The organism is Spirillospora sp. CA-108201 (assembly GCF_050936235.1).
Lineage (GTDB): Bacteria > Actinomycetota > Actinomycetes > Streptosporangiales > Streptosporangiaceae > Spirillospora.
In genome coordinates, this window is sequence record NZ_JBNJNE010000001.1 from 5,553,945 (window position 1) to 5,609,156 (window position 55,212).

General features: G+C 73.1%; 54 protein-coding genes (1 of these 54 cut by a window edge). 25 read left to right on the top strand and 29 right to left on the bottom strand.

Annotated features, from left to right (window positions below; translation table 11 throughout):
- Positions 1–26: 26 nt before the first annotated feature.
- Positions 27–512 carry a hypothetical protein gene (locus tag ACQEU6_RS26705; protein WP_499335775.1) on the bottom strand — a complete coding sequence of 162 codons (486 nt, stop codon included), beginning with the start codon at positions 510–512 and terminating at the stop codon, positions 27–29.
- A 155-nt stretch (positions 513–667) separates the two neighbouring features.
- On the opposite strand from ACQEU6_RS26705, the gene ACQEU6_RS26710 reads away from it, so the two are divergent.
- Genes ACQEU6_RS26710 through ACQEU6_RS26720 form a run of 3 tightly spaced genes read left to right on the top strand, consistent with a single transcriptional unit; the run spans position 668 to position 2,899 of the window.
- Positions 668–1,234, top strand: coding sequence for a DUF998 domain-containing protein (locus ACQEU6_RS26710; protein WP_499335776.1), 567 nt, complete (start codon positions 668–670; stop codon positions 1,232–1,234).
- A 55-nt stretch (positions 1,235–1,289) separates the two neighbouring features.
- Complete coding sequence (locus ACQEU6_RS26715) at positions 1,290–1,661, top strand: YciI family protein (protein ID WP_499335777.1); 372 nt, start codon at positions 1,290–1,292, stop codon at positions 1,659–1,661.
- The gene (locus ACQEU6_RS26720; RefSeq protein ID WP_499335778.1) at positions 1,658–2,899 is read left to right on the top strand and encodes an RNA polymerase sigma factor; all 1,242 of its coding nucleotides are present in this window, start codon (positions 1,658–1,660) and stop codon (positions 2,897–2,899) included. Before ACQEU6_RS26715 ends, ACQEU6_RS26720 begins: the two co-directional genes overlap by 4 nt.
- An 86-nt stretch (positions 2,900–2,985) precedes the next feature.
- Here ACQEU6_RS26720 and ACQEU6_RS26725 read toward each other — a convergent pair whose 3' ends face one another.
- Positions 2,986–3,768, bottom strand: a complete 783-nt coding sequence (locus ACQEU6_RS26725; RefSeq protein ID WP_499335779.1) for an alpha/beta fold hydrolase — start codon at positions 3,766–3,768, stop codon at positions 2,986–2,988.
- A gap of 158 nt (positions 3,769–3,926) precedes the next feature.
- Between ACQEU6_RS26725 and ACQEU6_RS26730 the strand changes: the two genes are divergently transcribed.
- Together ACQEU6_RS26730 and ACQEU6_RS26735 are read left to right on the top strand one after the other, a co-directional pair.
- Positions 3,927–4,553 carry a TetR/AcrR family transcriptional regulator gene (locus tag ACQEU6_RS26730; RefSeq protein ID WP_499335780.1) on the top strand — a complete coding sequence of 209 codons (627 nt, stop codon included), beginning with the start codon at positions 3,927–3,929 and terminating at the stop codon, positions 4,551–4,553.
- Positions 4,554–4,663: 110 nt separating this feature from the next.
- A complete protein-coding gene (locus ACQEU6_RS26735) occupies positions 4,664–6,091 on the top strand; it encodes a sigma-70 family RNA polymerase sigma factor (protein WP_499335781.1) in 1,428 nt (475 codons plus the stop codon).
- Between the two features lie 54 nt (positions 6,092–6,145).
- Here the strand turns inward: ACQEU6_RS26735 and ACQEU6_RS26740 are convergent, their stop codons facing one another.
- Positions 6,146–6,919: a CAP domain-containing protein gene (locus ACQEU6_RS26740; RefSeq protein ID WP_499335782.1), complete on the bottom strand. Its 774-nt coding sequence runs from the start codon at positions 6,917–6,919 to the stop codon at positions 6,146–6,148.
- Positions 6,920–7,078: 159 nt separating this feature from the next.
- Between ACQEU6_RS26740 and ACQEU6_RS26745 the strand changes: the two genes are divergently transcribed.
- Positions 7,079–7,726, top strand: a complete 648-nt coding sequence (locus tag ACQEU6_RS26745) for a hypothetical protein (RefSeq protein ID WP_499335783.1) — start codon at positions 7,079–7,081, stop codon at positions 7,724–7,726.
- 221 nt (positions 7,727–7,947) lie between these two features.
- Positions 7,948–9,642: a hypothetical protein gene (locus ACQEU6_RS26750; RefSeq protein WP_499335784.1), complete on the top strand. Its 1,695-nt coding sequence runs from the start codon at positions 7,948–7,950 to the stop codon at positions 9,640–9,642.
- A 21-nt stretch (positions 9,643–9,663) separates the two neighbouring features.
- On the opposite strand, the gene ACQEU6_RS26755 is transcribed toward ACQEU6_RS26750, so the two are convergent.
- Together ACQEU6_RS26755 and ACQEU6_RS26760 are read right to left on the bottom strand one after the other, a co-directional pair.
- The gene (locus ACQEU6_RS26755; protein WP_499335785.1) at positions 9,664–10,503 is read right to left on the bottom strand and encodes a metal-dependent hydrolase; all 840 of its coding nucleotides are present in this window, start codon (positions 10,501–10,503) and stop codon (positions 9,664–9,666) included.
- Positions 10,500–12,083, bottom strand: a complete 1,584-nt coding sequence (locus tag ACQEU6_RS26760; RefSeq protein WP_499335786.1) for a flavin-containing monooxygenase — start codon at positions 12,081–12,083, stop codon at positions 10,500–10,502. The genes ACQEU6_RS26755 and ACQEU6_RS26760 overlap by 4 nt, the downstream gene beginning before the upstream one ends.
- Positions 12,084–12,248: 165 nt before the next feature.
- Between ACQEU6_RS26760 and ACQEU6_RS26765 the strand changes: the two genes are divergently transcribed.
- The gene (locus ACQEU6_RS26765) at positions 12,249–13,379 is read left to right on the top strand and encodes a serine hydrolase domain-containing protein (protein ID WP_499335787.1); all 1,131 of its coding nucleotides are present in this window, start codon (positions 12,249–12,251) and stop codon (positions 13,377–13,379) included.
- A gap of 115 nt (positions 13,380–13,494) precedes the next feature.
- Positions 13,495–14,685 (top strand): DUF4232 domain-containing protein, encoded by a 1,191-nt coding sequence (locus ACQEU6_RS26770; RefSeq protein ID WP_499335788.1) that lies wholly within the window; start codon positions 13,495–13,497, stop codon positions 14,683–14,685.
- A 1-nt stretch (position 14,686) separates the two neighbouring features.
- On the opposite strand, the gene ACQEU6_RS26775 is transcribed toward ACQEU6_RS26770, so the two are convergent.
- Both ACQEU6_RS26775 and ACQEU6_RS26780 read right to left on the bottom strand, forming a co-directional pair.
- Entirely contained in the window at positions 14,687–15,568 is an 882-nt protein-coding gene (locus ACQEU6_RS26775) for an SCO6745 family protein (protein WP_499335789.1), read from the bottom strand.
- A gap of 22 nt (positions 15,569–15,590) precedes the next feature.
- Positions 15,591–16,718 carry a hypothetical protein gene (locus tag ACQEU6_RS26780; protein WP_499335790.1) on the bottom strand — a complete coding sequence of 376 codons (1,128 nt, stop codon included), beginning with the start codon at positions 16,716–16,718 and terminating at the stop codon, positions 15,591–15,593.
- A 290-nt stretch (positions 16,719–17,008) separates the two neighbouring features.
- Between ACQEU6_RS26780 and ACQEU6_RS26785 the strand changes: the two genes are divergently transcribed.
- On the top strand, positions 17,009–17,416 hold the full coding sequence (locus ACQEU6_RS26785; RefSeq protein WP_499335791.1) for an ATP-binding protein: 408 nt from the start codon (positions 17,009–17,011) through the stop codon (positions 17,414–17,416).
- A 40-nt stretch (positions 17,417–17,456) separates the two neighbouring features.
- Here ACQEU6_RS26785 and ACQEU6_RS26790 read toward each other — a convergent pair whose 3' ends face one another.
- Together ACQEU6_RS26790 and ACQEU6_RS26795 are read right to left on the bottom strand one after the other, a co-directional pair.
- Positions 17,457–19,067, bottom strand: a complete 1,611-nt coding sequence (locus tag ACQEU6_RS26790; protein ID WP_499335792.1) for an AMP-binding protein — start codon at positions 19,065–19,067, stop codon at positions 17,457–17,459.
- A 96-nt stretch (positions 19,068–19,163) separates the two neighbouring features.
- On the bottom strand, positions 19,164–20,762 hold the full coding sequence (locus ACQEU6_RS26795; protein ID WP_499335793.1) for an MDR family MFS transporter: 1,599 nt from the start codon (positions 20,760–20,762) through the stop codon (positions 19,164–19,166).
- 151 nt (positions 20,763–20,913) lie between these two features.
- Between ACQEU6_RS26795 and ACQEU6_RS26800 the strand changes: the two genes are divergently transcribed.
- Positions 20,914–21,498, top strand: a complete 585-nt coding sequence (locus tag ACQEU6_RS26800) for a TetR/AcrR family transcriptional regulator (RefSeq protein WP_499335794.1) — start codon at positions 20,914–20,916, stop codon at positions 21,496–21,498.
- Positions 21,499–21,516: 18 nt separating this feature from the next.
- Here the strand turns inward: ACQEU6_RS26800 and ACQEU6_RS26805 are convergent, their stop codons facing one another.
- Positions 21,517–23,250 carry a pyruvate dehydrogenase gene (locus tag ACQEU6_RS26805; protein ID WP_499335795.1) on the bottom strand — a complete coding sequence of 578 codons (1,734 nt, stop codon included), beginning with the start codon at positions 23,248–23,250 and terminating at the stop codon, positions 21,517–21,519.
- Between the two features lie 171 nt (positions 23,251–23,421).
- On the opposite strand from ACQEU6_RS26805, the gene ACQEU6_RS26810 reads away from it, so the two are divergent.
- From ACQEU6_RS26810 to fahA, 4 genes are all read left to right on the top strand, one after another.
- Entirely contained in the window at positions 23,422–23,955 is a 534-nt protein-coding gene (locus ACQEU6_RS26810) for a MarR family winged helix-turn-helix transcriptional regulator (protein ID WP_499335796.1), read from the top strand.
- Between the two features lie 126 nt (positions 23,956–24,081).
- Positions 24,082–25,290, top strand: a complete 1,209-nt coding sequence (locus tag ACQEU6_RS26815) for a homogentisate 1,2-dioxygenase (RefSeq protein WP_499335797.1) — start codon at positions 24,082–24,084, stop codon at positions 25,288–25,290.
- On the top strand, positions 25,287–26,153 hold the full coding sequence (locus ACQEU6_RS26820; protein WP_499335798.1) for a hypothetical protein: 867 nt from the start codon (positions 25,287–25,289) through the stop codon (positions 26,151–26,153). Before ACQEU6_RS26815 ends, ACQEU6_RS26820 begins: the two co-directional genes overlap by 4 nt.
- The gene (gene fahA, locus ACQEU6_RS26825; protein WP_499335799.1) at positions 26,150–27,316 is read left to right on the top strand and encodes a fumarylacetoacetase; all 1,167 of its coding nucleotides are present in this window, start codon (positions 26,150–26,152) and stop codon (positions 27,314–27,316) included. The genes ACQEU6_RS26820 and fahA overlap by 4 nt, the downstream gene beginning before the upstream one ends.
- A 42-nt stretch (positions 27,317–27,358) precedes the next feature.
- Here the strand turns inward: fahA and ACQEU6_RS26830 are convergent, their stop codons facing one another.
- Positions 27,359–28,324: an alpha/beta fold hydrolase gene (locus ACQEU6_RS26830; protein ID WP_499335800.1), complete on the bottom strand. Its 966-nt coding sequence runs from the start codon at positions 28,322–28,324 to the stop codon at positions 27,359–27,361.
- Positions 28,325–28,446: 122 nt separating this feature from the next.
- Here ACQEU6_RS26830 and ACQEU6_RS26835 point away from each other — a divergent pair, with 122 nt between their 5' ends.
- Both ACQEU6_RS26835 and ACQEU6_RS26840 read left to right on the top strand, forming a co-directional pair.
- Complete coding sequence (locus ACQEU6_RS26835; RefSeq protein WP_499335801.1) at positions 28,447–28,974, top strand: nuclear transport factor 2 family protein; 528 nt, start codon at positions 28,447–28,449, stop codon at positions 28,972–28,974.
- Between the two features lie 38 nt (positions 28,975–29,012).
- On the top strand, positions 29,013–29,537 hold the full coding sequence (locus tag ACQEU6_RS26840) for a GNAT family N-acetyltransferase (RefSeq protein WP_499335802.1): 525 nt from the start codon (positions 29,013–29,015) through the stop codon (positions 29,535–29,537).
- Positions 29,538–29,541: 4 nt separating this feature from the next.
- Here the strand turns inward: ACQEU6_RS26840 and ACQEU6_RS26845 are convergent, their stop codons facing one another.
- Together ACQEU6_RS26845 and ACQEU6_RS26850 are read right to left on the bottom strand one after the other, a co-directional pair.
- Positions 29,542–30,717 carry a glycosyltransferase gene (locus ACQEU6_RS26845; protein ID WP_499335803.1) on the bottom strand — a complete coding sequence of 392 codons (1,176 nt, stop codon included), beginning with the start codon at positions 30,715–30,717 and terminating at the stop codon, positions 29,542–29,544.
- 2 nt (positions 30,718–30,719) lie between these two features.
- Entirely contained in the window at positions 30,720–31,301 is a 582-nt protein-coding gene (locus ACQEU6_RS26850) for a TetR/AcrR family transcriptional regulator (RefSeq protein ID WP_499335804.1), read from the bottom strand.
- A gap of 153 nt (positions 31,302–31,454) precedes the next feature.
- On the opposite strand from ACQEU6_RS26850, the gene ACQEU6_RS26855 reads away from it, so the two are divergent.
- Positions 31,455–31,649 (top strand): hypothetical protein, encoded by a 195-nt coding sequence (locus ACQEU6_RS26855; protein WP_499335805.1) that lies wholly within the window; start codon positions 31,455–31,457, stop codon positions 31,647–31,649.
- Between the two features lie 71 nt (positions 31,650–31,720).
- Here the strand turns inward: ACQEU6_RS26855 and ACQEU6_RS26860 are convergent, their stop codons facing one another.
- On the bottom strand, positions 31,721–32,302 hold the full coding sequence (locus ACQEU6_RS26860; RefSeq protein WP_499335806.1) for an NlpC/P60 family protein: 582 nt from the start codon (positions 32,300–32,302) through the stop codon (positions 31,721–31,723).
- Positions 32,303–32,628: 326 nt separating this feature from the next.
- Here ACQEU6_RS26860 and ACQEU6_RS26865 point away from each other — a divergent pair, with 326 nt between their 5' ends.
- Positions 32,629–33,642: a helix-turn-helix domain-containing protein gene (locus ACQEU6_RS26865; RefSeq protein WP_499335807.1), complete on the top strand. Its 1,014-nt coding sequence runs from the start codon at positions 32,629–32,631 to the stop codon at positions 33,640–33,642.
- Between the two features lie 24 nt (positions 33,643–33,666).
- Here ACQEU6_RS26865 and ACQEU6_RS26870 read toward each other — a convergent pair whose 3' ends face one another.
- Together ACQEU6_RS26870 and ACQEU6_RS26875 are read right to left on the bottom strand one after the other, a co-directional pair.
- The gene (locus tag ACQEU6_RS26870; protein WP_499335809.1) at positions 33,667–34,353 is read right to left on the bottom strand and encodes a class I SAM-dependent methyltransferase; all 687 of its coding nucleotides are present in this window, start codon (positions 34,351–34,353) and stop codon (positions 33,667–33,669) included.
- A 57-nt stretch (positions 34,354–34,410) separates the two neighbouring features.
- Positions 34,411–35,733 carry an ABC transporter ATP-binding protein gene (locus tag ACQEU6_RS26875; RefSeq protein ID WP_499335810.1) on the bottom strand — a complete coding sequence of 441 codons (1,323 nt, stop codon included), beginning with the start codon at positions 35,731–35,733 and terminating at the stop codon, positions 34,411–34,413.
- A 241-nt stretch (positions 35,734–35,974) separates the two neighbouring features.
- Here ACQEU6_RS26875 and ACQEU6_RS26880 point away from each other — a divergent pair, with 241 nt between their 5' ends.
- On the top strand, positions 35,975–37,174 hold the full coding sequence (locus ACQEU6_RS26880) for an IS110 family RNA-guided transposase (RefSeq protein ID WP_499328410.1): 1,200 nt from the start codon (positions 35,975–35,977) through the stop codon (positions 37,172–37,174).
- 52 nt (positions 37,175–37,226) lie between these two features.
- Here the strand turns inward: ACQEU6_RS26880 and ACQEU6_RS26885 are convergent, their stop codons facing one another.
- From ACQEU6_RS26885 to ACQEU6_RS26900, 4 genes are all read right to left on the bottom strand, one after another.
- Entirely contained in the window at positions 37,227–38,057 is an 831-nt protein-coding gene (locus tag ACQEU6_RS26885) for a carbohydrate ABC transporter permease (protein ID WP_499335811.1), read from the bottom strand.
- Positions 38,057–39,016 carry a carbohydrate ABC transporter permease gene (locus ACQEU6_RS26890; RefSeq protein ID WP_499335812.1) on the bottom strand — a complete coding sequence of 320 codons (960 nt, stop codon included), beginning with the start codon at positions 39,014–39,016 and terminating at the stop codon, positions 38,057–38,059. Before ACQEU6_RS26890 ends, ACQEU6_RS26885 begins: the two co-directional genes overlap by 1 nt.
- Before the next feature lie 28 nt (positions 39,017–39,044).
- The gene (locus ACQEU6_RS26895; RefSeq protein WP_499335813.1) at positions 39,045–40,424 is read right to left on the bottom strand and encodes an extracellular solute-binding protein; all 1,380 of its coding nucleotides are present in this window, start codon (positions 40,422–40,424) and stop codon (positions 39,045–39,047) included.
- A 273-nt stretch (positions 40,425–40,697) separates the two neighbouring features.
- The gene (locus ACQEU6_RS26900; RefSeq protein WP_499335814.1) at positions 40,698–41,672 is read right to left on the bottom strand and encodes a hypothetical protein; all 975 of its coding nucleotides are present in this window, start codon (positions 41,670–41,672) and stop codon (positions 40,698–40,700) included.
- A gap of 315 nt (positions 41,673–41,987) precedes the next feature.
- On the opposite strand from ACQEU6_RS26900, the gene ACQEU6_RS26905 reads away from it, so the two are divergent.
- The gene (locus ACQEU6_RS26905) at positions 41,988–43,064 is read left to right on the top strand and encodes a hypothetical protein (protein ID WP_499335815.1); all 1,077 of its coding nucleotides are present in this window, start codon (positions 41,988–41,990) and stop codon (positions 43,062–43,064) included.
- Positions 43,065–43,102: 38 nt separating this feature from the next.
- Here ACQEU6_RS26905 and ACQEU6_RS26910 read toward each other — a convergent pair whose 3' ends face one another.
- Positions 43,103–43,297, bottom strand: coding sequence for a DUF6243 family protein (locus ACQEU6_RS26910; protein WP_499335816.1), 195 nt, complete (start codon positions 43,295–43,297; stop codon positions 43,103–43,105).
- A 244-nt stretch (positions 43,298–43,541) separates the two neighbouring features.
- Here ACQEU6_RS26910 and ACQEU6_RS26915 point away from each other — a divergent pair, with 244 nt between their 5' ends.
- Positions 43,542–44,612 (top strand): quinone-dependent dihydroorotate dehydrogenase, encoded by a 1,071-nt coding sequence (locus ACQEU6_RS26915; protein ID WP_499335817.1) that lies wholly within the window; start codon positions 43,542–43,544, stop codon positions 44,610–44,612.
- A gap of 24 nt (positions 44,613–44,636) precedes the next feature.
- On the opposite strand, the gene ACQEU6_RS26920 is transcribed toward ACQEU6_RS26915, so the two are convergent.
- From ACQEU6_RS26920 to ACQEU6_RS26935, 4 genes are all read right to left on the bottom strand, one after another.
- Positions 44,637–46,076, bottom strand: coding sequence for a DUF7059 domain-containing protein (locus ACQEU6_RS26920; protein WP_499335819.1), 1,440 nt, complete (start codon positions 46,074–46,076; stop codon positions 44,637–44,639).
- Between the two features lie 55 nt (positions 46,077–46,131).
- Positions 46,132–46,968 carry an N-acetylmuramoyl-L-alanine amidase gene (locus ACQEU6_RS26925; protein WP_499335820.1) on the bottom strand — a complete coding sequence of 279 codons (837 nt, stop codon included), beginning with the start codon at positions 46,966–46,968 and terminating at the stop codon, positions 46,132–46,134.
- Between the two features lie 84 nt (positions 46,969–47,052).
- Positions 47,053–47,292: a hypothetical protein gene (locus tag ACQEU6_RS26930; protein ID WP_089315141.1), complete on the bottom strand. Its 240-nt coding sequence runs from the start codon at positions 47,290–47,292 to the stop codon at positions 47,053–47,055.
- A 509-nt stretch (positions 47,293–47,801) separates the two neighbouring features.
- A complete protein-coding gene (locus tag ACQEU6_RS26935) occupies positions 47,802–48,803 on the bottom strand; it encodes a LacI family DNA-binding transcriptional regulator (protein ID WP_499335821.1) in 1,002 nt (333 codons plus the stop codon).
- Between the two features lie 381 nt (positions 48,804–49,184).
- On the opposite strand from ACQEU6_RS26935, the gene ACQEU6_RS26940 reads away from it, so the two are divergent.
- Positions 49,185–49,874: a TetR/AcrR family transcriptional regulator gene (locus tag ACQEU6_RS26940; RefSeq protein WP_499335822.1), complete on the top strand. Its 690-nt coding sequence runs from the start codon at positions 49,185–49,187 to the stop codon at positions 49,872–49,874.
- 430 nt (positions 49,875–50,304) lie between these two features.
- Here ACQEU6_RS26940 and bldC read toward each other — a convergent pair whose 3' ends face one another.
- The gene (bldC, locus tag ACQEU6_RS26945; protein WP_012850682.1) at positions 50,305–50,508 is read right to left on the bottom strand and encodes a developmental transcriptional regulator BldC; all 204 of its coding nucleotides are present in this window, start codon (positions 50,506–50,508) and stop codon (positions 50,305–50,307) included.
- Positions 50,509–50,781: 273 nt separating this feature from the next.
- On the bottom strand, positions 50,782–51,759 hold the full coding sequence (locus ACQEU6_RS26950) for a DUF8083 family protein (RefSeq protein ID WP_499335825.1): 978 nt from the start codon (positions 51,757–51,759) through the stop codon (positions 50,782–50,784).
- Positions 51,760–51,804: 45 nt separating this feature from the next.
- On the opposite strand from ACQEU6_RS26950, the gene ACQEU6_RS26955 reads away from it, so the two are divergent.
- Positions 51,805–52,887: a Leu/Phe/Val dehydrogenase gene (locus ACQEU6_RS26955; RefSeq protein ID WP_499335826.1), complete on the top strand. Its 1,083-nt coding sequence runs from the start codon at positions 51,805–51,807 to the stop codon at positions 52,885–52,887.
- 333 nt (positions 52,888–53,220) lie between these two features.
- The gene (locus tag ACQEU6_RS26960; protein WP_149260363.1) at positions 53,221–53,427 is read left to right on the top strand and encodes a DUF3073 domain-containing protein; all 207 of its coding nucleotides are present in this window, start codon (positions 53,221–53,223) and stop codon (positions 53,425–53,427) included.
- Positions 53,428–53,632: 205 nt separating this feature from the next.
- Here ACQEU6_RS26960 and purM read toward each other — a convergent pair whose 3' ends face one another.
- Positions 53,633–54,673, bottom strand: coding sequence for a phosphoribosylformylglycinamidine cyclo-ligase (gene purM, locus ACQEU6_RS26965; protein WP_499335828.1), 1,041 nt, complete (start codon positions 54,671–54,673; stop codon positions 53,633–53,635).
- A protein-coding gene (gene purF / locus ACQEU6_RS26970) for an amidophosphoribosyltransferase (protein WP_499335829.1) crosses the window boundary here: on the bottom strand, positions 54,670–55,212 show its end. Its footprint extends 912 nt past the window's final position; the window shows 543 of its 1,455 coding nt (coding positions 913–1,455); the start codon falls outside the window, past its right edge; the stop codon is at positions 54,670–54,672. Before purF ends, purM begins: the two co-directional genes overlap by 4 nt.

Consider the following 55,212-nt stretch of genomic DNA (forward strand, 5'->3'; position numbering starts at 1 on the left):
CGCTCCCGGGTGTCGTGTGCGGGGTGTCAGATGCGGGTCATCGTGGACGTGTATCCACCGCCGCCCGGGTAGACCCATTCGCCGGTGAGGGAGTCGCCGTCAGGGCTGAAGGCGCCCTCGAAGTAGGCGGGACTGCCCTTCGCGCCGCCCCAGATGGTCAGTTTGTCGCCGGTGAGCTCGTAGACGTAGTCGAAGGTGTTGCCGAACGAGTCGTAGTACCGCGACATCACGTCCTCGCCGGCGGGCTCGCCGAACGGGCGGAGGTTGCCGATCACTTCGATGCCGGTGGCGGGCTCGCCGAACTGGGTGAGGTCGACGTGCTGGAGCAGGAAGAAGCCGCCGGGCATCCACTCGTAGCGCACGGTCCCTTCGGCGCCGCCGGTGACCTTCCAGGTGCCGACCAGGCGGTCGAGGGCCCGCACCTCGGCGCTCGGCTGCTCGTTCCCGTTCGGGGCGGTCTCGTTCGGGGCGGTCTCGTTCGGGGCGGTCTCGTTCGGGGCGGTCTCGGACATCGCGTCCTCCTCTGTGTGGATGTTCGCCGGTACCTCGGAGCGGCCGGACGCTTTCGGTCATGGCACAGGTGTGGCGTAGGTCACTTCCCCGCGGTGTCGAGATCCGGGGCCCGGCCCCGAGGTAGCGGCGAGAACCCGTCGTCGAGGAGGAATCCATGGTCTCCGCCACCACCGCCACCGCCCCTTCGGCCCGCGCCGCCCGCCGGACGTCCCGCGCGCTGGCCGCCGGCGCGCTCGCCGGGCCGCTGTTCTTCGCGTCGGCCGTCACCCAGATGGTCCTGCGGGACGGTTTCGACATCACCCGGCACCCGATCAGCCGGCTCGCCACCGGCGGGCCCGGCTGGATCCAGATCGTCACGTTCGTGCTCGCGGGCCTCGGCGGCGTCGCGCTGGCCCACGGGCTCAGGCGCACGATCATCGAGGGGGTCGGGCGGCGGGCGCTGCCCGTCCTCGTCGCGGTCTTCGGGCTCGGCCTGGTCGCCGCCGGGCTGCTCCCGATGGATCCGGAGAAGGGCTTCCCGGTCGGCACCCCGGAGGGGCCCGTCGCCCAGATGTCCTGGCACGGCGTCGCGCACTCGGTCGCGGCGGCCGTCGCCTTCACCGCCCTGGCGGTCGCGGCCGTCGTGATGACCGTCCAGATCGCGCTGAACGGCGCGGTCGCCTTCACCTGGACGACCGTGGTCGCGCTGCGCCTGCGCCGCCGGGACATACACCCGGATTGACCTGGCTATATAGCCGGAACCGCCCGCGCGTCGCCGAACCGAGGGGAGAATCTTCATGAAGTACCTGCTGCTCAGCTACACCCCGGCCGCCGCCTGGGACGCGGGCGCCGCCGACTCCGCGTCGGAGGAGGCGCTCGCCGCGTTCGCCTGGTACCAGAAGTTCGAGCAGGAGCTGACCGAGACGGGCGAGTTCGTCACCAGCGAGGGGCTCGGCCATCCGCTGGTCAGCACCACGGTCCGCCGGGCGCCGGACGGCGTGGTCGCGACGGACGGGCCGTTCGCCGAGCTCAAGGAGGTCCTGGCCAGCTTCGCCGTGATCGACGTGGCCGGCCGGGAACGCGCCGTGGAGATCGCTTCGCGGATCGTCGAGGCGCTCGGCGAGCCGATCGAGATCCGGCCGATCATGGGGGAGGAGTTCACGGCATGAGCGGCGACGTCGAGCACCTGCTGCGCACGGAGGCGCCGCAGGTGCTCGGCGCCCTGGTGCGGCGCTTCGGCCGGTTCGACGTCGCCGAGGACGCCGTGCAGGAGGCCCTGCTGGCCGCCGGCAGGGACTGGCCCGTCCGGGGCGTGCCGGCGGACCCGCGGAGCTGGCTGATCAGGATCGGCTACCGGCGGATGGTCGACCTGCTCCGCTCCGACCAGGCCCGGCGCCGGCGCGAGTACGAGGCCGGTATGGCCGAGCAGGCCATGGGGGACCCGGCCCGCCACGCCGGTCCCCCGCAGGAGGCCGATGACAGCCTCACCCTGCTGATGCTGTGCTGCCACCCCGCGCTGAGCACCACGTCCCAGGTCGCGCTCACGCTGCGCGCGGTCGGCGGCCTGACGACCGCCGAGATCGCGCACGCCCACGGCACGAGCGAGGCCACCATGGGGACGAGGATCAGCCGCGCCAAGCAGCGGCTGGCGCGCGCCGGCGCCCGCTTCACTCCCCCGGCCGCCGCCGACCGGGACGCCCGGACGGCCGCCGTGATGCAGGTGCTCTACCTGATCTTCAACGAGGGCTACACGGCCACGGCGGGCCGCGAACTCGCCCGCGTCGACCTGACGGGAGAGGCGATCCGGCTGACCCGCATGCTGCACGCGTCGCTCCCGGACGACGCCGAGGCGACGGGCCTGCTGGCGCTGATGCTGCTCACCGACTCCCGGCGGCGAGCGCGCACCGGCGCCGACCGCGAACTGGTGCCGCTGGACGAGCAGGACCGCGCGCGCTGGGACCCCGCCCTGATCCGCGAGGGCACCGAGCTGATCGACGGCGTCTGGAACCGCGGCGCGGCGGGCCCGTACCGGCTCCAGGCGGCCGTCGCCTCCGTGCACGCGGCGGCCGCGTCGCCGGAGGAGACCGACTGGCCGCAGATCGCGATGCTGTACCTCTGGCTCGAACGCCTCACCCCCACCGCGCCGGTCCGGCTCAGCCGGGTGGTGGCGGTCGCCCGAGCGTACGGACCGGTCCGGGGCCTGGCCCTCCTGGACGACCTCAACGGCCGGCACCACCTCGACCGCGACCCCCTCACGCGGCAGCGCGAACGCGCGGTGCGCGCCCACCTCCTCCAGATGACGGGCGACACCGCGTCCGCCGCCGCCCTGTACCGCCAGGCCGCCGAGCTGACCGGCAACGAGGTCGAGCAGCGCTACCTGCTCGGCAAAGCCGACCGCCTCACCTGACGCCCGGCGAGGAACGGGCGGCGGCGCTGGAGACGGTCAGGGAATCCGTCGCGCTCATCGCGGCGGACCCCACGTCACGCGACGCCTCACTGGTGTGAGTCGGCCTCTTCGGTGAATTGCAGGACGCGCTCGTTCACCCGGTCGGCGCATTGGCCCGAGACGGCGTGCGTGGCCTCGGGCCACAACTCTGCCCGGACGTGAGGAATCAGTTGCCGCGCTCGCTCGTGGGCGCTGGTGGGGTCGTGGATGACACTGCGGCCGGCGACGATGGCGAGGATCGGCATGCGCAGTGAGCGAAGCTGAGCGTCCTTGAACAGGGCTGGTTGCGGTGTCGCCTTGCGGTATCCGCGCATCGCGGCGTCGATGACGCGGCCGACGGGGTCCGCGAGCGGGTCTGCGCCCTGGCCGTCGATGTAGCGCAGGAAGTGGGGAGTCGCCCGCCGTGACAAGCCCGGGATCAGTGTGGGGATCGTGCGCAGGATCAGGGCGAGCGGCATGCGGGCCAGCGTGTTGACGGGGTCGAGCAGGGTCGCCGATGCCACCCTCCGAGGACGGCGGACGGCCAGGTTGCAAGCCGTCCAACCGCCCATCGAGACACCGGCCAGGTGAGCGCGGGCCAGGCCGAGGCCCTCCAAGGTCTGGTCCAGCCATGCGGCCTGGTCGTCCGCGTCGCGGATGGGGGCCGTCTGGGTGCCGGCGCCTGGTTCGCCCAGCAGATCGACGGAGAAGACGGTGCGCCGCTGCGCGAGCGGCGCGATGTTGGGCTCCCAGGAGACCGTCGTCCCGTTGGCGCCGTGCAGGAGCACGAGCGGCAGGCCGGGGGCGGAACCGAATCGGTACGCGCGGACCTCACCGAACGCCGTGCGCACGTCGTGGGTCCCGACCGGGGACGGCAGGAGCCGCATGCCCTCCGTGTAGGCGGCTCGAAAGCGTCGCTCCGCGGCCGGAGACCTGAACCGGCCGATCCGGTCGGGCATGGCGCACCCCCTCGTCAGCAATATGATCTTATTGCAAAAGGGAGGCGCGCATGCCGAGGCGGGTTGACCACGACCGGCGGAGGGCGGAGTTCGCCGAGGCCGTGTGGCGGGTCGCGGCGGAAGCAGGGCCGGCCGCCGTCACGATGAGCGCGGTCGCCGCCGAGGCCGGGACGTCCGTCGGCCGGATCCAGCACTACTTCCCGGGCAAGGACGATCTCCTCGCCGCGGCCTCCGCGGCTCTTCGTGATCGGATCGACCGGCGCGTCCGGGACGCGGTCGGGCGCGTTCCCGATCCCGCGGACGCGACGGCCACGCTCCACGCACTGCTCATGGCCCTCCTTCCGGTGGACGAGGAGCGCCGCGCGACCGCACTGGTCGGCGCCGCCTTCTTCCACCACACCCTGCGCCATCCGGAGTCGTCCGCCCGCCACCGCCAAGGGCACGAGCTGATCGTGTCCGCCGTGGCGGACCGGCTCCGGCGCATGGGGACGCCGCCGTCCGGCGACGATGTCGAGCGGGAAGCCCGGCTCCTCGTCGCGCTCGTCCAGGGGCTCGCGACCCAACTCCTGCTGGGCCACATCGGCGCCGGGGAGGCCGACGCGATCGTCCGGCGCCAGCTCGTCCGCCTCCAGGCGACCGGCACGCCGCCGAGCCGTGGCGACCGCTCGCCCGCTTGAGCATGTCCTACTTTTTCCTGTAATTGCGTTTTTCTGTAATCGGCGGGAGGGCCGCGGGGTCTCCTCTCACGTGGCCGAGCGGTTCGGTCCGGTGTCGCGGAGGGACGGGGATGGACGGCGGCGAGGAGCGGCTGGTCGCGGCGGCGCAGGCGGGGGACGCGGCGGCGAGGGAACGGCTGGTGTCGGCCTGCCTGCCCCTGGTGTACAACGTCGTCGGCCGGGCGCTGGACGGCCACGCCGACGTGGACGACGTCGTCCAGGACACCATGCTGCGGATGCTGAACGGCCTCGGCGGCCTGCGCGACCCGTCGCGGTTCCGGTCCTGGCTCGTGGCGATCGCGATGAACCAGGTGCGGCGGCGCTGGTCGGCGAACCGGAGGCGTCCCGCCGTCGGCCTGGACGCGGCGCACGAGATCCCCGATCCGGGCGGCGACTTCGTCGAGACCACCATCGTCCGGCTCGGGCTGTCCGGGCAGCGCAGGGAGATCGCCGAGGCCACCCGGTGGCTGGACCAGGCCGATCGCGACGTGCTCTCGCTCTGGTGGTCAGAGGTCTCCGGCCGGCTGACCCGCACCGAGCTCGCCGCGGCCCTGGACGTGAAGCGGCGGCACGCGGCGGTGCGCGTGAACCGGATGAAGGAGCAGCTGGAGACGGGACGCCTGGTGGTCCGCGCGCTCGCGGCGACGCCGCCGTGCCCGGGCCTCGCCGAGCTGACCGCCGCGTGGAACGGGCGGCCGACGCCGGTGTGGCGCAAGCGGATCGCGCGTCACGCGCGCGGATGCGACGCCTGCCGAGCGCACGGGCAGAGACTCGCCCCGGCCGAGGCGCTCCTCGCGGGCATGGTCCTCGTCCCGCCCCCGGCCCACCTCTCCGCGGCCGAGATGGCGAGGTTCAAGCCGTCGGGCGCGGACGCCGCCCTGCACGCGTCGCGCGGCGCCCGGACCGCGGTGATCGCCGGGACGGCCGCTGTCGTGGCGGGCGCCGCGGCCGTCTGGTTCCTCGCCATGCCCGGCGACGAGCGGCGTCCGTCCGCCGCGCCCCCGAGCACGCCCGCCGCCACCCCGAGCCCGACGGCGGCCTCCCCTGAACGGCCGTCGCCCGCCCCGTCCAAGACCCGCCGCTCGCCCAGGCCGCGCAAGACGGCCAAGGCGCCCCTCAGCCCGGGGCGCCAGGTCATCCGGCTCGCCAACGTCCAGCGGGCCCGGCACGGCTGCCGCCCCCTGCGCGAGAATCCGATGCTGACGAGGGCGGCGCAGAAGCACACCGCCGACATGGCCGCCCGCCGCGTGCTCTCCCACGACGGCGGGGGCGGGCAGGACCCGGGGGCCCGCATCACCGCCGCCGGATACCGGTGGCGGGCCTGGGCGGAGAACATCCAGCGGGGCGCCGCCACGCCGTCCTCGGCGGTGTCGAGCTGGATGACCAGCTCCTACCACCGCGCCAACATCCTGAACTGCGGTTACACCGAGATCGGCGTGGGCGTCGTCTCCGGCTCCGGCGGCCCGTGGTGGACGCAGGACTTCGCCTCGCCGCGGTGAGACGTGCGCGCCGGACGGATCCGCGAGGGCCCGCGGCGCGCACGTCTGCGCACGTCAGCGGGTACCGAAGTTCTGCGTCCAGTACGGCGTCCCGGACTTGAGCGCCACGCCCACGCCGATGTTCCTGAACCGGCAGTTCAGGATGTTGGCCCGGTGCCCGGAGCTGTTCATCCACGCGGACATGACGGCGGCGGGCGTCCGCTGGCCGTAGGCGATGTTCTCGCCGTAGGTGGACCAGCGGTAGCCGGCGGCGGTGATCCGGTCGCCGGGGTTCCCGCCGCTGGGATCGGTGTGGTCGAAGAAGTTCCGGGCGACCATGTCCTCGGAGTGGCCCTGCGCGGCGGCCTGGAGCCGGGAGTCGACCGTCAGGGCCCCGCAGCCGTTCTTGGCGCGCTCGGCGTTGGTGAGGGAGACGACCTGCTGGGCGAGCGTGCCGCCGCCGCTGCCGCCGGGAGCCGTGGAACGGGGCGCCGCCGGTGTGGTCGGCCGCTTCTTCACCGGACGCTTCGTGACGTGCTTCGCGGGCTTCCTCGCGACGGTCGAGCGCTCGGCGGTCCTGGAGGCCTTGGGCTTGCCGGCCGTCGCCTTCGGCCCGGCGGAGGACGGCGGGGCGGGCGCGGGCGCCGCGCGGTCGGCGACCGGCTGGGAATCGGCCGGGGCGTCGGAGGAGCCGGAGACGCCGTAGGCGACCCCGGCCGTGAGGGCGAGCACGCTCGCGCTCGCGCCGACGGCGGCCCACCGGCGCCCGCTCGGACGCGTCGCCCGCCCGTAGCTTCCGCGACGCGTCCGGGGGCCCCGCCTCGACCCCGCGTTGTTCCTCTCGCTCACGTCGGCCTGCCTTCCAGATTTCCAGGGATTTGTCGGACACCTGGGAGACCCGGCCGCCGCGCACGGATAACAGAAACCAAACCCGAAATCGGAAAATCATGACTCACCTGCGGAAACGCCCGCCGGCTCACCTTCGGGAGCCTCTTCAACCCGTTCGCCGTGGGGCGCGCGGTGTTCACGCCGTCCAGGCCGGACCGCGTCCACGACCCGGCGGTGAAGAGGGTGCAGGTCTGGCGAACGGTCGTCGGGCTGGTCGCCGTCACGTGGATGCTGGCGTCCTACGGGCTGGCGTCGGATCCCAACGACGTGATGGACGACCGCTTCGCCCAGATCCGGACCACCCTCATCACGCTGGCGGTGACGTTCCCGATCGCCGTCATCGTCTTCGTCGCGGCGGCCCGCCCGCCCAACCGGCGGCTGTTCCTGCGCCGCGCGGTCAAGCCCGCCGGGGCGCTGCTCGCGCTGTTCGTCACACTGGGCGCGCCGAGACTGATCACGGGGATGGGCTGGGTGACCGAGGACACGGACTGGACGGCGTCACCCCGGCGGGTGGTGCTGCTGTTCGCGATCGGCGCCTTCCTGCTGTGGCTCGCCCCGTTCGGGCTCTACGGCATCGCGCAGTCGCTGGTGCACGTCTTCCGGACCGCGGACCTCCACGACATGGTTCCCCCGCTGCTCGCGACGCTGCTCGTCTGTGAGGTCGCCGTCTTCGACATCTTCCAGGGCGCCTACGGCAGCGTCCCGTTCGCGGTGAGGCTGGGCTTCGTCCTGGGGGCCCCGCTGTCCGTCACCGTCGTCGCGATGTAGGAGTTGCGGCGGCTGCGCACCCGGCACGGCATCACGCTGCGCGGCGCGCTCCTGCGCTGAACCGGCGCGGGCAACGCCATCGGCGTTCGATCCCGCACCTCACGCGATCATGACCGCTCCGCTACTGGGACCGTGCCATTTCGCGTGCTCTCATCGCAGTGCGTCCCCCCGATCTCGACCGGCGCCCGCTGCACCGCGTGTGAGAGAAAGGCGGTACGAAGGTGGAACGCGAGCATTACGGCCCCCTTCTGCGGCTCGCCTATCTGACATTGGACGACGGCGACCACCCGCTCCCGCGCGCTCGCCGGGCCGCCGCCGAAGCCATGCGGGTGCGGCGCGGCGGTTACCCGGCCATGCGGGCGCGGCTCGCCGCGATCCTCCTCACGGACCCGCCGGCCGGGCGGCATCGGCTGCACGGTCTCCTCTTCGAGCCGGCACGGATCGCGCCGGGGCCCGTCCGGGCGGCGCTGCCGGAATTCCCACCGCACGAGCGGCTCGCCTACCTGCTGTGCCGCGACGGACTCACCGCTCCCGAGGTCGTCGCGGAGCTGAACGTCCACGTCCCGGTCGGTTTCGGGGACGTGGACCGGATCATCGGCGCCGTGGGCGCCCGGACGGAGATGGACGAGGCCGCGCAGCGAGCCGAGATCGAGGCGTTCGAGCCCGACCTCGTCCGGCTGCGTCCGCCGCTCGCCGTCCCGCGCGCGGGACGTGTCCCCGGGGTGGGGCCGATCGCGGCGGGCCTGGTCGCGGTGGGCCTGGTCGCGGCGGCGCTGCCGGCGGTCGCCGGGGCCGTCCTCACCCGGGCGGGCGAGGGCCACGGCGCACCCGCCGTGATCGGTCCGGGCGCGTGGCGGGCGAGCGGCTCGCCCACCGTCCGCGACTGGCCCTCCCAGGGCGGGCTGCTCGACGACGCGAAGTTGCTGCGGCGGGCGGCGGACGCCTGGCGGGACGACCGCCGCGAACCGCCGGCCGGCCGCGTCGCCGTCCTGTACGCCGGGACGGTGGACGGGGCCTCCCTCGTCGTCCTGCGCGACTCCCCCGGCCCGCGGGACACGCCCAGCGTGGCGCAGTACTTCGAGCGGCGGCTGTCGCGGGGCGTGGAGTCGGTCCGCAAGCTCGGGACGGACGAGGGGCAGCTGGTCATGGTGGGCATGACGTGGCGCTACCTCGTTCCGCCATGGCTGCGCGACGTGCGGGTGGCGGTGCCGTCCGGGCGGTCCCCGTACTGGCGGCCGGTGGCCGTCCGGGACGGGCTGAGCGCACCGCTGCCCTGGCGATGGTTCATGCCGAGCTGCCAGAACTCCCTGGTGTTCCAGATGACGTCGGGGTCGCGGACGGTCACCCAGTTCGCCTCGAACGATCCGCGGTCGGCGGCGCCGCGCGTGTGGTTCCGGGACCCCGCCGAGCAGGGGAGGCGGTCGGGGTGGGCGGCGCTGAACGCGGTCGCCTGCGCGGGGGCGGCGACGCTGAGCGAGTCGGGCGACCTGCGGCTCGGGCGGCTCTGGAGCGGCGAGCTGCCCGACGGCGGCGGCCGCGCGACCCTGCTGACGGTGGACGTGTCCTCTCCGTGGGCCGCCCCCGGCCGCTCGGTCCTGATCTCCGAGGACGGGCGGGCGCTGTCCGGGCGGGGCGGGACGAACAGCGACTACGCCTCGTCCAGCGGCACGGCGGCCGCCGCGGTGTGGTGGCGGTCGCCCCGCCGCTGGCATCTGGTGGCCGCGGCGGGACCGGGCGTCGCGCGGCTGAGGTCGGTCGGCGAGCTGGGCCCCCACGAGGGCGCGGCGGAACGGAGGAGCGGGACTCCCCTGCTCATGGTGCCGGGCCCGCGCGACGGCGCCGAGGCCCGCCTGCCGGGCGTCCAGGTCGTGGCGTACGAGCCGGACGGAGACCGCACCGCGGTCATCCCCCGGTGACCGGGGCCCGGCCGGGGCCGGTCACTTGAGGTTCGCGGCGAGCGTTCCGTCGGGGCCGAACAGCTCCTCGCGCCAGCGTTCCAGCAGCTCGGTGCTGTCGAAGTCGTCCGGGTGGAAGCCGGGCCTGTTGTAGGCGCGCAGGCGCCGGATCACCTCGCGCTTGAGGAACGGCGAGTGCCGCAGCGCGGCGAGGCTGCGGCGCAGCCGTCCCGGACGGTAGGTGGCGGGGTCTCCCAGCAGCGAGACGAACGTGCCGGTGACCATGAGGAACAGGAACCCGGCGCTGATGACCCGCATGGTCCGGACGCGGGTGCGCTCGGTGCCGCCGACCTGCCGGAAGACGTCGAACGCGACGGCCTTGTGCTCGGACTCCTCCAGCGCGTGCCACAGCAGGATCGACCGGACGCCGGTGTCGCCGAGCAGCTCCCGCGCGCGGGGGTCGGTGAGCAGGCACTCGGCGGCGGTCGCGGTGTAGTGCTCCAGCCCGGCGGTGAAGCCGAGGCGGACGATCGGCGGCAGGAAGCGTTCCGCGAGGCCGAGGTCGCGCCTGACGACGGCGGAGATCCTGTGGGTCGGGTAGCCCATCGCGCGCAGGGTCTTGTTGAGCCGGTCGTGCTCGCGGCCGTGGACGACCTCCTGCCCGATGAACCCGCGCACCTGGGCGGCGAGGTCCGGGTCGGTGATCCGGTCGCGGTAGTGCCGCACCGACCGGACGAAGAAGTCCTCGCCGGGCGGGAACGTCGCCGACAGCAGGGCCACGAGGTGGCTCATGACCAGGTCGCCGTCCACGTAGTGGCGGCGCAGGGATCCCTTCGGGTGCTCGAAGGCGACCCGGCGGGTCTGGATGGCGGGCGGGGTCATGCGGACCTCTCCTCGGGCGCGGGGGACGTGTCGGGGGCCGCGTAGACGTAGTCGTCCAGCGGAAACGTGCGAGCGGCCTGCGCGGCCTGCGCCGCACTCGTCGGTCGCAGATAGGGCGTGTCGCCGTGGTGGTCGAAGTAATAGGAGTTCGCGGTCGCGCAGCCGTTGGTCGCCCACAGCGAGCCGGCGAGCCGCTCGCGCATGCGGTTCGTCCAGCGCTCGGTCGGCTCGGGACGCACCTCCACCGATGTCGCGCCCCGGCGGCGGGCCTCCTGGATCACGCGGACGACGTGGGCCGACGTCGTCTCGACGAGCTGGTGCCAGGTGCCGCCGACCCAGCCGTACGGGCCGAACATCATGAAGTGGTTGGGCAGCCCGGGGATGCTGATGCCCTCGTAGGACGCGAGCCGGTTCTCGGTGTAGAACGTCGCGAGGTCGAAGCCGTCGCGGCCCCGCACCGGGGTGCGGCGGTAGACCTCCGGGTCGCTGGCCAGGCGGAACCCCGTCGCGAGGACGATGGCGTCCACGTCGCGTTCGCGGCCGTCCTCGGTGCGGACGCCCGTGGGGGTGACCCGGTCGATGGCGTCGGTGACCAGCGCGACGTCCGGCCGGTTGAAGGTCCTGAGGTAGGTGTTGGAGACGGACGGGCGCTTGCAGCCGAGGCCGTAGCCGGGCGTCAGCCTTCGGCGCGTGCCGGGGTCCCGGACCTGCGTCCGGTACCAGAGGGATCTGGCCAGCCGCGCGCCGCCCTGCGCGAGGTACGGCGCCCTGCCGTGCCCGACGACCAGGTCGACCAGGATCTTCTCGACGCCGCGCGTGGCCGTGCGGCGCACGGCGTCCTGGACGCGCGGCGCGCGCCGGAACAGCCACCGCACCGGGCGCGGGACGGGCGCGTCCAGCTTGGGGCCCACCCAGATCGGGGTGCGCTGGTAGACGTCGAGGCGGGCGGTCCGGGGCGCGATCTCCGGGATGATCTGGACGGCGCTGGCGCCCGTCCCGATGACGGCGACGCGCTTGCCGGTCAGGTCGTAGCGGTGGTCCCAGCCGGACGAGCGCAGCACCCTGCCCGCGAAGTCGTCGAGGCCGGCGATGCCGGCGGGTCTGGGGTCGACGAACGCGCCGATGGCGCTGACGACGAAGCGGGCCGTCACCTCCCCGGCGGGCGTCCGCAGGCGCCAGAGTCCGGCGGCCTCGTCCCAGATCCGCTCGGTGACCTCGGTGCGCAGGCGGACGTGGCGGCGCATGCCGTACCGGTCGGCGAGCCGGTCGAGGTACTCCTTGACCTCGGAGCCCGGGGCGAACACCCGGCTCCAGCGCGGGTTGAGGGCGTAGCTGAACTGGTAGGCCTGTGCGGGCACGTCCACGCCGATGCCGGGGTAGACGTTGTCGCGCCACGTCCCGCCGATGTCTCCGGCGCGCTCCAGGATGACGAAGTCGTCGATGCCGGAGCGCCGGAGCGCGATCCCCATCCCGATCCCGCTCAGCCCGGCCCCGATGATCGCGACCTCGGCGTCCGGCACGGCGTCCGGCACGGCGTCCGGCACGGCGTCCGGCACGGCGTCCGGCATGGCGTCGGGCATGGCGCACCTCCTGTTATTGGAGCACTTGTCGAATATACCGCCGGAGGTCCACCCCGCCAGGTGTCGTCAGGTACACCTCTCGCTCGGGTTCTGGGCCCAGTGCCGCCGGGGGCGCCCGGCGGGAGGCTTGATCACGTTCAGCGGACGAGCTTCCAGGAGGAACCCATGTCGCGGATGTCCCTCACCGCCTCACTCGCCTCGGCCACCGCCCTGGTCGCCGGGGCGGCCCTCGCCGCCGCCCCGGCCGCGAGCGCCGCCCCGTCCCGGGGGGCCCACGGGCTCGACCGGAAGGTGCGGACGGCAGCGGACCGGCTGGTCGCCGACGGCGCGCCCGGCGTGATCGTGATGACCCGCCGCGGCGGACGCGTCTCGCACGTGACCGCGGGCGTGTCCGACAAGGCCACGGGCGCCCCGATGGACCACCGGCTGCAGCTGCGGATCGCGAGCGTGACCAAGTCGTTCACCTCGACGGTCGTGCTCCAGCTCGCCGCCGAGCGCCGGCTGTCGCTGGACGACACCGTCGGCCGGTGGCTGCCGGGGACCGTCGCGGGCAACGGCAACGACGGCTCGAAGATCACCATCCGGCAGCTGCTCGCGCAGACCAGCGGGCTGAACGACTACACGCCCGACCCGCGAGTGATGTCCGACCCCGCGCGGGCCTGGACGCCGGAGGAGCTCGTCGCGATCGCGATGGAGAAGCCGCCGCAGTACGCACCAGGGACGGGCTGGAACTACTCCAACACCAACTACATATTGGCCGGGATGGTCATCGAGAAGGCGACCGGGCGCTCGGTGGGCGCCGAGTTCCAGCGGCGCGTCTTCACGCCGCTGCGGCTGCGCCACACGTCCTACCCGACGACCGATCCCTCGTTCCCCGGCCCGTACGTGCACGGGTACTACGGCGACTACGGGGACGTGAGCACGCAGATCAGCCCGTCCAGCGCGCGGACGTCCGGCGGCATCGTCAGCACGGTCGACGACGTGGCCCGGTTCCACCGCGCGCTGTTCACCGGCCGGCTGCTGCCGGCGAAGCAGATGCGCGAGCTGCGGAACGTCCGGCCCGTCAACGACGACGGGATCGTGGAGGACTACGGCCTCGGCGTCGCCCGCATCAAGTTCTCCTGCGGGTACGCGTGGGGCCACGACGGCGGCTTCCCCGGCTACCGGACCTGGACCTACACCAGCGCCGACGGGCGCAGCCAGGCAGTCATCACCTACAACGAGTCCAAGCTGGAGTACGACAAGGCCTTCCGGGCCGACCTCGCCAAGGCGGCCGACACCGCTTTCTGCGCCTGACCCGGTTCCTTGGGCGGGTGCCACGGCAGCCGCCCGAGGAACCGTCCCGGCGTGGTGCTCGGTTATAAGCAGATGAGCAGCGGACGCAGGCTTTTGTTCCTGCGCACTACAGAAGATGGGGCCCGGCGATCTGCGGGCCGCGGCCGACGGGGCCGGGTGGCCGCTGCCGGACGAGGTCACGCTGGTCGCCGTCGAGCCGGACGCCCCCTGCGTCTGGACGGCGCTGGACGAGGACGTCCTCGCCGAACTGGAGTGCCCGGAGCCGCACCTGCTCCTGCCCGGCCCGTTCACGGCCGGGCGCCGCGCGATGCTGGACGAGGCGCTCCCCGGCCGCCGGATCGCGGTCGGCCCCGCGATGCCGGTCGGCCAGGCCGCCGACGCGCTGCGCTGGGCGCGGCAGGCGCTCGGCCTCGCGCTCGACGGCGTCCTCGCGGGGCCGGTGACGCTGTGCGAGGAGAACCTCATGACGCTGTGGCTGCTGTCGGACCCCGCGCCCGCCGAGCAGCTGACCCGGCGGCGGCTCGGCATCCTGGACGGCATGACCCCGGGCCGGCGGGACCGCCTGACCGAGACCCTGCGGACCTGGCTCGTCACCCGCGGCACCGCCGCCCCGCCCCCGCCCCGCTCCGCCCGGCGGCGGCCCACCGCGCGCCCGCCCGTCCGCGCCACCATCGACATTTGGGATGATTTACGGGTGACCGTCACGAAACGGACCCGCCTGATCTGCGTCGCGGGCGCCGCCCTCGGCACGCTCGGCCTCGGTGCGTGCGACTCCTCCGGCGCGGGATCCGCCGCGAAGTCCGCCGAGGGGCCCGGCACCGCGGCACCGGCGCGTCCCGGCGTGCCCTCGGTGCGGGGCCTGCCCTCGTCGCCGCCCCCGCCTCCCTGCACGCCGGAGGGCATCGCCGTCTCGATGAACGAGCCGGACGCCGCGATGGGCCTGCGGGCCGCGCGGATCGAGCTGCGCAACTGCGGGCGCCTCCCGTACCGGCTGAACGGCTACCCGGCGCTGCGCGTCCTCGACGAGAAGCGGCAGCCGTTCAACGTGACGACCGTGCGCGGCACGCGGCAGGTGAAGGACGCCGGGCCGAAGCCGCTGACGATCCGGCCGGGCCGCACGGCCGAGTTCGTGATCGTCTGGCGCAACACGGTCACCGAGGCCGACACGGTGGCGGTGGCCGGGACCTACCTCGAAGTCCGCCCCGCGCCCGGGCGGCCCGTCGTGATCGTCCCGGCCGACGGGCCGATCGACCTCGGCAACACGGGCCGCCTGGAGGGGACCGCCTGGCGGCTCCCGGCCTCCTGACTCAGCGGGCCGGCGCCTGGACCCTGCCGATGCCGAGCGTGTTCTGCGCGGGCATCAGGCCCGTCTCCAGCACCTTCACCAGGATCGGCATCGTGAGCTGCGCCAGCCGGTCGGCCTTGGCGGCGCCGAGCGTCCGCCACGGCTCGTAGGCGAGGTCGTCGGTCGTCCGCTCCACGTCGTCGCGCAGCTCGCGGCCCCGGTCGGTCGCGGCGCCGTCCGCGTCGACGAGGCCGCGGGAGGCGAGGCGTTCGCGGGCGGCGGCCCACTCCTCGCCGGTCCAGCCGCGGCTCGCGAACGTCTCCTCGGAGGCGGCCCCGACGGCGGCGAACGACACCAGCGCCTCGACCGGGTCGAGCCCGCGGGTGAGCAGGGCGGCCACGTGCCCGTCCCCGCGCTGCTCGCGCAGGATGCCGATGGCGTGCCACAGGGCGAGGTGCGGCTCGTCCGGCCAGGGCAGGTCGGCGTTGGCGGCGGCGATCGGGCGCCCGGCGGTGCTCGCGGCCTCGGCGGCGGCGCGGGCCAGTTCGGCGGCCTCGGCCAGGTCCGCGTCGCCGGCTCCGTCGCCGAGGAGCGACCGGTACGCGCGGTCGACGGCGCGCAAGCGGGCCTCCAGGACGCGGCCGGGCGGCGCGACCGCCCAGGCTGCGGGGACGTGCTCGGCCACCATGCGCGGGCTGAAGCTGTAGAAGGCGGCCGACACGGTCCGGGCGCCCGCGGCGCCGAGCGGCGCGGCGCGCCAGGCGAAGTAGCTCGGCCAGCGCGTCTCCACGTCGTAGCCGAGTTCCCGCGCCTCGGCGAAGACCTCCGGGGCGTACCAGAACAGGGCGTGGAGGGGTTCGAGCTGGTGCCACATCTGCCGTGCGAGGCCGGGGTCCTCCGCCATCACGCGGTCCTCTCTCTCGGGATCACCGCCACTCTATCTTGACATTGCCTAGATTGCGCGGATCGCTCCCCCGGTTCCTCCCGACCGGCCATCCGCCGGGCGGCGCGCTGATCTGGGACGGCGGGACGGGCGGCGCCCCGCCCGGACGGGGATGCGGCACCGCGGGCAGCGTGCGCGGCCGGGACGGCAGGACGGGCGGCAGCTCGCGGGGCTCGCCCGATCCGCGCGGCGTCCGGGCGCGGGAAGCGAGCGGGGCCCGGCGCTCGTGGCGGGGGAACGCGAGCAGCGCCAGCACGGCCAGCCCGACGCCCGCGGCCCGGAGCCCGAACGGACCGGGCTCGCGCGGCCACGGCTCCGCGTACAGCAGCGTGGCCGACAGCAGCAGGTGCGTCTTCGCGGTGACCGTGACGACGGTGACGATGACGGTGAGGCGGCAGCGCTGGAGCCCGATCGACAGCAGCCCGACGCCGAGCACGCCCGCGAGCAGGAACAGGTACGGGTGCGGCGTGGACGGCACGTCCGCCGCCCGGCCCGCGGCGAACATCATCGCCATGCCCTGCCCGAAGACCTCGGTCGCGCCGAGCAGGACGCCCGCGCCGATCCCGTAGGCGATGCCCGTCAGCGGGCGCGCGTGCCGGCCGCCGACCGGGCGGTCGCGCACGCAGAACATCCACAGCGGGACGGCCAGCGAGGGCACGCACACCAGCGCGGCCTTCCACAGCGGCAGCGCGGCGGCGGCCGCCCCGACGCGGTGCGAGGCCGCCCCGCCGTGGCCGGGCCACACCGGCAGCACCGACAGCGCCGCGGTGACCATCGCGGCGACCGTGATGAGGACGGCGAGCCACTCGCGCGAGGTGGGCCGCTCGCCGAAGCCGCTCATCCCGACGGCCAGCAGCGGGACGAGGCCGAGCCCGTAGGCGGGCAGCGTCGCCGCGACGGGCAGGGAGACCAGCGCGGTGGCGCAGAGCCCGAATCCCGCCATCAGCACCGCGAGCCCGGCGAGCCAGCGCGGGCTCCGCACGAGCAGTCCGGCGGCGTGCAGTGGATGGCGGCCCGAGAGCGGGCTCATGCGCCCCGTGGCCGTCTTGAACAGGACGTACGCGACGATGTAGACGGCCTGCGCTGCGCAGGCCAGGACGACCGCGTGCATGGCGCACCTCCCAGGGGTGGGGCCCCAGCGTGACATGAGGAAGGTGTGCGGTGATTCTCGCCGGAAGACGGAGAAGTTCCCGGTTCTGTGCGCCCGGGTGAGTAGTGCCCCACGCGATGGAGATGTTTTTCATGATGTGCGGTTGGAGCGGCGAGTCCTGCCGTAAGCTCCGCCACCTGAGGCCGACCTGGCACGGAAAAGGCCATGATCAAGGCGCCCGTCGCGCCGCCTGGTCGCTCAGCGCAGATGAATGATCGCGGAACGCTTTCCGAACCGAGTGTGGTGATGCAGTGACCGAGAGGATGGAACGGCTCGGCGAACCGATCGGTTTCGCCGGGGAGGGCGACGGCGGCCGCCGCGCCCGCCGCGCCGTCCGCGAGCGCGCCGCGAAGGTCTTCGCGGACGAGACGCTCCTCGACGATGTCGAGCTGATGACCGCCGAGGGCGTCGCCAACGCCGTCCTGCACGGCTCCGGCCTGATCAGCGTCACCATCGCCACCGACGGCGGGCGGCTGCGCGTCGAGGTGTCCGACGACGGCCCCGGCCGGCCCGACCCGGCCGGCCCGCCCCGCCTCGACCACGGCCGCGGCCTCACCGTCATCGACGCCCTCGCCGACGAGTGGGGCCTCGACCAGACCCCGCACCGCACCCGCCTCTGGTTCCTCGTCGACGGCCGCACCCCGCCCGCTCCCGTGTGACCCGTGTGACTCTTGCGACCCGTGTGACCGGTGCGACCCGTCAGGCGGGCAGGGCGCGGCGGAGCACCTTGCCGGTGGGGTTGCGGGGCAGGGCGTCCAGGAAGTGGACGTCGCGCGGTACCGCGTAGCGGGCCAGACGGTCGCGGACGTGGGCGCGGACGGCGTCGGCGCCGAGGGCCTCCCCCTCGCGCAGGACGACGAACGCGGCGGCGCGCTGGCCGAACTCCGCGTCCGGAACGCCGATCACCGCGACCTCCCGCACCTGCGGCAGCTTCTCCAGCACCTCCTCGATCGCACTGGGGAAGACGTTCTCCCCGCCCGAGACGATCATGTCGTCGTCGCGGCCGTGCACGAACAGCCGGCCGTCGTCGTCGAGGTGGCCCACGTCGCCGAGGCTCATCAGGCCGTCGCGCATCTCCTTGGCGTCGCCGCCGGTGTACCCGGCGAACGGCAGCTCGTTCGCGGCGAAGATCCGGCCCGTGACGCCGGGCGGGACGGGGTCGCCCCCGTCGTCCAGGACCGCGACCCGCGTCCCCGGCGGCGGCGTGCCCGCCGTGCCCGGACGGGCGCGCAGGTCGGCGGGCGTCGCGATGGTCACCCAGGACGCCTCCGTCGACCCGTAGAGGTTGTAGAGGACGTCGCCGAACTCGTCCATGAAGGCGCCGGCGAGCGTCACGGGCAGCGCCGAGCCGCTGACGGCCGCGATCCGCAGCGAGGACGTGTCGTGCTCGCGGCGCGCGGCCTCCGGCACGTCCAGGACGCGTTGCAGCATGACCGGGACGGCGACCAGGGCGGTCGCGCGGGTCCGGTCGATCGCGCGGAGGGTCTGCTCGGGGTCGAACCGGGCCCGCAGGACGATCGTGGCGCGCAGCGAGACCGCGATCTGGAGCATCGCGTAGCCCCAGGTGTGGAACAGCGGCGCCTCGATGAGCATCCGCTCGTGCACCCGGTAGGGGATGCGGGACAGGATCGAGGCCAGCGGCGACAGCCCGGGGCGCGAGTGCCGGTCGGCGCCCTTGGGGCGGCCGGTCGTGCCGGAGCTCAGCACGATCGTCCGGCCCGCTCTCTGCGGGGGGCCGATCGGCGCGGCGGGCGCCGTGACGATGAGGTTCTCCAGCTCCGAGGCCGTCCCGCCGGCGGTGACGACCCGCACGGTCCCCGGCACGGCCGCGGCGAAGCCGGCGAACTCCGCGTCGGCGATCACCACCTCGGCCTCCTGCTGCCGCAGGACCGTCACGAGCTGCTCGGTGCTCATCCCGGTGTTCAGCAGGACGAGGTCGCAGCCGCGCTTGCTGCACGCGACGAGCGCCTCGACCATGCCGCGGTGGTTGCGGCACAGGACGGCGACGCGCGGCGCGGCCCCGGGGCGGGAGCCGGAGCCGCCGAGGGCGGCGGCGAGCCGGTCGGTGCGGGCGTCGACCTCGCCGTAGGTCAGCTCCCCGTCGTCGTCGACGATCGCGACGGCGCCGGGGTCGCGGGCGGCCGCGGAGGCGAGCGTCCCGCCGAGCAGGGTGCCCCAGCGGCGCAGGGCGCCGAGCTGGCGGGCGACCCGCAGCGGCGGGCCGGGGCGCCACAGGCCGCTGCGGGCGAACATCCCGCCCGCCCGCGCGGCCGACACCGTGAGGCGCCCGAACTCCGCTCGTCCGCTCATCTGCCGCCTCCGGGGTACGGGGTTGGGGTTACCGACCGTACGGACGGAGGCGTCCGTCCTCTTCTGACTCGGCCCAGCTCTTCGGCCGGGCTTTTGTCAGGAGCCTGACAACGCGCGGCCCTCCGCGGCGGGCACCGGGACGTCCCGCTCCGCGGGATCCGCCGGCGCCCCGAGGTCGAGGCTGTCGCGCAGCGTCACCGGCCTGAGGCACGCCGCCGCGACGATGCCGACGACCGCGATCGCCGCGGAGATCAGGAAGATGTGGCCGGTCGCGTCGCCGTAGGCGGCCCGCACGACCTCCTGGACGGGCGCGGGAAGCGCGCCGATGTCGAGGGTGCCCGCGCCGCCGCCCGAGCCCGCGTTCACTCCGAGCTCGCGCAGCCCGTCGGCGATCCGGCTCGCGACCTGGTTCGCCAGGACGGCGCCGAGCACCGAGACGCCGACCGTCCCGCCGAGGGAGCGGAAGAACGTGACCGTCCCGCTCGCGGCGCCGATCTCGTTCAGGTGCACCGAGTTCTGCACGACGAGGACGAGGTTCTGCATCGTCATGCCGACCCCGGCGCCGACCAGGAACATCGCGGCGCCGATGAAGACGAGCGAGGTCTGGTGGTCGATGGTGGCCAGCAGGCCGAATCCGGCGGTCAGCACGACCGTCCCGGCGAGGATGTAGGGCTTGACCTTGCCGGTCTTGCTGGCCAGGCGCCCGGCCACGGTGGACGCGCCGAACACGCCGAGCATCATCGGGAACGTGAGCAGGCCCGCCTTGGTCGGGCTGTAGCCGCGCCCGATCTGGAAGTACTGGCCGAGGAAGACGGCGCCGCCGAACATCGCCATGCCGACCGCGAGGCTGGCCGTGATCGCGAGCGCGGTGTTGCGGCGCGCCACGATGTCCAGCGGGACGATCGGCTCCGCCGCGCGGGACTCGACCCACACGGCCGCGGCGAGCAGCACCACGCCGGCGCCGGCCATCGCGGCCGTCTGCCAGGACAGCCAGGCGAAGTTCTCGCCGACGAAGGTGACCCAGATCAGCAGCACGCTGACCCCGGCGGCGATGAGCGTCGCGCCCAGGTAGTCGATCTTGACGTTGGGCCGCCGGACGTGCGGGAGGCGCAGGGTCTTCTGCAGCAGCCCGAAGGCCACGACCGCGAACGGCACGCCGATGAAGAAGCACCAGCGCCAGCCGAGCGAGGAGTCGACGATGAGCCCGCCGAGCAGCGGCCCGCCGACCGTGGCGACGGCCATCACGCCGCCGAGGTAGCCGTAGTAGCGGCCCCGGTCCCGCGGGCTGATCATCGCCGCCATGATGATCTGGACGAGGATCTGCAGCGCGCCGACGCCGAGGCCCTGCACCGCGCGGAACGCGATGAGCTGCGCGGTGCTCTGCGCGAACCCGGACGCCACCGACGCCAGGACGAAGATGCCGACGCCCGCCTGGAGCAGCACCTTCTTGTCGTAGAGGTCGGCCAGCTTGCCCCAGATCGGGGTGCTGGCGGTCGACACCAGCAGCGTGGCCGTGACGACCCAGGTGTACTGCGACTGGCTGCCCTTGAGCGCGCCGATGATCTGCGGCAGGGCGGTGGACACGACGGTGCTGCTCAGCATCGCCACGAACAGCACCAGCAGCAGGCCGCTGAGCGCTTCGAGGATCTGGCGGTGCGACATCGGGGCCGATCTCGCGGGGACCTGCTCGGTCAAGGAACGCCTCCGGGTGAAGTGGGCCGCCGGTGGAAGCGGGCCTCTCCGGGTGAAGTGGGAACGAGGGGATCAACTCCCGTCCCGGATACTTTATTCCCACTGCGCAAAATTTCACGCTGGGCAGGTTCTGGCCCGCTAGGCTGGGGCGACCATGGAGAGCACCGGCGGGCTGCGCGAGCGCAAGAAGGAGGCGACGCGACGCGCCCTGCACGAGGCCGCGATGCGCCTCGCCGTCGAGCACGGCCTGGACGCGGTCACCGTCGAGGCCATCGCCGACGCGGCGGGCGTGTCCCGCCGCACCTTCTCCAACTACTTCGCGGGCAAGGAGGACGCCCTTCTCTACGGCGACGAGCAGCGGATGAACGCCGTGCTGGAGACCTTCGCGTCCCGCCCGTCCGGCGAGTCGTCCTGGACGGCGCTGCGCGCCTCGCTGGACTCCCTGCACGCGGAGGCCGGCGAGCTGGACCCCCAGTGGGCCGCGCAGACGCGCCTCGCCCGCAAGCACCCGTCCGTCCTCGGCCGGCAGCTCGCCACCTACGCCGAGTTCGAGCGGTCCCTCGCCGACCTGATCGCCTCGCGCGACGGCCTCCCGCGCCTGCGCGCCCGCGTCATGGCCGGCGCCTTCATGACCGCGCTGCGCGTCGCGTCCCTGACCTGGATCGAGGAGCAGCCCGTCCGCCCCCTCGCCGAGGTCGCGGCCGAGACCCTCACCGAGATGGCCCGCGAGTTCCGCTGACCGGCGGGGCCCGGCCGCTCACGGGCGGGGGATGTTGCGCAGGTTGCTGCGGGCCAGGTCGAGCATCTTGCCGACGCCGCCGGACAGGACGGTCTTCCCGGCCGACAGCGCGAAGCCCTTCACCTGCTGCGGCGTGATGCGCGGCGGGATGGACAGGGCGTTAGGGTCGGTGACCACGTCCACCAGGTAGGGGCCGGGCGAGGCGAGCGCGCGCTCCATCACGGTGCGCACGTCGGACGGGCGCTCCACCCGCGCCGACGCGATGCCGGCCGCCTCGGCGATCGCGGCGTAGTCGACGGGCTCGTGGTCGGTCTCGTAGGACGGCAGGCCGTCCACCATCATCTCCAGCTTCACCATGCCGAGCGACGCGTTGTCGAACAGGATGATCTTCACGGGGACGCGGTGCAGCCTCACCGTGAGCAGCTCGCCGAGCAGCATCCCGAGACCGCCGTCGCCGGACATGGAGACGACCTGGCGTCCGGGCGCGCCGAACTGCGCGCCGACGGCGTGCGGGAGCGCGTTGGCCATGGAGCCGTGGACGAACGAGCCCATCACGCGGCGGCGCCCGTTCGGGGTGATGTAGCGGGCCGCCCAGACGTTGCACATCCCCGTGTCCACGGTGAAGATCGCGTCGTCGTCGGCGAGGTCGTCCAGGACGCCCGCGACGTACTCGGGGTGGATCGGGACGTGCCGGTCGATGTCGCGGGTGTAGGCGGAGACGACGGTCTCCAGCGCCCGCGCGTGCCGGTGCAGCATCTCGTCGAGGTAGGAGCGGTCGTGCTTCTGCTCGACCTTCTCCAGGACGAGCCGGATCGTCTCCCCGATGTCGCCGTGGACCGCGAGATCCAGCGGGGTGCGCCGGCCCGGCTTCGACGGGTCGTCGTCCACCTGGACGGTGTTCCTGCCCGGCAGGAACGGGTCGTAGGGGAAGTCGGTGCCGAGCAGGAGCACGAGATCGGCGTCCTGCATCGCCTCGTGGCAGGCGCCGTAGCCGAGCAGGCCGCTCATGCCCACGTCGAACGGGTTGTCGTACTGGATCCACTCCTTGCCGCGCAGCGCGTGGCCGACCGGCGAGAGCAGCCGGTGCGCCAGCTCGATCACCTCGCCGTGGGCGTCCCGGACGCCGGAGCCGCAGAACAGCATCACCTTCCGCGCCCGGTTCAGCGCGCCCGCGAGCCGCTCGACCTGGTCGGCCGGCGGCCGGACGATCCCCCTGCGGACGAGGAAGTCGTGCTCGCCGGTGGGCTCCGCCGTGTCGCGGCCCGCGACGTCGCCCGGAAGCGTCAGCACGGAGACGCCGCCGAGCCCGATCGCGTGCTGGATCGCGGTCCGCAGGAGGCGCGGCATCTGCTCGGGGGTGACGATCGGCTCGCAGAAGTGGCTGCAGTCGACGAACAGCCGCTCGGGGCGGGTCTCCTGGAAGTAGCCGCTGCCGATCTGCACGCTCGGGATCTGCGACGCCAGCGCCAGCACCGGCGCACCCGACCGGTGCGCGTCGTACAGGCCCTGGACGAGGTGGGTGTTGCCGGGGCCGCAGCTGCCCGCGCACACGGCGAGCCGTCCGGTGGTCTGCGCCTCGGCCGCCGCCGCGAACGCGCCCGCCTCCTCGTTGCGGACGTGCACCCAGTCGATTCCGCGCGTCCGCCGCACGGCGTCCACGACGGGGTTCAGGCTGTCGCCCACCACGCCGTAGATCCGCCGGACGCCGGCCTGCCGCAGCACCTCGATGAACTGGTCGGCGACGGTCGCCATTCGCCTCTCCCCCGCTGAGTCCCCCCGGCACTAGCCTCCGCTCCCGCAATGCCCGATGGCTTACGGCTGACACCGGACATCGGCTGACACCCGCGCCCCACGAGGGTTAAATGGTCAATCCATGAACTAGATCGGGCGGGACGGCGAGCGGATGAGCGCGAGCGCGGGAACATGAGCACCGGCGGCGGGGAGGAACTGGACTTCTGGTCCTTCGTCGATCTCGCGGGGCGGCGGCTCTCGGAGGAGTACGGGTTCCGGCACCGGCTGGCGACGCGGCTGCTGCTGACCCTGAACCGGGCGTCGGCGATCGTCACCTACGACCTGGAGTCCACGGTGCACCGGCCGCGCGGCCACTCCTGGTCGGCGTTCCGGCTGCTGTTCGTGACCTGGCTCGCCGGGCCGCTGGAGCCCGGCCGGGCCGCCACGCTGGCCGGGATGAGCAGGGCCGCCGTCTCCAACCTGAGCAAGACGCTCGTCGCGGACGGCATGCTCGCGCGCACCCCGGGCGAGCGGGACGGCCGGTCGGTGATCCTCGCGCTGACCGAGCGGGGCCGGGAGGCCATGCTGGAGATCTTCGCCGAGCAGAACGAGCGCGAGCGGCAGTGGGCGGACGTGCTCACCGAGACCGAGCAGCGGATGCTCGTCCTGCTGCTGGACAAGCTCATCGCGGGACGCGGGTCGTTCGACGTCCGCGAGCGGAGCTGATCGGGGCCGACTGATCGGGGCCCGACTGATCGGGGCTCGGCCGATTGGGGCCTTCCCCTCGGAGGGAGAACAGCCGTAGGGTCGGCAGAAAGTAGTAAACGCGTTAACCATCGGAGGCGAGGGAGCATGGCCCACTACCGCCGGGTCGGCCACGTGCCGCCGAAACGCCACACCCAGCACCGCCACAGCGGCCACGGGGACGGCGAGGAGCGGCTCTACTTCGAGGAACTGATGGGCGAGGAGGGCTTCTCCTCCGACTCGTCGCTGCTGTACCACCGGGAGATCCCGTCCGCGATCGTCGACTCGCGGGTCTGGGACGTCCCCGACCAGACCACGACGCCGAACCATCCGCTGCGCCCGCGCCACCTGAAGCTGCACGAGCTGTTCCCCAAGGAGACGTGGTCCGGGACCGACGTCGTCACCGGCCGCCGCGTCGTCCTCGGCAACGGCGACGTCCGGCTCTCCTACGTCGTGGCCGCCGCGGACTCGCCGCTCTACCGCAACGCGACCGGCGACGAGATCGTCTACATCGAGTCCGGCACCGCGGCGGTCGAGACCGTCTTCGGGACGATCGAGGCGAAGCAGGGCGACTACGTCGTCATCCCGACCTCGACCACCCACCGGTGGCTGCCGACCGGCGACCAGCCGCTGCGCGCGTACGCGATCGAGGCCGGCGGCCACGTCGCGCCGCCGAAGCGCTATCTGTCGCGCTACGGCCAGTTCCTGGAGAACGCCCCGTACTGCGAGCGCGACCTGCACGGCCCCGGCGACCCCCTCCAGGCGGAGGGCACCGACGTCGACGTCCTCGTCAAGCACCGCACGTCGCGCGGCATCACCGGCACCCGCCTGACCTACGCGCGCCACCCGTTCGACGTCGTCGGCTGGGACGGCTGCCTGTACCCGTTCACGTTCAGCGTCCACGACTTCGAGCCGATCACCGGCCGCGTCCACCAGCCGCCGCCCGTCCACCAGGTGTTCGAGGGCCCGGGCTTCGTCGTGTGCAACTTCGTGCCGCGCAAGGTGGACTACCACCCGCTGTCCATCCCGGTGCCCTACTACCACTCGAACGTGGACTCCGACGAGATCATGTTCTACTGCGGCGGCGACTACGAGGCGCGCAAGGGCTCCGGCATCGGGCAGGGCTCGGTCTCGGTGCACCCGGGCGGCCTCGCCCACGGCCCGCAGCCCGGCGCGTACGAGCGCAGCATCGGCGTCGAGTTCTTCGACGAGCTGGCGGTCATGGTCGACACCTTCCGCCCGCTCGAACTGGGCGAGGGCGGCGCCGCGTGCGAGGACGAGGCGTACGCCTGGACGTGGGCGGGGCGGCGGCGATGACCCCGGTCGCGACCGCTCCGTTCGAGATCCCCCCGTTCGCGCTGGGCCTGTGCGACGACGCCGCCGTCTTCCCGCCGGGGCTCGCGCCGCTGGCCGACGCCGTCCCGGCGCACCGCGACCACCGCGCCGCCCCCTACGCCGCCCTCGTCGGCCCGCTGGTGCTGCCCGCCACCGCGCTCGACGCGCTCTACCCGCTGCTCGGCGGCGGCGAGCCGCTCGACGTGTCGATCACCGCGCCGAGCGGCCCGTGCGAGGCCGCGAAGGCGGTGGGCGTCGCCGCCGACCTGCCCGTGCGGGTGCACGGGCTGGAGGTCGCCGTCCCGTCCGGCATGGGCCCGGAGGAGTTCTTCCGCGTGCTCGGCCGCCCCGGCGCGCCCGTGTACGTCGAGATCCCCCGCGACGAGCGGCGCCCCGCGTTCATCGAGGCGGTCGCCGCGCGCGGCGACCGCGCGAAGTTCCGCACCGGCGGGGTGAAGGCCCACCTGTACCCGGGCCCGGACGAGCTGGCCGCCGCCGTGACGGCGGCCGTGGACGCGGGCGTGCCGTTCAAGGCGACGGCCGGGCTGCACCACCCCGTCCGCAACACCGACCCGGAGACCGGGTTCCACCAGCACGGCTTCCTGAACCTGCTGCTCGCGACCGACGCCGCCCTGGACGGCCGCCCGGACGCCGAGCTCGCCGCCGTCCTCGCCGAGCGCGACGCGCCGTCGGTCGCCGCCCGCGTGGCGGGGCTCGGCGAGAGGCGCACGGCCGCGGCCCGCGCCCGGTTCCTGTCGTTCGGGACGTGCAGCATCACCGACCCCCTGACCGAACTCGCGGACCTCGGGCTGCTCGGGTCCGCACTCCTGGAGACCTCCCGATGACCCGCATCGCGATCCCCGGAGACTCCCCCTTCGGGCTCGCCAACCTCCCGTACGGCGTGTTCTCGACGCCGGGCACGGCTCCCCGCGTGGGCGTCCGCGTGGCCGGCTCCGTCGTGGACCTCGCCGCCGGCCTCGGCGACGCCGTCTTCGCCGCGCCGTCGCTGAACCCGTTCATGGCCCAGGGCCACGCGCGGTGGGTCGAGGTCCGCGAGCGGGTCCTCGACCTGGTCTCCGAGGACGTCCCGGACGAGGCCGTCCACCCGCTCGGCGCGGTGACCCTGCACATGCCGTTCGAGGTCGCCGACTACGTCGACTTCTACGCCTCCGAGCACCACGCGTCCAACCTCGGCCGGCTGTTCCGCCCGGACTCCGAGCCGCTCATGCCGAACTGGAAGCACCTGCCGGTCGGGTACCACGGCCGCGCCGGGACGGTCGTCCCGTCCGGGACGCCGATCGTGCGCCCGAGCGGGCAGCGCAAGGGCGAGACGGCCCCCGCCTTCGGGGAGAGCCGCCGCCTGGACATCGAGGCCGAGGTCGGCTTCGTCGTCGGCACCGGCTCGGCGCTGGGCGACCCGGTGGGCGCGGACGACTTCGGCGAGCGCGTGTTCGGCGCCGTCCTGGTCAACGACTGGTCGGCCCGCGACATCCAGGCGTGGGAGTACGTCCCGCTCGGCCCGTTCCTGGGCAAGAGCTTCGCGACGTCGGTGTCGCACTGGGTCGTCCCGCTCCTCGCCCTGGAGGCCGCCCGCGTCGCCACGCCGCCGCAGGACCCCGAGCCGCTGCCCTACCTGCGCGAGAAGAACCCGTGGGGCCTGGACCTCGACCTCGCCGTCTCCTGGAACGGGCAGGTCGTCTCCCGCCCTCCCTACCGGGAGATGTACTGGTCGCCCGCCCAGATGCTCGCGCACATGACGGTGAACGGCGCCTCGTCCCGCACCGGCGACCTGTTCGCCTCCGGGACGGTCTCGGGCCCGGCCAGGGACCAGCGCGGCGCCTTCATCGAGCTCACGTGGGGCGGCAGGGAACCGGTCACGGTCAACGGCGAGCCGCGCACCTTCCTGGAGGACGGAGACGAGGTCTCGATCACCGCCTCGGCGCCCGGCCCCTCCGGCGCCCGCGTCGGCTTCGGAGAGGTGACCGGACGGATCCTGCCCGCCCGCTGAGTCTCCGGCGGGCGCCGCCCTCGGGGGGCGGCGCCCGCCGGTTCACAGGTCGGCGAGGAACGCGAGCATGGCGGCGTTGACCTGGCAGGCCGCCTCCATCTGGACGAAGTGACCGGCGCCCTCGATGATGTGGACGTTCCGCAGGCCCGGCACCTGGGCCTCCATCCGCTTCAGGGCGTCGGACCCCATCATCTGGAGGACGGGGTCGCGGTCCCCCACGAGGAACAGCGCGGGAACGGTGACGGGCTCGTCCGGACGGTTCTGCTTCTCGTTCCAGACGTGGTCGTAGGCCCGATACCAGTTGAGGCCGCCGGTGAACCCCGTCCGGCGGAACTCGTCGGCGTAGTAAGCGAACTCGTCCTGCGACAACCACGACCATGGCAGGGGCGGAGCTTCGGGGAGCACATCGAGATATCCGTTGCCTTCGCTCGGGTGCCGCCAGATGTCGAGGTACCGGTAACCGCCGCTGAGCGCCCAGAAGAGATTCGCCAGGAAGCGCTCTGGTGCGGCCCTCAACTCCTCGTCCGCGGGCCCCTCCTCCTGGAAGTAGTGCACATGGACGAAGTGCTGCTCGGCCATCCGCGCGTAGATCTCGGTGGGCGGACGCTTCGAGACGGGCATGCGCGGCACGCTCAACTGCATCAGCGCCTTGACCCGTCCAGGGGCCCATTGGGGCACGTCCCAGACGAGGGCGGCCCCGAAGTCGTGGCCCGCGAAGACCGCCTCGTCGATGCCCAGACCGTCCAGGACGCCGACGAGGTCGGCGACGGTGTGCCGCCGGTCGTAGTCCCGCGGGGAGGGCGGTCGGCTGCTGCGCCCGTATCCGCGCATGTCGAGGGCGATGGCGCGGTAGCCCGCCGCGGCCAGGGCCGGGAGCTGCCGCCGCCAGCTGTACCAGAGGCCCGGGAAGCCGTGGCACATCACCACCGGGACGCCCTCGCCCTGTTCGACCGCGTGAAGGGTGACGTCACCCGTGTCCAGCATGTGGTGGCGCTCGGGGAAGCTCATGCCGGGCCCTCCCTCCGGTAGGACGATCCTGAAGCCTCCCGCGCGGCACGGCGTGCCTGTCTCCCGTTCACCGGGACAGCGGTTGGACGGGCGGCCGCTCCGTCGGCGAAGGTCGGGCCACCATGCCGCAGCACCCGAGCCCCGACCTCGCCGCGCGCGTCGCCCGGCTGGAGGCCATCGAGGAGATCAAGGCGCTCAAGCACCGCTACCTGCGGGCCTGCGACGCCAAGGACCCCGAGGGGTTCCGGGCCTGCTTCGTCGCCTCGGGCGCCTCGATCGACTACGGGCGGCTGGGCGCGTTCGACGACGCGGAGGGCATGGTCAGGGTCTTCGAGTCGATCGCGCTCCGGAAGGTCGACGGCGGGAACGCCGTCCTCGACATGCACCACGCGACGCATCCGGACATCACCGTGCACGACGCGACCCGCGCGTCGGGCCGCTGGACGCTCAAGTTCCGCCAGGTGAACCTGGAGGACGGCACCGAGTCGGTCAGCACCGGCGAGTACGACGACGAGTACGTCGTCGAGGACGGCCGCTGGAAGATGGCCAAGTGCCACTTCCACCGCCACTGGACGATCACCCGCCCCCTCGGGCCCGGCTGCCGCGTCGACCAGCCGCCACCCGTCCGGGGCGCCGCGAAGCCCGGCTAGAGTCGCCCCTGACAGGCATCACGGACCGGGTGGGCAGAGTGGAACCGATCTTTCGGACGGCGGCGGCGGACGACGTGCCGGCTCTCGTCGCGCTGGTGGAGAGCGCCTACCGCGGGGACTCCAGCCGCGCGGGATGGACGACCGAGGCCGACCTGCTCGACGGGCGGCGCACCGACCCGGACGCCGTCGCGGCCGTGGTGCGCGACCCGGACTCGGTGATGCTGGTGGCCGAGGTCGGCGGCGCGCTCATGGCCTGCTGCCAGCTGGAGGACCGCGGCGGGCACGCCTACTTCGGGATGTTCGCCGTCAGCCCGTCCCAGCAGGGCGGCGGGCTCGGCCGGCGGGTCCTCGCGGAGGCCGAGCGGCGGGCGCGCGAGCGGTGGGACGCGGCCGAGATGCACATGACGGTGATCAGCCTGCGCGAGGACCTGATCGCCTGGTACGTCAGGCGCGGCTACGCCCGGACCGGCGAGACGAGCCCGTTTCCCTACGGCGACGAGCGGTTCGGCCTGCCCAAGCGCGACGACCTTGAGTTCGAGCTGCTGGTGAAGAAGCTCCCCTGACCCCCTACGGGCGGAACGCCTCGCCGGCGCGACCGGGCGCCCGCGCGTGCCGTTCGAGCCGTGCCGCCGCGTACTCGGGGCCCGGCGCGGCGCGGAGGCGTCCGGCCAGCGCGGTCGCGGCCGCCCGGTAGGACGGGTCCTCGATCACCGTGCGGACGGCCGCCGCGATCTCCTCGGGTCCGGCGCTCTCCCCGTCCAGCGCGATCCCGGCGCCCAGCTCGGCCGTGCGCCGGGCGAGGGCGGGCTGGTCGGCGGCCGGGTTCGGCAGGGCGACGATCGGCACGCCGTGGGCGAGCGCGGCGGTGACCGTCCCGTGGCCCGCGTGCGTCACGACCGCGGCCGCGTGCGGCAGCACCTCGGCGTGCGGCACCCACGGCAGGACGACCGCGTCGCCCGGCACCCGCACCCCGGCGACGTCCGTCGTCGCGCTGGTGACGAGCGCGCGGTGGCGCCCGTCGGCGAGGGCGTCGAGGGTCCGCTGGATGCGCGAGGTCTGGTCCCACGCCGGGCCGGTCGAGAACCCGGCCACCACCAGAGGGCGGGTGTCGTCGGCCGCCCAGGGAAGGCGCGTGCCGGACGGCTGCTGCTCGTCGGGCACCGGCCCGACGTAGTCGAACGACGGCGGCGCCTGGCCGGCGAGCGGGTCCAGCTCCCGGATGCTGGTGCACAGCGGGAGGAACGGTGTCCAGGCATCCCACAGGCTGCCGATCGGCGGACGACCGGCCCGGCCGCGCACCGCGTTCACCGCGGGCAGGAGCATCCGGTCCATCGGGCCGCCCGGCGGGCACAGCGCACCCGGCGCGCTGTGCACCAGGACCGCCGCCGGTGTCGAGGACGCCTCCAGCGCCGCCAGCGCGCCGAACATCAGGCAGTCGGCGACCACCCCGTCATAGGCGCCGCCGGCCAGCAGCCCGGGGACGTCCGCCAGGTGCGCGGGGCAGGCCCACACGGCGTCGACCAGCGCGGGGAGCCACCCCTCGGGCGGCGGCGCGGCCGGATGGCCGGCGTCGGCGCGAGGCAGTGTGCGGAACGCGAGCCCGGCCTCGCCGAAACGGCGCCGCTGCCATCGGTGGCCCGCGACCGTGACCGTGTGGCCCCGCGCCTCCAGGCGGCGCGCGAGCCCGGTCATCGGCCCCTGGTTCCCGGCTCCGTCCCAGGTGAGCAGCAGCCAGCCCGCCATCGTCACACCCCTGCCAGCAGAGATTCGATCATCACCGTCATCGTCGCCTCGGCCTCGTCCCGCGACCGCTCCATGTCACGGCGCAGCAGCTTCCACGTGTAGACGTCGCAGGCGCAGACGAGCGCGTCGACGAGTGTGGCCCGCCGCTCCCCGGGCACCGTGTCCAGCCGGGGACCGAGCTGGCGCTCGACGTGCCGCCGGTGCCGGGTCCTGCCGATCCGGACGATGGGCGCCACCGCCGGATCGTCCTCGTCCGCCAGGTTCCGCACCACCGCGTCCCCGTACTTCTCGTAGTGGTCGAACCACGCCGAGACCGAACCCGGAACGTCCCCCGGCTCGGGCTGCCGCAACTCGGCCCCCATGCCTTCCAGGACCTTCTCCAGGGCCAGCTCGATGAGCCGCGCCCGGCTGCCGTACGCCCTCAGCACCGTCGGAACGCTCACGCCCGCCCCGGAGGCCACGTCCTCCAGCCGGATGTCGGAGCGCAGCCGCGAGCCGAGCAGCCCCACCGCCGCGTCCAGCACCCGCCGCCGCGTCTCGTCCGCCGACCGCGCCCGGGCCGTCATGGTGTAGGACCTTTTCACGATAACCGAGGCTAACATGAAAATGTCGACGCCTCCGGGGTGGCCGCACCCGGTTTGAGGGTTGACGACGGCTACTCGGCTCATCGGCGGTAAAAGCCTCACCGGGTGTCTCAATGACACACTTGAAGGCGTCGATCGATGGGAGGCGGGCGCGTGAAGTTCGTTCTTGAAGTGGACCTGAGTGAGGGCGCCGTCGCCGAGGACGCCGTCGCCGAGCTGGGGCGGATCCTGCGCTACTGGGGCGGGAACGTCCGGCACTACGAGTTGAGGCCCGGGGACGGGTCCGCCGTCTACGACTCGGACCACCGCGAGGTGGGGCGCTGGGAGATCGCCGAGACGCCCGCGTAGCGGGCGCGCCGAAGCGCCCGGCCGGGAGGGGACCGGCCGGGCGCTTCGCGGGGAGCTTCCCGGGAGCAGGGTCAGGTGAGGTTCTTCGGGCGGTATGCCTTGTACTGGCTGCCGCTGGACAGCCCGTACGTGCGGGTGCGGTGGTCGGTGCCGTAGCCGCCGCGCTGCTCGTACGCCCAGTAGGCGGTGTGCTTGCTGCTGGTCCACTTCTCGAAGATGACGACGTGCCGGGTGGTGTTGCTCCCGATCGCGTCGATGACGAGGTCGCCCTTCTTCAGCCGCGACATCGAGATCCGCTTGCTGTAGGTGGACGAGGCCAGGCCGACGGTGTTGGGGCCGGGCCTGGGCAGCCGCAGCGTCATGGACGCGTAGCCGGAGCAGTCGGTGCGGTAGCCGCCGTGCGTCCTCGCCTGGCTGTAGGGGACGCGGCTGCTGGTGTGCGGGTGCCAGGCCTTGGCCCGGGCGATCACCTGGTTCCGGGTGACCTTCGGGACGGCCGCCACCGCGACCCTGGTGCCCGCCGCCTGGAGCTGGACGCCCCGTGCCGGAGCCGGGGACGCGGCGGAGGCGGACACGCCGTACAGGCCGAAGGCGGTTCCGCCGGCCAGCGCCAGGGCGCTGACACCGAGGAGAACGGTCCGAGGGGAAGCCATTGGCAATCCTCCATGAATTGTGCGGGAATTGCGCCCCGTCGGGCGCCGAGTTCGGGGGTGTCGATCGACGCGGCACACGATAGGGATGACCGCACGCCATTCGGCAAGCCCACCGGAAAGGTTGGGACACCGGGACACGCGAGACGCTTCCGAGCTGCGACAACGCCGTCCCAGCAGGGGCTTTCGCGAGACAGCCCGACAACACGAAAGCGCACGGTGATCACATGTGGTGCCCGTCGGAGAACTCTGCGTGATCTCACTTCGAGTCATTTACCGGCGCGGAGGGGACTGGGCATAATGGCCTGCCTGCCCGAGGGAGACGCGCGATGAGCCGAAGACGACCGCCGACTCCGCTGCCCGGCGGCCTGGCCGAGGCGGCACGCCTCCTGCTCACCGAGTTGCGCGGCCTGAAAGAGGAATCCGGGCTCGATCTGCGCGCCCTGGAGCGCAGGACGCACGCGAGCCGCTCGTCCTGGAGCCGCTGGCTCAGCGGCGAGACGTGGATCCCGGCCGACGCCGTCACCACGCTCGCGGACCTGTGCGGCGCGGACGCCCGCCGCCTGGCCGCCCTGTGGGAGGTGGCGGACGAGGCCCGGCGCTCGGCCCCGCCCGCCGCCGACGCGAAGCCCGCCGCCGACGCGGATCCCGCCACCGACGTGAAGCCCGCCGCGGACGGGGGACTCGATGTCACCCTGGAGAGCGCCGACGATCTCGGGGACGGCGAACCCGTGCGCGCCGCGTCGTGGGCCGGGGGGACGCGGTCCCGGCGGCTGCTCTTCCTCGGCGCCGTCGCCGGGTGCACGCTCGTCGCCGGGAGCGCCGGGGTGGCGCTGGGCGCGGGGATGCGGACGCCGCCGGTGGCCGGGGACGCGGGCGCCCGGCCGCCGGAGACGGCCCGGCGGCCCGTCAGGGTGGTCAGCCGCCACGGCGTCCCGGTCCGGGCGCGGTCCTGGCATCCGCGCACCGCCCGCCGGGTGCCCTACGACCAGAACGCCGGCTTCCGGGGCTACCGGACCGACGGCTCGGGGTACGCGTCCATGGCGCTCGGGCTGCCGAAGCCCGGCCCCAACTCGGCGCTCCTGGAGTCGTCCTACTGCCGCCGGATCCCGATGGCGTCGCTGCTCCCCGGCGACCTCGTGATCAAGGCGAGCGGCGGCGCCGACGTGCGCGAGGTCGTGGTCTTCGAGCGGTGGACGAGTCCCGCGCGCCGCGCCTACTGGGCCTACCAGCAGCGCCGCGGATACGGCACCGACCACCTGACCCGCAGGGACGGCCTCGCGTCCGGCGCCGACCACCACGGCTGCCGCCCCTGCAACGTCCAGGACGACCCGGTCGGCTGACCTCGCCGCCCTCCGCCGGACGCGTCAGGAGCGGGACGGCACCAGCCTGAAGGCCACGAAGGCGGGAGACTGCTCCAGCCTGGCGTGGTCTTCGGGGTGGCGGTCGGCCATCTCGGGGGCGGGGCGCGGCTCCAGCAGCTCCTCGATGAGGAACCCGGCCGCGCGGAACTCGGCGCAGATCGCCGTCAGGGGGCGCCGCCACGCCCGGATCGGCCAGTCCCGTTCGGGGCTCAGCGACTCCTCCACCGGCTCCTCGCGGAAGTAGGAGCCGCCCAGGCGCAGCCATCCCGCCATCGGGTGCTCCGTGGAAAGGACGACCGCTCCGCCGGGGGCCAGGATGCGGCGGAACTCCTTCAGCAGCGCGACCCGGTCGTCGAAGTAGTGCAGGGCCAGCGCGAGGACCACCAGGTCGACGGAACCGTCCGGCATCCAGGCCACGGGAGTGGACAGGTCGTGGACGCGCAGGTCGGCGCGGCCTCCGGTGCGTTCCAGCGCCATGCCGACGAAGGTGGGGCTGACGTCGCAGCCGGCGACGCGGGCGCCGCGGCGGAGCAGTTCCCGTGCGTAGAGGCCGGGACCGCACGCGGCGTCGAACACGGTCAGGCCGGTCACGTCCCCGGCGAGGCCGAGCACGGCGGGACGGTCGTAGAGGGCGTTGTAGGAACTGTCCTCGGCATGGACGGCGTACTCGTGGGCGAAGCGCTCGTACATGCTCCCGATCGTGCCAGAAAGATCAACCATTCATGTCAGGAGAACGACCGGTTCATGTCAGATGGCCGGAGCCTCCGGCAGGGGGGAGGCGGACGACTCGCTCCGGGCGTCCTCCCGGTGGGCCTCCCGGTGGGCGGCGCGCTGGGCCTCCCGGTGGGCGGCGCGTGACTCTTCGGCGAGGCGGTCGAACTGCGCGACGCGCTCCTCGTCGCGGGTGAGGTTCTCGCCGGTGGACGGGTCGAACATGTGCGCCCGCGTCGTGTCGATCCACAGCTCCGCCTCGCGCGCCGGCGCGATCATGCTGGCCGCGTCCAGCGCCACGACCGCCTGGGTCCGCAGCTGGTCGCCGTCGAGCTCCCGCGACAGGTCCCGCAGCCGGGCCGCGAGATCCTCGGGCGCCTCGTACGGGACGTAGGCGTACAGCTCGTTGCCCAGCCACTCGGTCACGTCCACCCGGACCCGCACGAGGCTGCCGCGCGCCCGCTTCTCCTCGCCGACGAGCGAGGCGTCCTCGACGTGCTCCGGGCGGATCCCGACGAGCACGATCGACCGGTCGCCGATCGCGGCGGCCTTGCGCCCGTCGCGCAGCTCGAACCGCCCGAGCGGCGTCTCCAGGAGCACGACGTCGCCGGAGCGGTCCACGGACGCGGGCAGGAAGTTCATCGACGGCGACCCGATGAACCCGGCCACGAACAGGTCGACCGGCTCCTCGTACAGCTCGCGCGGGCTCCCCACCTGCTGCAGGACTCCCCTGCGCAGCACCGCGACCCGGTCGCCGAGCGTCATCGCCTCGGTCTGGTCGTGCGTCACGTACACGGTGGTGACGCCGAGGCGCCGCTGGAGCCGGGAGATCTCGGTGCGCATCTGCCCGCGCAGCTTGGCGTCCAGGTTCGACAGCGGCTCGTCGAACAGGAACGCGTCCGCCCGCCGGACCATCGCGCGGCCCATCGCGACCCGCTGCCGCTGCCCGCCGGACAGGTTCGCGGGCTTGCGGTCCAGGTGCTCGGTCAGCTCCAGCAGCTCCGCGGTCTCCCCGACGCGCCGCCGGACCTCGCCGTCCGCGACCTTCGCGAGCCGCAGCGGGAAGGCGATGTTCTCGAACACGCTGAGGTGCGGGTAGAGCGCGTAGTTCTGGAAGACCATCGACAGGTTCCGCCGCCGCGGCGCGACCTTGTTGACGACCCGGTCGCCGATGACCATCTCGCCGGACGTGATGTCCTCCAGCCCGACGACCATCCGCAGCAGCGTGGACTTGCCGCAGCCGGACGGCCCCACCAGGATCATGAACTCGCCGTCCCGCACGTCCAGGGACACGTCGTTCACCGCCGGGAAACCGTCGCCGTACCGCTTGACGATGTTCTTCATGGTGATGGCGGCCATGGTTTCCTTACCTTCTTCCTGGGTGTTCGTTCCTGACCGTCCGTAGGGTTGGGAGGACCCCGGGAGCGCCAGGTATGGCTTTCATGGGTTTGCCACCTGGGTGGCTTGAGAGGATTGGCCGCCTGGCGCTCCAAGACGACCCGACCGCTGATTGGGATGCGCGAACAGATCGCTGTGTAAGGACACGACGGCGCGGTCGTCTGCGGGACCCCCATGTGAGCTGCGACGACGGAGGAGCCCGATGCCACGCATTTGGGCAGGTGTGGACGCGGGTAAGACCCACCACCACTGCACCGTGATCGACCCCGACGGCAACCGGCTGCTGTCCAGGAAGGTGGTCAACGACGAAGCCGAGATCCTGGGCCTCATCGCCGAGGCCAACGCCTTGGGTGAAGACCTGCGGTGGGCGATCGACCTCAACAGCGGTGGAGGGGCCCTGCTCATCACCCTGCTGCTCGGCCACGGCCAGGACCTGGTCTACATCCCGGGGCGCACCGTCCACCACGCCTCCGGCGCCTACCGGGGCGGCGGCAAGACCGACGCAAAGGACGCCTTCATCATCGCCGACCAGGCCCGCATGCGCCGGGACCTGCACCCGATCGCGTCCTTCGACGAGATCGCCACGGACCTGCGCATCCTCACCGGCCGCCGTACCGACCTGGCCTGCGATCGCACCCGGACCATCAACCGGCTGCGCGACCAGCTCCTGGGCTACTTTCCCGCCCTGGAGCGCGCCTTCGACTACAGCAACAGCAAGGCCGCCCTGACACTGCTCACCGGCTACCGCACCCCCACCTCGCTGCGCAAGATCGGCCAGGCCCGGCTGGAGACATGGCTGCGGGCCCGCAAGGTCCGCAACCCTGCCCGCGTGGCCCTGGCCGCGATCGAGGCCGCCCAGGCCCAGCACACCACGGTCACGGGCGAGAAGACCGCCGCCGCCGTGGTCGAGCGCCTGGCCGAGGAGGTGATCGCCCTGGATGCCGAACTCGCCGAGACCGACGCGGCCATCCAGGCCCGGTTTCGCGAGCACGAACACGCCGCGGTGATCACCAGCCTGCCCGGCATCGGCCCCCTCCTGGGCGCGGAGTTCATCGCCGCCACCGGCGGCGACATGGCCGCGTTCGGCAGCGCGGACCGGCTGGCCGGTGTCTCGGGACTCGCGCCGGTACCCCGGGACTCGGGCAAGATCAGCGGCAACCTGCGCCGGCCCCGGCGCTACAGCCGCCGCCTGCTGCGAGTGTTCTACATGTCCGCCATGGTCAGCATCCGCTGCTGTCCCGCCTCCAAAGCGTTCTACGAGCGCAAGAGGGCCGAGGGCAAGAAGCACATCCAGGCCGTGCTCGCGTTGGCCCGCCGCAGAGTCAACGTGCTGTGGGCGATGCTCAGAGACGGACGCGTCTACATGGCTGCACCCACCCTGAAACTGACCACAGCAGCCTGAACCGCTCACGATCGGTTACGGCGTCGGGTTGACAACCTCATTGGGAATCCTCTCAGCCTTTGACGGCGCCGGACGTCAGCCCGGCCACGATGCGGCGCTGGAACGCCAGGACGATGATCACGACGGGGACCGTGACGACGACGGCGGCGGCGCAGATGGCGGTGGTGGGCTGCTCGAAGTAGGACTCGCCGGTGAAGAACGCCAGCGCCGCCGGGACGGGCCGGGCCCGGTCGGTGGAGGTCAGCGAGATCCCGAAGACGAAGTCGTTCCAGCAGAAGAAGAAGGTCAGGATCGCGGCGGTGAACACGCCGGGCGCGGCCAGCGGGACGATCACCTTGCGGAACGCCTGCCAGCTGGTGGCCCCGTCCACCTGCGCGGCCTGCTCCATCTCCCACGGGATCTCGCGGAAGAACGCCGACAGCGTCCAGATCGCCAGCGGCAGCGCGAACGAGATGTAGGGGATGATCAGGCCGGGCCAGGTGTCGTACAGGCCGATGTCGCGCCACAGGTCGAACAGCGGCCCGACCAGCGACACCACGGGGAACATCGCGATGGCGAGCGCGAACGACAGGATCAGCCGCTTGCCGGGGAACTCCAGCCGCGCGATGGCGTACGCCACCAGCGTCGCGAACACCACCCCGACGAACGTGGCGATCAGCGAGATCCCGATCGAGTTGATCAGTGCCGAGGTGAAGAGGTCGGTCTTGAAGACCGTCTCGTAGTTGTCCCACGTCCAGGTCTTCGGGAAGAAGCCCTGGACGTTGCCGATCTCGCTGGGCCGCTTGAACGACAGCATCACGATCCACACGATCGGGAACGCCGTCCACACGAGGATCAGCAGCGAGGCGGCGATCCACAGCGACTTCGAGCGCGCCGACTCCATCAGCGGTCACCTCGCACCTGGGACAGGTCCACCCGGAACCCCTTGATGAACACGGCCGCGATCAGCACGACCGACAGGAACAGCAGCACCCCGACCGCGTTGCCGAGGCCGAGCTCGGTCCGGGTGATGATCTGCTGGTAGGTGAGGAACGACAGCACCTGGGTCTTCTCCTGGCCGGACGTCATGACGAACACGTTGTCGAAGATCCGCCACGCGTCCAGCGTCCGGAACAGCGCCGCGACGAGGATCGCGGCCTTCATGTTCGGGATCGTGACCCGTCTCAGCCGCTGCCACGCCGTCGCGCCGTCCACCGTCGCCGCCTCGCCGAGGTCGGCCGGCACCTGCGCCAGCCCGGCGAGCAGCAGCAGCGACACGAACGGGGTCGTCTTCCAGATCTCCGAAAGGACGATCACGAACAGCGCCGCCCAGCGGTCGGAGAACCAGGCGAAGTCGCCGAGACCGAACCAGGAGTCGACGAACCCCGACTGGACGTCGAAGGCGTACTTCCAGGCGAACGCGGAGATGACGGTGACGATCCCGTAGGGCAGCAGGATCGCGGTCCGCACCGTCCGCCGCCCGAAGACGGCCCGGTGCATCACCATCGCGAGCGCGAACCCGATGACCAGCTCCACCCCCACCGTCGCCACGGTGATGACCAGGGTGGTGAGCACCGTCTGCCAGAACAGGGCGTCGGTCAGCGCGGTCGCGTAGTTGCCGAGGCCGACGAAGTGCCGGTCCTCGGGTGCGGTGATCCGGTAGCTGAACATCGACTCGTAGACGGCGTTGACCAGCGGGTACGCGGTGACCAGCAGCATCACCACCACGGCGGGCAGGGAGAGCAGCAGCCCGAGCCTGCGCTCGGCGCGGCCGCGGTCGGAGATCTCCGCGCGGGCGGGGGCGGGGGCGGGGGCGCTGCCGGAGCGGCCGACCGTCGGCGCCGTTTTCGCGGACGACGTCATCCGGACACCTTCCTCTTCGTGCCTTCCCTCACAGCAGCGCCTGGTCGCTCAGGACCGCCCGGGCGAACTCCGCGGACCGGCGCGGCGTCGTCGCGGGGTTCACCGACGCGGGCGGATGCCAGCGGTTCTGGACGGCTCCGGACAGGTCGGCGTAGTAGGGGGTGGCCGGACGGGGCGAGGCCGCGGCGATGGAGTCCCGCATCAGCGGGGCCATCGGGAACTCCCTGAGGATGTCGGGATCATCGAAGATCGCCGGGCGGGCGGCGACGTTGCCCTCGTCGAGCATGTACCGCTTCATGTTGGCCGGCGACGTGATGCACCGGACCGCGTCCACGGCCAGGGGCGCGTGCTCGCCGTACGCGCCGATCCCGATCTCGATGCCGCCGAAGGGCGGCCTGCTCGGCTCCCGCGGGTCGACCCGCGGGTAGCGGGCCCAGCCGAGGTCGCCGACGATGTCCCTGCCGATGGCGCCCGCGTCGGCGTCGCCCTTCTCGGCCCGCCAGACATAGCCCCAGTCGAGCAGGAAGCCGCCGCGAGCGCCGTTGATCGTCGCCCGGGACTGCTCCTCGATGTCGGTGGACAGCGTCGGGCTCGCGGCCGGGGACCGGGCGAGCCTCTGGATGATCGACGCCGCCCGCCGGCCCGCCGGCGAGTCGATCTCGATGCTCGCGTCGTCGCCCTTCTCGGCGCCGCTGATGACGCGTCCCCCGGCCGAGGCGATCAGCGCGTTGATCCACACCATGTAGCCCTCGTACCGGTTGCCCTGCACGCCGATCGCGGTGTTCGTGCGGACGGCCGCGTCGATGAGCCCGTCCCAGGTGAAGTCGGGCGCGCTCGGGTCGATGCCCGCCTTCTTCGCCACCGACTTGCGGTACCAGAGCAGCTGCGTGTTGGCCCAGAAGGGCGCCGCGTAGAGCCTGCCCTCCCACATCGAGCTCTGCACCGCCGGAGCGAACACGCCGTCGGTCAGCGGCGCGGCCTCACTCCTGGTGAACGGGCGCAGGAACCCGGCGTTCGCGGCCTCCGCGACGAACACCGGGTCGAGGCTCATGAGGTCGAGCCCGGAGTCCTTGGCGGCCAGGCGCCTGATCAGCTGCTCGCGCTGCTGCGTCGCGTCGCTCGGCAGCAGCGACGTCTCGATCCGGTACCGGCCGCCCGCGGCCCGCGTGCAGGACTTCGCGAGGGCCGCCTGGCCGCCGTTGTCGGGGTTGACGTACCAGGTGAGCTTCGGCGGGCCGCCGCCGTCCCCGCAGGCCGTGAGCCCGCCGGCCAGCAGCGCCAGCGCCGCCGCGCCCCCGAGCCAAGCCGATCGCGCCCGCTCCGCGGGGCCGTGCCGTCCGGGCGCCCTCACCCGGGGCCGGGCATGTCCCGCCTGGTCGTTCGCCGTTCGCTCGGCTCGCTCGCCCATGGGGCCTCCCGAAGCTCCCACCGGACTGCGGGCACTTCGCCGGGCCGCACCCTCGGCGGGATCGGCCCTCCATTCGACCATCGGATCGCGTGAGTGTCGAGATCCGGAGAGTAATCGGAAGGCAAAGGGTCTTGGCCCGGAAATGAGGAGGCCGTGATCATCGCGTGAAAGAGGTCAGGACGCGAAGAAGGCGCGGAGGCGGCGCGGACCCCGACCGATCCGCGCCACCCTCCGCGCCTTCGCCTGATGGGCGGAGAGGGCGTGGTGAACGGCTCAGTAACCGCCGCCCGATCCGTAGCCGCCGCCCCCGTCACCGGTGCCGGATCCCGTGCCGACGGCCTTCTTTCCGGTCGGCGTGGTGGCCCACCAGACACCGCCGACGCCCTGGCCCTTGGTGTCGCCGGGCTGCTTGTCCTGCTCGTAGTAGTACATGGGCCAGCCGTCGATCGTGAGCTGGCATTTGCCGTCGTCCTTGCGCTCGATGAAGTTGACGACCTTCTTGGAGACGCCTTCGAGCTTGAGGTGCTTCCAGCCGTTGAAGACGGCCGGCGGCCACGCCTTCTTGCAGGAGCCGAAGCAATTGGTGGTCGGCGGCCTGTTCTTGTCCTTGTCGTAGCGGTAGAGCGTCATGCCCTTTCCGTCGGTCAGGATCAGGCCGAGCTTCGGGTCCCGCTCGGCCTTGACGACCGTCCAGCCCTTCCAGCGGTTCCCGGTCGCCTTCTTGAGCGGGGCCGCCTTCTTGCCGGTCGGCGCCGCGGCGTACCAGGTGCCGCCCACGCCCTGCCCCTTCGTGTCGCCGGGGCTGCCGTCCTTGGCGAACCGGTAGAGCGGCCATCCGCCGAGCGTGACCTGCCACTTGCCGTCCGGCCGCTTCACCTTGCCGACCAGCGACTGCCGGACCCCCTTGACCTCGGTGTCCCCCTGCCCCGCCCACACCGGCGGCCACGCCTTGGCGCACGCGCCCGCGCAGGTCGACGCGGGCGGCCGGGCGGTGTCGTTGTCGAAGCGGTAGAGCGTCTTGCCGGCGCCGTCGGTGACGACCCTGCCGAGCCGGGTGACGCTGGCCACCTCCAGCACGGTCGGCTCGGGGGCGGGCGACTCGGACGGCTCGGCCGACGGCTGCGCCTGCGCCCGGGAGCCCGCGGCGTTCTGCTTCCCCCCGGCCTTCTCCTGCCCGCACCCGCTCAGCACCAGTCCCGACGCCGTGAGGGCGGCCGCAGCGGGGATCGCCCAACGTGGGAATTTCATGTCGTGTCCTCCAGGTCGTCCTGGGCCCCGGCTCCGGTTCCAGGTCCCGCACGTCGATCGAGGTGGAGCCGCCGCTCTCCCGGATCGAGGAGGAATACGGTGAACCCCTCGGAGCGGGTTCAACCGCCTGGAACCGGTCGCCCCCGCGCCGAGTCACATCCTGGCGCCGCGGACCTGCGGCGGCGGACGAGGAAGGCTGCGGTGACCACGGGAAACGACTCAGCGGGCGGCCCGGTCGACCTGACCAAGAAACGTCCCCCGGCACCGATGCCGGATCGGGGTTCGGAACCGGGTCCGGGCCCCGCGTGGATCGTCGTGCCGGCCCGCGTGGCAGCGCTGGTCGTCGTGGTCCCGCTGCGGCTCGGCTGGGACGCGGCCGTTCTGGCGGGCCGAGGCGTCCGGGCGGCCTGGAACGCTCTCATGCGGGTGCCGGGCCGGTTCGCCCGGTTCCTCGGCCGGCTGCTGCTCGGCGCCTGGCGCGTCCTTTACCGGTGGCTGCTCGCCCCGGCCGGACGGCTGCTCGCCGCCGTCGGACGGGGCATCGCCGCGCTGCTCGACCTCGTCCTCGTCCGGCCCCTGCGCTGGCTCGCCGTCGTCGTGGTCCTCGGCCTCCTGCGATGGTTCGGGCGCGGGACCGGACGGCTGGCCCGATGGGTCCACCGCGTCCTCATCGCACCGATCGGCCGGTTCCTGGCCCTGCTGGGACGCGGCCTCGGCGGACTGCTCGCCTTCCTCCTGCTGCGTCCGCTCCGGGCGCTCGGCCGGGGACTCGCCCGGCTCCTCGGCGTCCTCGGGCAGGGCCTCGGGCTGCTCCTCAAGGGCATCGGCCTGCTGATCGGCGTGCTGGTCGTCCTGCCGGCCGTGCTGCTGTGGCGCTACGTCCTGCGCCCGCCGCTTCTCGGCCTCGCCTGGCTGGCCCGCGCCCTCTGGGCCGGCCTCACCTGGCTCGGCCGCGGCGTCCTCACCCTGCTGGCCGCGCTCGGCGGCGCGCTCGCCACCGGTTGGCGCGCCTTCGCGGCGGCGGTGGCCTGGTCGTGGCGGCTGATCGGCCGCTGCCTGGCCTGGCTGGGACGCGTCCTGATCGTCACGCCCGCGCGGGCGGTGTGGCGGTACCTCCTGGCGCCGGTCGTCGCCGGGGCCATGGGAACCTGGCGCCTCGCCGCCCGGATCCTGCGATGGCTCTGGCGGACGCTGGTCGTCGTCCCGGTGCGGGTGCTCGTCGTCGCCCCGGCCCGCCGGGTTCGGGAAAGCGTGCTGCGCCCGCTGGGACAAGGCATCCGCTCGACCTGGCGAGTCTCCGTACGAGACCCGCTCCGCGCCACACGGCGCACGATGCGAGAAGCAGCCCACGACGTCCGGCTCACCCTCCGCCGCACCTTCCGCGGAAGGTGACCGCGCCGGCCCCTGAACGGGACCGGCGCGGTCGCCTGCTACTCGTCGTTACTGGAAGAGCGCTGCTCGGCGCGCTCGCGCATCTTGCGGAGCAGGTCCTTCTTCTTCTCGGCCGCCTCGGCGGCGTCGCCGCCGCCTGCCCGCGCCTTCCCGCCGCGCAGCTCGCCGCGCGACAGGTTCTTGCGCTGGCCGCCTACACCGAGCATGCCGTTGCGGCCTCGGCTCTTGGACATGGGGTCCTCCCGTTCGGCTGGGTGTGGTCGGTCTCGCACCCAGGTCCGGCCGCGCGGGAGCGTGCAGCTCAGACGCGGATCGCGTCCCGGCCGGACCTGCCGGCGGGACGGTCGCGATAGACACGCTTCGGAGTGGGCCACCAGGCGGTGGCCTCGGCATGGAGAAGCATGGGGTCAGGGTAGGGAGCCGGTTCGGCGGCCCTCAAACGATTTTCCTGTGGGGCTGCTGGGATACTGGCCAGTGATGTATCGACTCTTTTTCTCACTGGTCATCGCCCGCGTTCCGGCGGAGAGCGTCCACCACCTGACCCTGCGGGCGCTGCACGCGATCCAGGCGGTGCCCGGCCTCGTGCCGCTGCTGCGGCGGCTGTTCGCGCCGCGCGATCCGGCGCTGGCCGTCCGCGCGTTCGGGCTGGACTTCCCGAGCCCGCTCGGTCTCGCCGCCGGGTTCGACAAGGACGCCGTCGCCTACGCGGCCCTCGGCGCGTTCGGGTTCGGCCATGTCGAGATCGGGACGGTGACCGGGCGCCCGCAGCCCGGCAACCCGCGCCCGCGGCTGTTCCGGCTCGTCCCGGACCGGGCGGTCGTCAACCGGATGGGCTTCAACAACGCGGGCTCCGAGGCCGCCGCGCGGCGGCTCGCCGAGCGGACGCCGGGGACGATCGTCGGCGCCAACATCGGCAAGACCAAGGCCGTCCCGGATGCCTCGGCCTCCGCCGACTACGTGGCGAGCGCCGAGCGGCTCGCCCCGCACGCCGACTACCTCGTCGTCAACGTCAGCTCCCCCAACACGCCCGGCCTGCGGAACCTCCAGGCCGTCGAGCACCTGCGCCCGCTGCTGACGGCCGTGCGCGAGGCCGCCGACCGCTCGTCGGCCCGCCGCGTCCCGCTGCTGGTGAAGATCGCGCCGGACCTGGCGGACGACGACGTCGACGCCGTCGCCGACCTCGCCCTCGAACTCGGCCTCGACGGCATCATCGCGACCAACACCACCATCGGCCGCGACGCCCTGCTCAGCCCGCCCTCGCTGGTGAAGGAGACCGGCGGGCTGTCGGGCGCACCGCTGCGCGAGCGGTCGCTGGAGGTCCTGCGCCGGCTGCGGTCCCGCACGGGCGGGCGGATCGCGCTGGTCTCCGTCGGCGGGGTCGAGACGGCCGACGACGTGTGGGAACGCGTCCGGGCGGGCGCGACCCTCGTCCAGGGCTACACCGGCATGATCTACGGCGGCCCGCTCTGGGCGCACCGCGTCAACCGCGACCTGTCGCGCCGCCTGCGCGGCAGCGCCTTCCGCACCCTGGACGAGGCCCGCGGCTGACCCTCCGGGAGGCGCCCGTCCGGCTCAGGCGAAGAAGCCGTCGGCGATCAGCTCCGGCAGGACGGCGGCGGCGTGCGCGCGCACCTCGCCGGGGTCCATGCCCGTGAGTTGGGCGATGGCGTCCAGGAGCGGATCGAGGGGCAGGGTGCCGTCGCAGACCCCCGCGAGGGCGGCCTCGACCGTCCCGACGCCGGCGGCGCGGCGGAGCCGGTCCGCCTGCCGCAGGACGATCCGCTCCGGGTCCTCGGCGCCGGGCGGGCCGATCTGCTCCTGGACGAGACCGGGCACCGCCGTGAGCGGCCGTCCACAGGCTGTGGAAAACTCTCGCGCCTTCTGGAGGCCGTCCAGAACCTCGTGCGCGTAGGCGCCGACGGGTTGCTCGACGGCGTGCCGGAGCTCCTCGATCCGGACGGCCGCGCCCTCGCCGCGCCGCAACGTGATCCAGCCGAACCCGATCCCGGTGACGTCGCGCCGGTCGAACTCGTCGAGCCACGCCCCGTACCGGGCGCGGTACTCGGGCGTGCCCGCCTCGCAGGAATCCCGCAGCCACAACTCGGCGTACTCCGCCGGATCCTGGACGTCGCGCTGGACGATCCACGCGTCGCAGCCGTCCACCCACGCGCCGACGCGCTCCTCCCAGGGAACCCCTTCCACATGCAGCCAGTTGGCCAGGAGCTGGCAGTATCCGCCGTCGGTCAGATACCGGGAGGCGTTCTCGACGAGGCGGCGGCAGAAGTCGTCGCCCGCCATCCCCGACTCGCGGTAGGTGAACCGGCGGTCGCCCTGCGGCGCGACGACGAACGGCGGATTCGACACGATCAGGTCGAACCGGCGGCCCTCGACCGGCTCCAGCAACGACCCGCGCAGCAGTTCGGCGCCCTCCACGCCGGACAGCGCGAAGCTCATCGCGGCCAGCTCCAGCGCCCGCGGGTTCACGTCCGTCGCGGTGACGCGCGCGCCCGGCGACCGCCCCGCCGCGTGCACCGCCTGGACGCCGCAGCCCGTGCCCAGATCGAGCACGTTGTCCACAGGCCTGTGGACGACCAGCCGGGCGAGATTCCCGGACGCGCCGCCGGTCCCCACCACATGGTCGTCCGCCGGGAGGCGCCCGTCGCCGGGCCGCACCTTCAGGTCCGACACGACGTAACCGGCGTGCCCGTCGCCGTCCACCGCCTCCAGCGGCTCGACGCGCAGCACGGCCCGCACCTGACCGCCCGCCGCCTCGGCGAGCCCCGCCGCCACCAGATCGTCCGCGGCGACCGCGCCTTCGGGCACGGGCACCTGGAGCCAGAACAGCCGTGTCAGCGCCTCGACCGGCGAGCCGCCGGCCGTCGCCCGCAGCGCGGGCACGATCTCGTCCCGCGCCAGCGCCCCGCCCGCGACCGGGCCGAGCGACTCGCGCACCCCCGCGACGGTGTAACCGGCCCCGAGCAGCAGTTCGCGCACACGACGAAGATCAGGCATCCGCTCATCCTGCCCGCTGCGGGCCCGGCGCGTGTCCCGGATCGCCGCCCGGAGATCAGCCCAGGTAGGTCTGGAAGCCCTCGGCCAGGGACTCGGCGATGCGCTGCCGGAAGGACGCGCTGGACAGCTTGTCCGCGTCGCCCTTGTTCTGCATGTTGCCGCACTCGATGAAGACCTTCGGCACGGTCGACATGTTGAGGCCGCCGAGGTCGTCGCGCCGGTCGATGGCCTTCTTGCCGAGGTAGTTGGAGTACGGGAGGCCGGTGCCCTCGTGGTAGGCGTTCCGCAACGCCTCGCCCAGGTCGGCGGAGCCGGACACCATCTCGGAGTTCCGGCCGATGGAGAGCGGCTCGATGATGTGGAAGCCGTGGCCCGACGCGGCCGCCCCGTCGGCGTGGATGGACAGCGCGGCGTCGGCCTTGAGCCGGTTGCCGAGCGCGGCCCTCTCGGTGACGCAGGGGCCGACGCCCTTGTCGTCCTTGCGGGTGAGCGAGACCTTCGCGCCCCGCGACTTCAGGATGCCGGCGAGCCTCTTCGAGACGTCCCAGGTGAAGGCGTGCTCGGCGTAGCCGGCCTTGGTCTCGGTCCCGGTCGTGTCGCACGCCTTGCTGCCGTTACCGATCTTGACCTGCCGGTTGATCTCCGACGGGTGGTCGGCGTTGCCGCCGTTGTGCCCGGGGTCGATGACGATCACCTTGCCGTCCAGCGACTCCGCGTCACCCTTGGCGGACGCGGGCGACTTGCCGCCCTTGACGCCCGGGGACTCCGCTCCGGCCGTCGGCGGCCCGGCGGCCTCGCCGCCGGACGTCCCGGAGGTACCGTTGCACGCGACGAGCGCGCCCAGGCACAGCGCGATACCGGCGACCGCGCGGCCGCCCCGATGAATTCGCACAGGCCGTTTTCCTCCGTGATGACTTCGTTACCGACCCTGACAGTCTGCACACCGGTGCGGGTTCGTCAAACGGAGTCGGGGAAATCAGCCGCGCAGCGGGTCCTCCTTGCCCAGCAGGGCCGCGAGCGCACGCGCCTCGTCGGCGTCCAGGCCGAGGACCACGCGGGGACGGCCCCACGGGTGGTCGATCGAATGGGCCACGTAGCTGGCGACGGACTCCGACACCTGCTCGGCGAGGCCGCGGGCGTGCCGCCACTCCGACCACGCGCGTTCCAATTCGCTCGCCGCGCGCTGCGCGCACGACACCAGTTCCGGATCACGCACGACCTGTTCCCCTCTGGGTGAACGGACCCTCTCCCGACCGCCGGCGGTTCGGTCCGGCGGCCCTCCGCGGGGCCGCCCGGGGGCCCGCCCGCCGAGGGTGAAGTCCCATTAACCACCTGGCCGCGGGTTCCGTCCCGGGGAATGCGGCAGGTTTGGCCTGCCCCTTACCCGGCGGGCACCGGCGCGAGGAACGATCGACCATCCCCGTACCCCGGCCATAGCCGGCCCCAGCGGCGGCGCCGTCGCGCTGGACGGCGTCGGGAACGGTGGCGTCGCGCACCGCGGCACCCACGCGCAGGGCGTCGCGAACCACGAGGACGCGGGCCGTACCGCGATCGGGGGCCACGTGGGCGACGGGTCACCGGGACGACGGGCCTCGGGGGCACGGGGCGCGGCGTCGCGAGCCGGGGGCGGCGGGCGTCACGACGCGCGGACCACGGCACGCACCGGGCCGGCGGGAGCGAGGGGAGGGCGGGGGGACGTCCTGCGGCGGCGGCGCGCAGGCGGCGTCACCGGGCGGAGGCGGGCCCCGTCGTCGAGCGGACCACCAGGTGCGGCACGACCAGCTTCTGCCGGGCGACGCGGGCCGGGTCGCCGATGCGCGCGGTGAGCATCTCGGCGGCCACCCGCCCCATGTCGCGGCGCGGCTGGTCGACGCTGGTCAGCGAGATGTGCCGGATCGCCGCGAGGTGGGTGTTGTCGTAGCCGATGATCGACAGGTCCGCCGGGACCCGCATGCCGAGTTCGTCGGCGGCCGACAGGGCCCCGGTGGCGACCAGGTCGTTGGGAGCGAAGATCGCGGTCGGCCGGGGGTCGCGGCGCAGCAGGGAGAGCGCGGCCCGGTAGCCGCCGTCCTCGGTGAAGTCGCCGGGCTCGACGACGATCTCGTCGGCCAGCTCGTGCCGCCGCATCGCCTTCTCGTAGCCGGCGCGGCGGTAGCGCGCGGTGGTGGAGCGCGCTCCCTCGATGTGCGCGATCCGGCGGTGCCCGTGCTGGACGAGATGGTCGACGGCGAGGCTCGCGCCGAGCTCGTCGTCGTCCACCACGATGTCGACGCCGACCACGTCGCGCTCGCCGACGACCACCACGGGGACGCTGGCGGCGGCCTCCTTGAGCGACTCGGGGACGACGCTGAGCAGCACCAGCCCGTCCACCCGCATCTCCAGGAACGCCTCGACGGCCTCGGCCTCGAACATCGGGTCCCACCGGCCGCTGCCGACCAGCATCCGCAGCCCCGCGCCGTGCAGGCTCTCCTGGAGCCCGTCGAGGAACTCGGCGAAGAACGGGTTGTGCAGGTCGGCGACGATGGCGCCGATCAGCCGGGTGCGTCCCTCGACCAGGCTCCGCGCCACGGCGTTCGGGCGGTAGCCGAGCTCCCGGGCCGCCTGCAGGACGGCCTGCCTCCGGCGTTCGCTCACGTGCGGCGACCCTCGCATGACCAGCGAGACGAGCGACTTGGACACCCCGGCGCGTTCGGCGACATTGCGGATCGTCGGCTTCGGCGCGGGCACCGGTCTGCCCTCGTCGCGCGGTGCGGGAGAGGCTTCGCCGCGCGGCCGGGGCACCGCTACCTCTCCCCGCACGCCGTGCGGAGGATTTGCTTCATCAGCTGACATGGCACTCCGTCCAGGGGAACCTGCAGGACCTGCCGCGGCGGCGGCCCGGGAGGGGATTCGGCACGCCGCCCTCCGCTCAGGAGGGGATGCCATGATGCCGCGCCTTACCCCCGTACCGCCGCGACAGCGAGTAACGGGCATCCGACAATGGTGGTTCGGGCCTGTGGTGTTCCGGATCACACTCGTGCCCGGGAACGATCAAGGCGAGGCGGCGGGACCGCCGCCGGCGCGCCCGCCGTGCGCCCTGACCGCGCCCGGCTCGGATACCCTGCCCAGGTGGGAGATCGTGCGATGGCCGGCGCGAAGGCGCGCAACCGGCCGGGCGGCGGGCGCGGCCGCCGCCGACTCAGCGTGGGCGAACGCCGGGACGAACTGATCGAGGCGGCGCTGCAGCTGTTCAGCACGCGCTCGCCCGAGGACGTCTCGATCGACGACGTCGCGGCGAAGGCGGGAGCCTCCCGCGCCCTGGTCTACCACTACTTCGGCGGCAAGAACGAGCTGTACATCGCGGCGCTCGGCAGCGCCGCCAAGCAGCTCTCGGTGCTGCTGGAGCCGCCCACCGAGGGCAGGCCGCTCGAACGCCTGCAGATCTCGCTGAAGCGCTACTTCGACTTCGTGGAGCGGCACGCGGCGGGTTACACGGCGCTGCTGCGCGGCGGGCCCGCCGACCGCTCGGGCGAGGCGGGAGAGATCGTCGACGGGATCCGCCGACTGCTGCTCGACCGCATCCTGCACTCGCTGGACGTCGACGTCCCGCCGCCGATCCTGCGCATCACGCTGCGCTGCTGGATGGCGACCGTGGAGACCGCCGGCCTGGACTGGCTGGAGAACCGCGACGTGCCCCGCCCCGACCTGGAGCGGCTGCTCGTCGACCAACTCGTGGTGATCATGCAGGTCTCCGGCAGGCACGACCCCGGGACGGGCGCCCTGTTCGACCGCCTGGCCCACGAAGAGATGAGCCATTAGCCACCCGGAGACGAACCAGTAACCGCTCGACCTGCGGTTATCGCGCTGACGTGCGCGGAGTTTCGGACATCCAACCCTGTCGCGTCCACAACCGGACACACCCCCCGCAACACAACCACCTCACCCCGCCCCGTCCTGGCGACCGGGTGCGTTGTTCCGGGCGCGGCTCCACGCGCCCCCGGAGGACCGTTGCCGGGAACGCACATAGTCCCCGGGGGCGGGCGTTCTGATGCCCGTCCCCGGGGACAGTGCGGCTTCTGCGTCCGGGACCACGGTTCTCGGATGACCGTGGTCCCGTGCCGGCCAGGAGACCAGCGAGCGGGTCCCCGCACGAAGCTCGGGCGCGAGGTCCGCTTGAGGGCCTCCTGGCCGCCCCCCTCTTGCGCTGTGCGTCCGAGGGGCTCCCCTGGAGCCCCGCCGGCCGGCGTTCCTACTCCGAACGCTGCTGCGGGATTCCCGCGAGCAGCGCCCGCACCTCCGCCTCGCGATACCGGCGATGCCCGCCGAGCGTGCGGATCGACGTGAGCTTTCCCGCCTTCGCCCAGCGCGTGACGGTCTTGGGGTCGACGCGGAACATCGTCGCCACCTCCGCCGGCGTCAGCAGGGGCTCGGCCTCTGGCGTACGTGCTGACATGTTTGCGGCCTCTCCTCCGTGGACCGATGACAGCGATCCTGCGATTGATCCTCGCGTGGTCACTGATGTCCCCTATGGCCCGAAAGAGCCACTATGACATCACAACGTGTAACCTTGCCACCACTCAGCGCAACAAGCAAGTTCCTGGCGGTAGTTGCGTGCAAACATCCCCGCGAGAGCGGGGAAGTGTGCTTGTCCGATGGCTGCTGGGTCACGCTGCGTGATTCTAGCGACACGTATAGTCGTATCGCGCGCGGATTCGGGAAATTTGTTTTAGTTCGCGGCCTCAAGCGCCCGTACGGGCCGCCAGCGGGCCAGGAGACGCTTGTACATCGCGACCGTCAGCTCGACCTCACCTCGCTCCATCCCGGTGAGGGCCACGGTCATCTCCGCGACCGACTCGTCGGTACGGAGCGTGGCGTCGTCCAGGAGATGGACGAGGCCGCCGTAGTCGAGCTCCACGAGCGCGCGGGCGTGGAACCCGCCGAGCCACCGGCCGAGGGTCTCCAGCCGCCCCGCCGACAGGAGGTAGACGTCCTGCGCCCCCTCGCCGAGGTTCTCGCGCACCACCGGGAGCGCGGCCGCCACCCGGCGGCGGGCCTCCTCCATCGAGGTGACGTAGATCAGGGTCCGCGCGGGCGCCGCCGTCGCCGGGCCGGGGCCCGCGACGTCCTCGGCCGTGTCGTCCGCCAGCCGGTAGCCGGTCCCCGGCGTGCCGAGCATCAGGCACCGCTCGCCGCGCGCGAACGGCACGAACCAGTCCAGCGGGACGTGCCAGGTGCTCGTCAGGATGTGCGGGCGCAGCGAGCGGCCGGCGTTCTTCCACTGCTCGAAGTCGCCGCGCACCCGCTCGGACAGGGGCGGCGGGACGAAGGCCGCCGCCACGCCCGCCGCGTGCTCCTCCCTGAAGCGCTCGAAGGCCAGCCAGGACCGCAGCCGCGTCCCCCAGGGGCACACGTAGATCATGTCCTCCAGGCGCCGCACGTAGGCGTCCCTGCTCTCCCGCTCCGGGACGACCTCGGGCGGCGAGCCCGTCAGCCTGAGCACCGCCTCCCGGAGCTCCGCCCCGAGCGCATGGATCCGCCTGGGACGGCGCCTGGAGTCGGCGTAGACCGTCCACAGGGTCCGCGCGGGCTCCGGGAAGGCGGTCACCGGTTCATAAACCCGTAGGTACGCCGCGTACGGAAGCACCATCGCATCGTGACATGAGAATCGCATCGTGACAGGAGATTCGGTCGGGCGTGGCGGCATCGCGCGCCCTAGGCTGATCTTAGAGACAGAGAGGAGGGCACTACCGTGCCTAATGTCTTCGGGGCGCCCCACAAGGGCACCGAACCCCGACACGAGCAGGTCGTCTTCTGCCAGGACGAGGCCAGCGGCCTGCGCGCCATCATCGCCGTCTACTCCACCGCGCTCGGCCCGTCCCTGGGAGGCACCCGCTTCTACCCGTACGGCTCCGAGGAGGAGGCCCTCGCCGACGTGCTGAACCTGTCGCGGGGGATGGCGTACAAGAACGCCCTGGCCGGGCTCGACCTCGGCGGCGGCAAGGCCGTCATCATCGGCGACCCCGCCACGGACAAGTCCGAGGCGATGCTGCGGGCCTACGGGCGGTTCGTCCAGTCGCTGAACGGCCGGTACTACACGGCGTGCGACGTGGGCACCTACAGCGAGGACATGGACATCGTCGCCCGCGAGTGCCGCTTCGTCACGGGACGGACGGTCGCGCACGGCGGAGCCGGCGACTCGTCCATCCTCACGGCGTTCGGCGTGTTCCAGGGAATGCGGGCCGCGGCCGAGACGGTGTGGGGCCAGCCCACGCTGCGCGGCCGCCGGGTCGGGGTGGAGGGCGTCGGGAAGGTCGGCCACCGCCTGGTGGAGCACCTGCGCGAGGACGGCGCCGACGTCGTGATCTGCGACGTGGACGAGGCCGCCGTCGACCGCGTCCGGGCGCTGCACCCCGAGGTGGAGGTGGTCTCCGACGGCGACGCCATGGTCCGCACCGAGCTCGACGTGTACGCGCCGTGCGCGCTGGGCGGCTCCCTCAACGACGACACCGTGCCCGTGCTGGCCGCCAGGGTCGTCTGCGGCGCCGCCAACAACCAGCTCGCCCACCCGGGTGTGGAGAAGCGCCTCGCCGACCGCGGCGTCCTGTACGCGCCCGACTACGTGGTGAACTCCGGCGGCGTGATCCAGGTCGCGGACGAGATCGAGGGCTTCAACTTCGACCGCGCCAAGGCCCGCGCCGCGGGAATCTACGACACCACCCGGAAGATATTCGCGCTGGCCGCCGACGAGGGCGTGCCGCCGGCGGTGGCCGCCGACCGGCTCGCCGAGCGCCGGATGTCGGAGGTCGGCAGGCTGCGCGGCATCCTCCTCTGAGATCCCGGAACCGCGGCTCTGAGCTCCGGGAACGCGCGATCCGGGAGTGGGGTTTCTCGACCTCATTAGACCGTTGCAAAACCGTTGCGAGGGCCGCCGTGGGGCGGCGTACGACCGTCCCACGGTGGCCTTCGCACGTTCTCGTGACCACCGGATACACTGTTGTCATCAGCAACAGGGGCGCCGCCACGTACCGTCGATGTACCGAGCCAGGCGCAAAACGGGTACGGTTGTACCCGTGACTGACGCATGGCTCATCAGGCACCGGTTCGTGTGGTACACGCGCGCGTTGATGGGCCCACGAAAGCCCTGACCATCGAGGGGGTCGAGCCAATGGGTCGCGGCCGAGCCAAGGCCAAGCAGGTGAAGGTTGCCCGGCAGCTCAAGTACAGCACCGGCAACACGGACCTCGACCGCCTGAAGGATGAACTAGGAGTCAGCGACTCCGGCGAAGACTCCTATGACGAGCTCGCCGAGAAGTACGCCGACTACGCCGACGACTACGGCACGGAGCCCCGCAAGGACGGCACCTCCGGTTGACCGGCTGACAGCACGCCACCGCCCGCACCGCCGGGCGGTGGCGTTTGTCGTGGGCCGGGCACGCCCGAGGGCCGCCGCTCACGCCGAGCGACCCCACGGGCCGCGTCCGGTGTCCGGCATGCCCTCGTTGACCTGAGAAGCCCGAGAGGCGCTCAGCACCCCGTTCAGCCCCGTCCGCGAGGTCGGCGGGCCGGCGGGAGGCGGGTCAGCGCAGGGCCGCGCCGCCGGCGCCTTCGGTGATCTCACCGAGGGGCCAGGACGGGACGCCGCGGGAGGCCAGCAGGCGCAGCGCCTCGTCGGCGCGGTCCGGGGCGACGATCGCGGCCATGCCGACACCGAGGTTGAACGTCTTGTCCATCTCGGCCTGCGGCACGTCGCCGTGCGCCTGGAGCAGGCGGAACACGGCCGGGACCTCCCAGGACGAGCGGTCCAGCACGGCGTCCACGCCCGGTGGAAGCGACCGGGCCAGGTTCGCCGCCAGCCCGCCGCCCGTGATGTGCGAGAACGCCCGCACTCCGCCCGCCTCGGCCAGGGCCAGGCAGTCCTTGGCGTAGATGCGCGTCGGGGTGAGGAGCTCCTCGCCCAGCGGGCGGTCGAGTTCGGCCGGCTCGGTCTCCAGGGTCAGGTCCGTCGTCGCCAGGATGTGCCGGACGAGCGAGTACCCGTTCGAGTGGATGCCGGACGACGCCATGGCGATCACGACGTCGCCCGCCTTCACGCGTTCGGGCCCGAGGATCCGGTCGGCCTCGACGACGCCCGTCCCGGCGCCCGCCACGTCGAACTCGTCGGCCTCCAGCAGGCCGGGGTGCTCGGCGGTCTCGCCGCCCACGAGGGCGCAGCCGGCCAGGGCGCAGGCGTCCGCGATCCCGCCGACGATGTCGGCGACGCGCTCGGGGACGACCTTGCCGCAGGCGATGTAGTCGGTCATGAACAGCGGCTCGGCGCCGCACACGGCGAGGTCGTCGATGACCATGCCGACCAGGTCGTGCCCGATCGTGTCGTAGACGCCGAGGCGCCGCGCCAGGTCGACCTTGGTGCCGACGCCGTCCGTGGACGTCGCGAGCAGGGGCCTGCTGTAGCGCAGCAGCGCCGAGGCGTCGAAGAGCCCCGCGAACCCGCTGACGTCGTCGACGACCTCGGGCCGCCGCGAACGGGCCACCCGGGACTTCATCAGCTCGACGGCGCGCTCGCCCGCCGCGATGTCGACGCCTGCGGCCTCGTAGGAGGTCGTCGGGCGGTCCGTCATCGGGTGGCCTCCAGCAGGTGCTTGCCGCGGGCGTCCTGCTCCACCGGGATGGGGTACTGGCCGTCGAAGCACGCCCGGCACAGGTTGTCCTTGGCGATGTGCGAGGCGGAGATCAGCTCGTCCAGGGAGATGTAGCCGAGCGAGTCGGCGCCGATGGAGTCGCGGATCTCCTCCACCGACAGGTTCCCGGCGATCAGCTCGGCCCGGGTCGCGAAGTCGATGCCGTAGAAGCACGGCCAGGAGACCGGCGGGCTGGAGATCCGCACGTGCACCTCGGCGGCGCCCGCGTCCCGCAGCATCGACACGATGGCGCGCTGGGTGTTGCCGCGCACGATCGAGTCGTCCACCACGACCAGGCGCTTGCCCTCGATCGCCTCCCGCAGCGGGTTCAGCTTCAGCCGGATGCCGATCTGGCGGATCGTCTGGGACGGCTGGATGAACGTCCGGCCGACGTAGGAGTTCTTCACCAGGCCCTGGCCGTAGGGGATGCCGGACGCCTCGGCGTAGCCGATCGCGGCCGGCGTGCCCGACTCGGGCGT

Coding starts and splice junctions, on each gene's coding strand:
- ACQEU6_RS26950 (WP_499335825.1), bottom strand. CDS start 51,759: ATGCCGCCACGCCCGACCGAATCTCCTGTCACGATGCGATTCTCATGT.
- ACQEU6_RS26805 (WP_499335795.1), bottom strand. CDS start 23,250: ATGGCGACCGTCGCCGACCAGTTCATCGAGGTGCTGCGGCAGGCCGGC.
- ACQEU6_RS26885 (WP_499335811.1), bottom strand. CDS start 38,057: ATGGAGTCGGCGCGCTCGAAGTCGCTGTGGATCGCCGCCTCGCTGCTG.
- ACQEU6_RS26835 (WP_499335801.1), top strand. CDS start 28,447: ATGCCGCAGCACCCGAGCCCCGACCTCGCCGCGCGCGTCGCCCGGCTG.
- ACQEU6_RS26880 (WP_499328410.1), top strand. CDS start 35,975: ATGCCACGCATTTGGGCAGGTGTGGACGCGGGTAAGACCCACCACCAC.
- ACQEU6_RS26865 (WP_499335807.1), top strand. CDS start 32,629: ATGAGCCGAAGACGACCGCCGACTCCGCTGCCCGGCGGCCTGGCCGAG.
- ACQEU6_RS26780 (WP_499335790.1), bottom strand. CDS start 16,718: ATGCACGCGGTCGTCCTGGCCTGCGCAGCGCAGGCCGTCTACATCGTC.
- ACQEU6_RS26765 (WP_499335787.1), top strand. CDS start 12,249: ATGTCGCGGATGTCCCTCACCGCCTCACTCGCCTCGGCCACCGCCCTG.
- ACQEU6_RS26715 (WP_499335777.1), top strand. CDS start 1,290: ATGAAGTACCTGCTGCTCAGCTACACCCCGGCCGCCGCCTGGGACGCG.
- ACQEU6_RS26910 (WP_499335816.1), bottom strand. CDS start 43,297: ATGTCCAAGAGCCGAGGCCGCAACGGCATGCTCGGTGTAGGCGGCCAG.
- ACQEU6_RS26810 (WP_499335796.1), top strand. CDS start 23,422: ATGAGCACCGGCGGCGGGGAGGAACTGGACTTCTGGTCCTTCGTCGAT.
- ACQEU6_RS26890 (WP_499335812.1), bottom strand. CDS start 39,016: ATGACGTCGTCCGCGAAAACGGCGCCGACGGTCGGCCGCTCCGGCAGC.
- ACQEU6_RS26730 (WP_499335780.1), top strand. CDS start 3,927: ATGCCGAGGCGGGTTGACCACGACCGGCGGAGGGCGGAGTTCGCCGAG.
- ACQEU6_RS26800 (WP_499335794.1), top strand. CDS start 20,914: ATGGAGAGCACCGGCGGGCTGCGCGAGCGCAAGAAGGAGGCGACGCGA.
- ACQEU6_RS26860 (WP_499335806.1), bottom strand. CDS start 32,302: ATGGCTTCCCCTCGGACCGTTCTCCTCGGTGTCAGCGCCCTGGCGCTG.
- ACQEU6_RS26900 (WP_499335814.1), bottom strand. CDS start 41,672: ATGAAATTCCCACGTTGGGCGATCCCCGCTGCGGCCGCCCTCACGGCG.
- ACQEU6_RS26705 (WP_499335775.1), bottom strand. CDS start 512: ATGTCCGAGACCGCCCCGAACGAGACCGCCCCGAACGAGACCGCCCCG.
- ACQEU6_RS26720 (WP_499335778.1), top strand. CDS start 1,658: ATGAGCGGCGACGTCGAGCACCTGCTGCGCACGGAGGCGCCGCAGGTG.
- purM (WP_499335828.1), bottom strand. CDS start 54,673: ATGACGGACCGCCCGACGACCTCCTACGAGGCCGCAGGCGTCGACATC.
- ACQEU6_RS26875 (WP_499335810.1), bottom strand. CDS start 35,733: ATGGCCGCCATCACCATGAAGAACATCGTCAAGCGGTACGGCGACGGT.
- ACQEU6_RS26960 (WP_149260363.1), top strand. CDS start 53,221: ATGGGTCGCGGCCGAGCCAAGGCCAAGCAGGTGAAGGTTGCCCGGCAG.
- ACQEU6_RS26775 (WP_499335789.1), bottom strand. CDS start 15,568: ATGGCGGAGGACCCCGGCCTCGCACGGCAGATGTGGCACCAGCTCGAA.
- ACQEU6_RS26915 (WP_499335817.1), top strand. CDS start 43,542: ATGTATCGACTCTTTTTCTCACTGGTCATCGCCCGCGTTCCGGCGGAG.
- ACQEU6_RS26845 (WP_499335803.1), bottom strand. CDS start 30,717: ATGGCGGGCTGGCTGCTGCTCACCTGGGACGGAGCCGGGAACCAGGGG.
- bldC (WP_012850682.1), bottom strand. CDS start 50,508: ATGTCAGCACGTACGCCAGAGGCCGAGCCCCTGCTGACGCCGGCGGAG.
- ACQEU6_RS26790 (WP_499335792.1), bottom strand. CDS start 19,067: ATGAGCGGACGAGCGGAGTTCGGGCGCCTCACGGTGTCGGCCGCGCGG.
- ACQEU6_RS26770 (WP_499335788.1), top strand. CDS start 13,495: ATGGGGCCCGGCGATCTGCGGGCCGCGGCCGACGGGGCCGGGTGGCCG.
- fahA (WP_499335799.1), top strand. CDS start 26,150: ATGACCCGCATCGCGATCCCCGGAGACTCCCCCTTCGGGCTCGCCAAC.
- ACQEU6_RS26895 (WP_499335813.1), bottom strand. CDS start 40,424: ATGGGCGAGCGAGCCGAGCGAACGGCGAACGACCAGGCGGGACATGCC.
- ACQEU6_RS26870 (WP_499335809.1), bottom strand. CDS start 34,353: ATGTACGAGCGCTTCGCCCACGAGTACGCCGTCCATGCCGAGGACAGT.
- ACQEU6_RS26735 (WP_499335781.1), top strand. CDS start 4,664: ATGGACGGCGGCGAGGAGCGGCTGGTCGCGGCGGCGCAGGCGGGGGAC.
- ACQEU6_RS26920 (WP_499335819.1), bottom strand. CDS start 46,076: ATGCCTGATCTTCGTCGTGTGCGCGAACTGCTGCTCGGGGCCGGTTAC.
- ACQEU6_RS26815 (WP_499335797.1), top strand. CDS start 24,082: ATGGCCCACTACCGCCGGGTCGGCCACGTGCCGCCGAAACGCCACACC.
- ACQEU6_RS26820 (WP_499335798.1), top strand. CDS start 25,287: ATGACCCCGGTCGCGACCGCTCCGTTCGAGATCCCCCCGTTCGCGCTG.
- ACQEU6_RS26755 (WP_499335785.1), bottom strand. CDS start 10,503: ATGACCCCGCCCGCCATCCAGACCCGCCGGGTCGCCTTCGAGCACCCG.
- ACQEU6_RS26830 (WP_499335800.1), bottom strand. CDS start 28,324: ATGAGCTTCCCCGAGCGCCACCACATGCTGGACACGGGTGACGTCACC.
- ACQEU6_RS26710 (WP_499335776.1), top strand. CDS start 668: ATGGTCTCCGCCACCACCGCCACCGCCCCTTCGGCCCGCGCCGCCCGC.
- ACQEU6_RS26760 (WP_499335786.1), bottom strand. CDS start 12,083: ATGCCCGACGCCATGCCGGACGCCGTGCCGGACGCCGTGCCGGACGCC.